We start from the raw sequence: 57,671 nt of genomic DNA on the forward strand, positions 1-57,671 counted from the left end.
ATGCCGGAAGATGGCGCTCTCGCATGCCCTGAGGTGAACCCAGTCGGAGAGCCGGATGCGGGAAATCCGCACGTCCGGTTCGATGAGCGGGTCGGGGAAACCGGGCGAACATGCCGCGGCGCCCCGACTCGACTCTACTGAAACCAGTCTTTTAGCGGATCTGGTATCAGTGTGCCATGCCGCCGCCGCCGCTCGCCCTGCCCCTGCGCATGAGGAGCAGGAGGGGGAGGGTGAGCCCCATCCCGATGCCGAACATCAGGAACAGGTGCTCGTAGCTGAGCATGGCCGCCTGCCGCATCACCTGGCCCTGGATCAGCGCGATGGCCTTGGTCTCCGCCACGGGCGCGGGGGTGCCCTTCGCGATCATCGCCTGCGTGATCATGGCCAGCCGCTCGCGCGTGGCCTCGCCGTAGCGGCTCACGTGCTCGCTCAGCGCGGCGTAGTTCTGCCCGCGGAAGCGGCTCACCAGCGTGGCCGTGACCGCGATGCCGATGCTGCCGCCCAGCTGCCGCGTCAGGTTGTACAGCCCGGTGCCGTTGGGAATCTTCTCCATCGGCAGCTCGGCCAGCGCCAGGTTGGTCATGGGGACGAAGATCAGCCCCAGCCCCACCCCACGCAGGATCAGCGGCCAGAAGAAGTCGCCCTGCCCGCTCTCGGTGGTGAAGTGGCCGTGCATCCACATCGACGCGCCGAAGATGGCCACGCCGCACACCACCAGGATGCGCCCGTCGATCTTCCCCGTCGTCCTCGCCATCGCTGCCATGGTGAAGGCGCTGGCCAGCGCGCCGGGGAGGATGACGAACCCCGTCTGCTCCGCCGTGAAGCCCAGCAGCGTCTGGAGATAGACGGGGAGCACGAACACCGTGGCGTACAGGCAGCACCCCAGCATGGCCGCGAAGGTGATCCCCGCGGTGAACTGCCGGTTCTTCAGGATGCGCAGGTCCACGATGGGGTGCTCGGTGGTCAGCTCGTGCCACACGAACCAGACGAGCGAGACCGCGCTCACCACGGCGTACAGCAGCACCTCCTTCGAGTCGAACCAGTCCAGCCGCTCGCCCCGCTCCAGCATGGTCTGCAGGCACCCGATCCCGGCGATCAGCAGGCCCAAGCCCAGCCAGTCCACCCGTTCCACCTTCTGGGCGAAGCGGCTGTCGCGGATGAAGCCCAGCGTCATCGCCAGCGCGATCATCCCCAGCGGCACGTTGATGTAGAAGATCCACGGCCAGCTGAGCGCGTCGGTGATGTATCCCCCCAGCGTGGGGCCCAGCGTCGGCCCCACCATCACCCCCATCCCGAAGATGGCCATCGCCGTCCCGAACTCTTCCCTCGGGAAGACTTCGTAGAGGATGGACTGCGAGGTGGAGAGCAGCGCCCCGCCGCCGACGCCCTGCACGATGCGCCAGAAGACCAGCGCCTGGAGCGTGTGCGCGTTGCCGCAGAAGAACGAGGCGACGGTGAAGAGGGCGATGGAGGCGGCGAAGTAGCGCCGCCGCCCGAAGCGCGCCGAGAGCCACCCGGTGATGGGAAGCACGATCACGTTGGCGACGACGTATCCGGTCGACACCCAGGCGATCTGGTCCAGCGTGGCGCCCAGCGTGCCCATCATGTGCGGCACGGCCACGTTCACGATGCTGGTGTCCAGCAGCTCCAGCACCGACGCCAGCGTGACCGTCAGCGCGATCAGGTAGCGGTTGCGGTACGGGTCGTCCGCGGCCGCCGCCCGCGCAGCAACGCGGGCGGCGGGGAACGGCAGCGTCCGGGTAGACGTGCTCACGGCCGGATCAGCTCCGCGCCTTGATGCGGACGAAGGCGCTCATCCCCGGGCGCAGCGGGAACCCCGCGTCGCCGCGCCCGTCGAAGCGGATGCGCACGGGAATGCGCTGCACCACCTTGGTGTAGTTCCCCGTGGCGTTGTCCGGCGGCAGCAGCGAGAAGCGCGCGCCGGTGGCCGGGCTGATGCTTTCCAGCCGCCCGTGGAAGGTGTGGCCCGGATAGGCGTCCACCTCGACCTCCACCGGGTCGCCCGGACGCAGGTCGCGCGTCTGCGTTTCCTTCAGGTTGGCCGTCACCCACACGTCGTTCAGGGGGACCACGGTCATCACCGGCTGGCCGGGCTGCACCAGCTGCCCCACCTCCACCGACTTCTTGGCGACCACGCCGTCCATCGGCGCGGTGACCACCGAGTAGGAGAGCTGCAGCGCCGCCGCGTCGCGCGCCGCGCGCGCCGACTCGATCTTGGAGCGCGTCACGCGCACGCCCGCGCCGGCCGCGGTGGCCTGGCTGCTGGCGGCGCTGGCGTTCTCGCGCGCGGCCTGCACCTGCGCGTCGGCCGCGGCCGCGGCGGCCACCACCGCGTCGTACTGCTGCTTGGAAACGATGTTGCGCTCGGCCAGCGGGCGCAGGCGCTCCACGTCGCGGTGCGCCTTGGTGGCGTTGGCCTGCGCCGCGGTGATGTTGGCGCGCGCGGCGCCGGCCGTGGCCTGGGCCGCGGCGGCCTGCGCCACCGCCTGCCCGCTTCCGCCGGTGGTCTGCTCCTCGGCCGCGGCCAGGTCGGCCTCGGCGGCCTCGAGCTTGGCGCGCAGGTCGCGGTCGTCCAGCACCATCAGCGTGTCGCCCCGGTGCACCTGCTGGTTCTCCTCCACCCGCACGCTGGCCACGTAGCCGCCCACGCGGGGAAGCACGGGGGTCACGTGCCCCTCCACCTGCGCGTTGTCGGTGGTCTCCCAGTTCCGCCCCTGCCACCAGCGGTAGCCGAAGTAGCCGACCAGCGCCAGCAGCAGCACGGCCAGGATGGGGAGCACCGGGCGCTTCTTTTTCGGCGCGTCGGGGGCCGCCGCCCCGTCGGGGGAAAGGGTCACTCGCTGCGGCCCGGCGGGAGCGTCGGTGGCCGTGTTCATCTTGGCTGTCGCGTTGGCCATGGTGTCTTCGTCCTCGCGGTTCATCCGTCAGCGGATGTTCAGGGTGGTTCCGGTGGCCCGGGCCAGGTTCACGCGCGCCTGGGCCGAGGCGGCCTGCGCGTCGATCACGGCGTCCTTGGCGCGCACCAGGTTCTGCTGCGCGTTGATCACTTCGATGTTGGTGGCCAGCCCGTTGGCGAAGCGCTCCTGCGCCTGCGAGAGCTCCTCGTTGGCCAGCCGCAGCCGCTCGGCCGCGATGCGCTGCTGGTCCTGCCCGTTGGCCACGTCCAGCAGCGCCGAGCGCACCTCGGCCTCCACCTGCTGCCGCACGTCGGCGGCGCGCACGCCGGCCTCGCGCGCGGTCAGCGCCTGGTGCTGCTGGCGCGCCTCGCGGCGGAAGCCGTCGAAGAGCGGCGCCGACACCTGCACGGCAATGTTGTAGGTGGGAAAGGCGTCGCGCGGGTTCAGGCCGGTGATCCCGTAGTCGGCCGCCAGGTCCAGCCGCGGCAGGCGCTCGGCCTGGATCGCCCGCGTGGCCAGCTGCGCGGCGCGCTGCTGCGCCTCGGCGCTCCTCAGCTCCGGCCGGTTGGCCATCGCCGCCCGCATCGCCTCCGCCTCGTCCGCCGGAACGGAGATGGCGGCGGTCTGCGGCCCCAGGGCGTCGGCGATGACGAAGTTCGTGCGCGGGTCGATCCCCATCGCCCGGGCCAGGTTCACCTGCGCCTGGTCGAGCTGGTTCTGCGCCACGGACAGCAGCCCCTGCGCCGCCGCCAGCTGCGTCCGCGCGCGGGTGACGTCCAGCGCCGTGGCCACCCCGCGGTCCAGCTGCGCCTGCGCCAGGGTGACCAGCTCGCCCGCGAGACGGACGTCCTCGCGGCGGGCCGACACGGTGGCGGCCGCGCGCTCGGCCGTCACGTACGCCAGCGCGGCGCGCGCGCCCGACGTCTCGGACGCCGTCGACACCTCCGCCTGCGTTCCCGCCGCGGCGGCGCGGACGGCGCGCACGCGCGCCACGCCCGCGGGGTCGAACAGCGCCGTCGAGGCGCGCAGGCGCGCGTCGAACACGTCCACGGGGCCGATCTTGGGGTTCAGCGACTCGCCGGGAGGAAGCGGCAGCGCGAACCCGAAGGTCTCCAGGTTCTGCGTGCGCCGGTCCTCGCTCACCGCGGCCGACAGGGTGGGGAGCAGGGCGCCGCGGGCCTCGCGGATCCGCTCCTCCGCCTCGCCGGCACGCAGGCCGGCGATGCGCACGCCGGGCGCGGTGTCGGCCGCGACCGCCACGGCGCGCGAAAGGGTCAGGGTCACGGGCGGCGCGGTGTCCTGCGCGGCCGCCGTGCCCGCCATGAGCGCCAGCGCGGCCAGGGCCGCGGGCGCGATCTCAAGCTTCATCGGTGTCGTTCTCCGTCTCCGGCTCCTTCGCCAGTCCGCGAAGGAAAAGGTCCATGTGGAGCTTCAGGTAGCGGTCCATGTCCCACCCGTCGGGGTCGTGCTGCATCATGGAGCGCTTGTAGATGGACGCGTTCGCCAGCGGCGCGATGGCCAGCCGGGCCGCGTCGGTCACGTGCACCGGGCGGAACTCGCCGCTGTCGATCCCGCGCTGGATGGCCGCCTGGAAGATGCGGCGCCCGCGGACCACCACGTGCTCCACGTAGTACTGGGCCAGGTGCGGGAAGTTGGCGGCCTCGCCCGTCATCAGCTTGCTCAGGCAGGCCACGCGCTGGCTTCCCATCAGCTCCCACCACCCCTGCAGCAGCGTGCGGATCAGGTCGGCGGCCGACCCGGTGCTCCGGGCCAGCATTCGCTCGCCGGTCTCGATGTTGGGCCCCATCATCTCCTCCACCACCGCGCGGAAGAGGTCTTCCTTGCTGGGGAAGTAGAGGTACACGGTGCCCTTGGTCACGCCGGCGCGCTTCGCAATCTCGTCCATGCGGGTGGCCGCGAAGCCCTTCTCCACGAACAGGTCCAGCGCCGCCTCCACGATCTCGCCGGGGCGCGCCTCGCTGCGCCGCCGCCAGCGCGGGGCGTCCTGCTCGGGGTCCTGCTCCGCCTCGTTCAGCCGTCCCTCGGTGTCTGCGCTCATTCCGGGTACCGCTCTTGTGGGTAGATAACTGACTGGTCAGTAAGATACGGATTTCGTTGCCGCAGTCAAGGGCAAACCGGAAGTCGCGTCCGGGATTGAAGATGGGGATTCCGGGCGATGAAAAGATCGTCGGAAGATCGGGGTCGAAGGGTGGAGATGGAGAGATCAAGGATGGCGAAGATGGAGAGATCGAAGATCGTGGAGATGGAGGATTGGGAAGGATCGGGACCGCGCGGATGCGCAGGGCCCCTCGTCCAAACGGTCATCCCTTCGCCAAGCGAGATTCCCGACACGCGCGTGTGGGACCAATCCGCGCACGCCGGGGAAGCCCGCGCAAGTCGGTGACGCTTCACCGCTTGACACCACCGAAAAGTCCGTTTACGATCACACTGCCATAGTGAGCATCGTTCAGGCGCGATCCGCGCCCTGGCCATCCGCGCGGCCCTCCGGCCGGCGTTTCCTTCCGTCCCCACGCGGACGACCGCTTCTCCCGCCGCCCCCTGCCGGGCGGCCCGCACGTTTCCTTGGCGGCAGCCGGGCAATTCCGCCGGCGCCCGCCGGACAAGGTGGGGCCCTCCCCGCCTCTCTCTCCCTCTCCCCAGGAGGTTCTCCATGGACCCGCAAGCCCCCCGCACCGAGAATCCCGCCGGCGGTCCCATGTACCAGGCGCCCGTTCCGGCTCCGACCTATGCCGGTCCCGGCGGCGCGCCCGGCCAGCCGGACATCGTGAAGCGCGGGATCGCGGCGTTCATCGACTTCGCCATCATCGGCGCGGCGAACGCCTTCATGACCCTCGTGCTCAGCATCGCGCTGGGGTGGATCGGGGCGATGGTGGCGGCCGCCGTGGCCACCGCGCTGGTGCTGGGGCGCGACATCGTCATCGAGAACCGCTCGCTGGGCAAGAAGCTGCTGGGCCTTGCCGTGGTGCGGGCGGACGGAAGCCCCATCACCCTCCAGGAGTCCATCCGCCGCAACGCCACGCTGGCCATCGGCACGGCGGTGGGAATCCTGGGCGCCGTGCCCCTCCTGGGGCTGCTGGCCATCCCGCTGTACCTGGTGGCCGCGGCCGTGGGCTTCTACGAGATCTACCTCGTGGCCAGCAGCAAGCCGCGCCTGGGCGACAACCTGGCCGGCGGCACCCGCGTGGTCTTCCAGGGGCAGCCCGCGATCGCGTTCTGACGCCACGGCTCCTCCCGGGGACGCCACCGCCGCAGTCCGAGCGCCCGTCCCGCCTGCCGGGGCGGGCGCTCGCTTCCCTCCCACCACCCGGCTCACTCCCCAATTGTCGCGTTCCGCGCGGCACGCGATGCAGAAAATCCTTGCTTCCCGCGTACGTAGCGAGCACTTTGGGTTCGTTGCATGCGTGGGTCCCCTTCGCTCCTACCCTCCGGAGAAAATCAGATGAGCATCAGCACTGGCGGAACACACCGGCCTGCCCCCAGCGACCCGCACAGGACGGTGAGCTGCCGCGGCGCCAGGCACAATCCGCCGCAGAACGGCACCGGCGGGTCCACCACGCCCCCGGATGACTACGAGGTTTCGTTCTATCCCGGCTTCGCCAGCCACGTGCACGTGAACGAGCACGAGGTGTACGCCGAGACGCCGGGGAGCCCGTTCGTCCTTCCCAGCGGGTGCGAAGAGCCGTGGAGCAGCAGCGCGGTCACCATCCGCAACACCGCGAAGAACTTCAACGTCACCCTGCACATCGACGACCCGCAGCACATGATCCACCGCATCCACGTGGAACTGCTGGACCCCGCCAGCAAGAAGCAGCTGAAGTCCGCCGAGCGCGGCGCGGTGACGGCGTACCAGACCGCCCCCAAGCCCGACACGATCGTCGTCACCAACACCCCCACCCTGTGCCCGCCGGAATGCTGATGGCCGCCCTTGCACCGCACGTGGTGCGATCGCTGTCGATGCAGCTGGTGTTCGCCACGCTCACGCTGGGCTTCGGCATCCTGGCGCTGCGGGTGGCGCCGCGCCCCGGGCGCAACGTGCGCCTGGGCGCGTGGCACCTCGCGGGCGTCACCTTCACCACCATCGGCGCGATCGCCACGGTGGTGGACGTGCTGGCCATTCCCGCGGCGGTGCAGGGCTCCGGCCGGTTCTTCGACTTCTTCCTGCACGCCAGCACCATCGGCAACGACGCGCGCGGGTTCGCGGTGTTCGGCTTCGCGCTGGCGCTGACGGACATGATGGTGCGCCGCAGACCCGCGCCGCCGCGCCGGGTGGTGATCTGGGGGATGGTGGGGCTCCTGGCCGTCGGCGCGGGCGTCGGCGTGCTGGAGGGCGCGTTCGTCGGCTCCCGCCAGCACTCCGTGATCGCGCTGGTGAGCGGGGCCACGGTGGTGGCGCTCTTCGCCGCGCTGTACGCGGGGATGGTGAGCAACTCCATCGACTGGCACCTGTGGGTGGCGCTGGGGATCTACGCGGTGCGCGAGGCGCTGGCCTCGGTGATCTCGGCGGCGCGCGCGGCGGGGTACATCGCCAACGAGTGGAAGCCCTCGGCGGTATGGATCTTTCCGCTGGGGATGGCGTCGGTGCTGGTCATGCTGTGGTGCACGCTGGTGAGGCTGGGCGTGGCCCGCGGCACCGACGCGCCGGGGCTGCTGGAGCGCCTGCGAGGCTGAACCCCTTCCTGATACGCAATCTGTTACCCTGCAACGGCATACCCTTGCCGCGGCGCCCTGCCGCGCCCATTTTTCGCGCGCCGCAGGTTTCCTTCCCTTCCTGTCCCACGTTTTGGAGGATCGTATGTCGGACGGCCACATCACCGCCGAGCTCAACAACTACACCGTCACCTTCCATCCCGCGTTCGCCAGCCGCTGCGCCGTGACCGGCGACGACGGCGAGTGCGAGGTGTACAAGCAGGCCAAGCCGCACAAGCTGAACGGCCAGGGCCACCCCAAGAAGCACACGATCCGGCTGCAGGGCGGCAAGTACGGGCGCGACATCACCCTCGAGGTGCACGACCCCAAGCACGCCATCAAGCAGGTGCACCTGGAGCTGTACGGCGACCGCGACCCCAGCCACATCGGCGACAGCCGCGTGGAGTACCCCGCCGTCGAGTCCTTCACCGCGCTGAACACCGCCGAGCTCTGCCCGCCGATGTGCGACGACGGCACGGGCGACGGCACCAAGCCCTGACCCCGGGACCATGCTCGTCTATTCGCTCCAGCTGGTCGGAAGTCTCTTGCTGCTGATGACGGGGGCCGCGGCGCTTGCCGTGGGCCTCCGTGCCCGTTCCGGCGACGCGTACCACGCGGCGGCGTGGCGCGCGACGGGCGCGACCTTCCTGGCCGAGGGCGTCAGCGTCACCACGCAGAACGCGTTCGGCGGCGCCGCGATGCACGCCGGCGGCACGTCGTCGCTGATGAAGGCGTACCTGGCCTGGCTGCCGGTGTTCAACCACAGCCGCACCTTCATGGTCACCGGCGCGCTGCTGGCGCTGGCGTGGCTCGCGCTGCACCGCGGCGCGCCCGGGCCGCGCTTCTGGACCGGGCTGGTGGCGCTCCTCTGCCTGGGCACGGCGGTCGGTGCCGCGCTGGGGGTGCGCGAGGGCTCGTTCACGCGCACCGGGCACGTGACGGCGCTGGCGGGATGGGACCTGATGGAGCTGCTGGTGATCCTTCCCGTGCTCTTCCTGCTGCTGGTGAAGAACCGCGTGGACCGGCTGCTGTGGGCGCTCCTGGGCGCCTACGCGGCCAGCCTTGCGCTGGGGATCTTCTGGTTCCTGGTGCTCGGGCAGATCGCCCCGGGATGGACGCCGTCGAACTGGTCGCGGGTGGCCGTGCGCGACGCGCTGTACGTGGGGATGGCCGCCGCGGCGCTCTTCCGGTGGCTGGCCGTACGCAGGGGCAGGGAGGTGCACGGGATGCTGGGGCCGCCGCCGCTGCGCGTCTCCATGATCCGGTAGCATCCGTCGGCGCAGGGAAGAAGCAAGCGGCGGCGCGGGAGACCGATCTCCCGCGCCGCCGCTTTCTCATCTCCATCCTCCGTCATCTCCCGCCTACGGCCACTCGCGGCGCCAGAGGAGGAGGCCGGCGAGGGCGAGCCAGAAAACGCCGTACCCGGCCGCGAAGGAGACGGGCGCCCAGGGAGAGCCGCCGGTGACGACCAGGTCGTACGCGTCGCGCAGCGCCAGGTGCGGCGGGAGGACGAACGACACGGCCTGGCGGAGGAGGAAGGGCCCGGGAGGCGCGAGCTGGGCCTCCTCGAACATCCCCAGAATGCCCAGCCAGAGGTCGGTGAGGAAGTAGATCGACAGCACCATCGCTCCGTCGCCGACGGGGAGGACGACGGAGAAGAAGGCCAGCACCGCGCCGTAGATGAGCGCGAAGAGCGCCGGCTGCGCCAGCGAGCCCACGCCCGCCCGGATCTCGCCCCACGCGGCCAGCTGCGCCAGGATGAAGAACGCGCAGACGATCAGCATGGTCACCGCGTAGGCGACGGTCCAGCGCAGCGCGTAGAACGACACCGGCCGCGTGGGATGCGAGAAGTAGATGCGGAAGTACCCGCGCCGCCGGTCGCCGGAGATGAAGTCGGTGAGCAGCACCAGCATGGACGCGGCGGCCAGGTTCGCCAGGGTGAAGGCGATCTCGCCGGGCGGCACGTAGTCGGCCGAGCCGGCGGCGGCGTGCACGTGGAAGCTGGGCTCGATGAGGTAGAAGCCCAGGCAGACCACGGCCACCGCCACGATCCGCCAGCGCAGCTGCCAGAGGTAGAGGGTGATCACGGGCGCCCCTTTCCGCGCTTGCGCACCTCGCGGAAGCGCTGCTCCAGCGTCTCGCGCTCGGGTGCCAGCGCGCGCAGCGCCACGCCGCGGGCCAGGAGCGCGGCCACGCGGCGGTCCAGGTCTTCCACGTCCGCCGGCTGCACGCGGAAGGAGAGGGGCGAGCCCTCCTCGGCCACCGCGTCGGGGAAGCAGGCGAGCACGGCCTGCGCGGCGTGCGGCGTGGAGTCCACGACGATGCGGTAGGCGGGGAACCGGGCCTCGGCGGCGCGCAGATCGATGACCTCGCGCACCTGCCCGGCCACCAGCACGGCCACGCGGTCGGCGGTGCGCTCCAGCTCGTTCAGGTCGTGCGAGGAGATCAGCGCCACGCGCCCCGGCGACGCCGCGCGCCACTCGGCCACGATGGCTCGCAGCTCGGCCACCCACTCGGGGTCCAGCCCGCTGGTGGGCTCGTCCAGCACCATCACCTCGCGCTCGCCGAGGAGCGCCTGGCCGATCGCCACGCGCTGCAGCATTCCCTTGGAAAGCTCCCGGATCTTCCGCCCCTCCGTCCCGTCCATCCCCACCCGCTTCAGCGCCGCCCCGATCTTCGGCGCGGGATCGTCCAGCTCGCCGAGCGAGGCGAAGTAGCGCATGGCGAAGCCCACCGTCCACGACTCGGGGATGGTGGGGAGTTCGGGGACATAGGCCACGCCGCGGCTCTGGGCCCACGCGCGCGGCTCCATCCCCCCGATGCGCACGGTGCCGCGGGTGGGGCGGAGATAGCCCAGCAGGAGCTTGATGAGCGTGCTCTTTCCCGCGCCGTTGGGGCCCACCACGCCCATGACGGTGCCGGGCGGCACGTGCAGCGACACCCCGTCCAGCGCATGGACGCGGTTCTTCCGCGCGGTACCAAGCCAGCCGCGATATTCTTTCGCCACGTTGTCCAGGTGGATCATGGGCGGGACGGTACGCCGGGGCGTGGCGGGGCGCAAGGATGCGGGATGGGGATTAAGGAAGTGCTAAGTCCTAAGTCCTAAGTCCTAGGTGCTGAGTGCTGAGTGCTGAGGGCCAAGTTCGCGCGCCGCATCCGCATCGCGCCCTCTCCGGCCGGCCGAGGCCGTCCACCTCTCCCGTACCGGGAGAGGTAGCTTCCCCACCATTGGTGCGGAACCGCGATGCCGCCACTCCCCGCACCGAAATGATGTCCGCGAAGGCGGACTGCGTGCCGTTGTAGCCGCGACTTCAGTCGCATTTTCCCCCACACAGATGCCGATTTTCCACGCACTCAGCACTCAGCACTCAGCACTCACACTTGGCACTTGGCGCTTGGCACCAGACACTTTCCCCCTCACCGCCCCGCCGCCGCCCCCGTGACGTACGCCGTTCCGTGGCGGTCCAGGCGGTCCAGCACGATCTGCACGGCATTGCGGTAGCCGATGATGCGGTCGATGCTGTGGCCGTCGTAGCGTGGATCGTACGGGCTGACGTTGGGGCCGCCGCTGACCTCGAGCACGGCGGGATGGTCGTAGCGCACCACGCGGCCCGACTTCGGATCGCGCCAGGCGCCGTGCCACGCGAGCGGGCGGTTGCGCGGCCACACGCCCAGCGGGAGCGCGAAGGTGGTGATGCGGTAGCCGGGCACGGCGGAGTCCACCGCCATGGCCAGACGCGCGATCTGCTCCTGGATGAACGCGTCGGAATAGCGGTCCAGCCGCGCGTGCCACTGCGTGTGATTGCAGATCTCGAAGCCGCTGCGCACCAGGAAGCGGAGCTTGGGGTACCGCCACGCCGTCTTCTGCCCCTGGATGTTGCCGTTGCCGAAGAACGAGCCCCCCGCGTCGCCCGCGCTCAGCACGCAGAAGGTGGCCGCGTTGCGCCACCCCGGGTGCGTGGCGGTGAAGCGTGTCCAGATGCCCACGGCGCTGGTGGGGTCGATCTCCAGCCTTCCCCCCGCGCGCTCGATGTAGCGGAACTGCGACGGGCTGGCGTCGTCGAACACGGCCACGAACGGCTTGTACCCGGCGGGGAGCACCGCGTCCATCCGCCGGCCGTTCATCTCCGCCACGGTAACGGGGCGGTAGCCGCGGCGGTACAGCAGCTCCAGGTCGCGCTGCAGCTCCCCCGGCGTATGGTGGAACTCGGTGGGCCCCGCGGCGATCACGTGGTACTCGAACACGGGGACGTACCCCATCCGGTTGGGCGCGAACGGCCCCCGCTGCGCGTCCGGCGTCCGCGCATCCGCCGAATTGCAGGCGGCGAGCAGGAGGGCGAGCAGCGGCGTGATGTTCATCTTCATCTTCATCTTCGTCTTAAATCCTTCGAACTGCTGAACTTCACGCGGAGGCGCGGAGGCACGGAGAACTCACCGTGCGTTCTCCGTGCCTCCGCGTCTCCGTGCCTCCGTGTGCAGCCGATCGGTTCAGGATTCCGGGACGTTCAGGCGGAGCTCGTCGAGCCAGACCACGGCCTCGCTGTCGCTGGGCGCGCGCCAGTCGCCGCGAGGGGAGAGCGAGCCGCCGGAGCCGACCTTGGGGCCGTTGGGCATGGCCGAGCGCTTGAACTGGCTGGTCTTGAAGAAGCGCCAGGCGAACACCTCCAGCCAGCGCCGGATCGTCGCCAGGTCGTACTGGTGGCGCTTCTCCGTCGGCACCAGCGCGGGCCAGGCACCGCGCTCTTTATCCCCCCACGCGTGCAGCGCCAGGAACGCCACCTTGCTGGGCCGGAAGCCGAAGCGCGTGACGTAGTAGGTGTTGAAGTCCTGCAGCTCGTACGGCCCGATCACCTCTTCCGTCTTCTGCGCCGGCGCCGAGGTGTCTGCCGCGCCCTCGGCGTGCGGCACCAGCTCGGGGCTGATCTCGGTGTCGACGATGGCCTGCAGCACGCGCCCGGTCTCGTCGTCGAACTGCCGGCTCCCGATCACCCAGCGGATCAGGTACTGGATGAGCGTCTTGGGCACAGAGGCGTTCACGTTGTAGTGCGACATCTGGTCGCCCACGCCGTACGTGGCCCACCCCAGCGCCAGCTCGCTCAGGTCCCCCGTCCCCAGCACCAGCCCGTTCTGGTAGTTGGCCAGGCGGAAGAGGTGCGAGGTGCGCTCCCCCGCCTGCACGTTCTCGAAGGTCACGTCGTACACCGGCTCGCCGGACGCGAACGGATGCCCCAGGTCCTTCAGCATCTGCGTCGAGCTGGGGCGGATGTCGATCTCCCCCGCGGTCACGCCCAGCGCGCGCATCAAGGCCCACGCGTTCCCCTTCGTTCCCGAGCTGGTGGCGAAGCCGGGCATGGTGTAGGCCAGGATGTTGGTGCGCGGCAATCCCAGCCGGTCCATCGTCCGCGCGGCCACGATGAGCGCCTGGGTGCTGTCCAGCCCGCCGGAGACGCCGATCACGATCTTCTGGATCCCCGTGGCGGTCAGGCGCTTCATCAGGCCGTGCACCTGGATGTTGTACGCCTCGAAGCAGCGCTGGTCCAGCACCGCCGGGTCGTCGGGGACGTAGGGGAAGCGCGGCACCTTGCGCTCCAGCGCCATCCCGGCGGCGGCGGGGACGGCGAACTCGAACGGCACCGCGCGGATCTCGCGGATGCGGTCGCGGTAGGCGCCCACGGTGTCGTTGAACGAGTTCATCCGCATGCGGTCCTGCGCCAGCCGCTCGAGGTCGACGTCGCCCGCGATCACCTGCTCCTCGTCGGCGAAGCGGCGGCTCTCGGAGATCAGCTCGCCGTTCTCGAAGATCATCGAGTGCCCGTCCCACGCCAGGTCGGTGGTCGACTCGCCCGGCCCGGCGGCGGAGTACAGGTAGGCGCAGACGCAGGTGCCGCTCTGCGCGGCGCACAGCTCGCGGCGGTACTCGGCCTTGCCCACGGTGATGTTGCTGGCGCTCAGGTTGGCGATCACCGTGGCCCCGGCCAGCGCCAGCCAGGTGCTGGGGGGGATGGGCACCCACACGTCCTCGCAGATCTCCACCGCCAGCCGGAATCCGTCCACGTTCACCGCGTCGAACACCAGGTCGTTGCCGAAGGGCACGACCTGCCCCAGGAAGCGCACCTCGCGCGACGCGGCCATGCGCCCGGAGGTGAACTGCCGCTTCTCGTAGAACTCGCGGTAGTTGGGGAGATAGCTCTTGGGAACGATGCCCAGCACGCGGCCGCGGTAGACGACCACGGCGCAGTTGAAGAGCTTGCCCTCGAAGAGCAGCGGCGCGCCGACCAGCAGCACGGGGGTGAGCGACACGCTCTCGCGGACGATGCGGGCCAGCGCCTGCACCGTGGCGTCGAGGAGCGCGCTCTGGTGGAACAGGTCGTCGTTGCTGTACGCGCTGATGCCCAGCTCGGGGAAGAGCGCCACCGCCGCGTTCAGCTCCGAGGCGCGGCGCGCCAGCCCCAGCGTGCGCTCGGCGTTGAACGCCGGGTCCGCCACGCGCACGTGCGGAATGCAAACGGCCGCGCGCACGAAGCCGTGCGAGTACGGGTTGTGGAAGGGTCGATCCATCGCGCGCGTTCGTCCGGTTGAGGTCCCTCTGCAACTTGGACCTGCGCACCGGCAGGCGCAATCGGCGGACCGGGTAAGAACGGCGGTGCGGGCGAGAATTTCAGTCCAAAACAAACTATAGTTTGTCTCGGATGACTTATAGAACAAACTATAGGTTGACAGGACACCCGAGGAAGACAACCGCGGACGGGGGCGACGTCGGGCCGCTGATCGCATTCTTGCGGCTGACACCCGCCGCACCGATACGTCTCGCCACTTCCTCTCCCGCGCCCACCGGTTCGCATCTTGCCGGAGAGGCGGGGTTCGTAGCCCCACCCCACACGCGATGCGTGCCCCGAGCAAGACGGCGGATGTCTGGACTGGAAAACCTGCTCGCCGGCAAGACACTGGTGAAGCGGTACCGGATCGAGGAAGTGATCGGGCTGGGCGGGTTCGCGGCGGTGTACCGCGCCGAGGACCTGCGCCTGGGCCGCCCCGTGGCCGTAAAGATCATCACCCTGGCGGCGGACGACGCGGCCGCGCGCGAGCGGCTGCGCGAGCGCTTCGAGCGCGAGGCGCGCGCCGCGGCCAGCCTGCCGCACCACCCCAACGTGATCACCGTCCACGACTTCGGCACCGACCCGGAGCTGGGGCTGGACTTTCTGGTGATGGAGCTGCTGAAGGGCGAGAACCTGGCGCAGCTGTTCAAGCGCGAGGGGCGCCCGCCGCACGACGTGGCGCTGGCCATCCTGCGCGACGCGTCGGAGGGGATCGCGGTGGGGCACGCGGCGGGAATCATCCACCGCGACGTGAAGCCGGGGAACATCTTCCTGGCCGAGCCGCACGACGACGATCCGTTCCGCGTGTGCGTGCTGGATTTCGGCATCGCCCGCATCGCCACCGACGACCCGGAGCTCACGCGCACCATCGGCGCCGAGAACCCGCTCACCGCCGCGTACGCCGCGCCCGAGCAGATGCGCGGCGACCACCACCTGACGCCCGCGGCCGACGTGTTCAGCCTGGGCGTGGTGGGCTACCAGCTGTTCACGGGCGAGAAGCCGTTCGGCGGCGCGGAGGGGCGGCGGGGGCGCGGGCGCGAGCCGGTGCGCCCCATCCACGAGCTGAACCCGCAGGTGCCGCCCGCGGTGGAGCGGGTGATCGAGCGGGCGATGTCGGAGGATCCGGAGCAGCGCTACCCCGACGCGGGCGCCTTCGCCGAGGCGCTGGACGCGGCGGCGAGGGAGGACGACGGCACCATCCTGGCCCCCGTGGGCCTTGGCGCGGCCGCGGCGATGGACGACGACCGTACCATCATCGCCCCTACCCCGCCGCCCGCGACGGTGCGCCCGCCCGCGCCGGAGCCCGTCGTCCAGCGCGCGCCGGAGCCGGGGCCGCGCATGGCGCCGGCCGCCGCGCCGCGCCGCAGCCGCGCGCCGATGCTCCTCCTCCTGCTCCTCCTCCTCGCCGGGGGCGCGGCGGCGGCGGTGTGGGGGATGGGACGCCGGAACGGGTCGCCCGACCGGAATCGACCGGACACGGGTGCCGCTCCGGCACCCGCACCCGCGGAAGACGAAGGCGGCGACAACGGCCCGGTGACGTCGCCCGCGCCCGCGCCGCCCCCGTCGTCCAGCGATGGCGGTGTGTCCCCATCCTCGCCCGACGGCTCCGGCCAGCAGACGGACGGCGGCGGCGCGGACAACACCGGCGGCGACGGTGGCGCTCAGCCGCTCCCGCCGATCGTCCGCACGCCGGGGATCGCGCCGCAGCCGGCGCCCGCGCCGGCACCGGTGCCGCCCGCGGCCCCGTCGCCCGCGCCCAGCGCGCCGCCCTCGGCACCGCCCTCGCAGCCCACGCCCCGGCCTTCGCCGCCGCCCGCGCCGGTGCCGGCACCGCCGCCGCCGCCACCTCCGCCGCCACCTCCCCCGCCGCCGCCGCCGGTGCAGGTGCCCATCCCGGTGCCGCAGGTGCCCGCGCCGAACCCGAACGCGCCGCGCGACACCATCGTCATCCCCACCAACCCGACGCCGCGGTAGGCACCGGCGGCTGGCGGGGCGCCGGGCGGCGCGCGAGATTCGGCGGAATCACCCGAACTCGCGCGCTGCTCCGGCGGCGCATCATCCCCCTGCGCTCCGCATCTCCATGCTCCGCACGCTCGTCCATCGCATCCTGCCCGCCGCGGTCGGGGCCGCGCTCGCGCTCGCACCGTCCGCCGTCCGCGCGCAGCAGCTTTCGCCCGAGGAGCGCCGCATCGCCGCGTACGTGGACGCGCACGCGGACGACGCCATCGCGCTGCTGGAGCGCACGGTGAACGTCAACAGCGGCACGCACAACCTGGCCGGCGTGCGGCAGGTGGGCGACATCTTCCGCGCGCAGCTGGACTCGCTGGGGTTCGAGACGCGGTGGGTGGAGCTGCCCGACTCGCTGCACCGCGCGGGGCACCTGTTCGCCGAGCTGCGCGGGCGGCGCGGGAAGCGCGTGCTGGTGATCGGCCACCTGGACACCGTGTTCGAGCCGGGAAGCCCGTTCCAGCGCTTCGTGCGCAGCGGCCCGACTGCCAGCGGGCCGGGATCGAACGACATGAAGGGGGGCGACGTGATCGCCATCTACGCCCTGCGCGCGCTGCGGGCCGCCGGCGTGCTGCGCGACCGCCGGATCATCGTGGCGTTCACGGGAGATGAAGAAGCGCCGGGGCGGCCGCTCTCGGTGGCGCGCGCGGAGCTGATCGAGGCGGGGCGGCGCAGCGACGCGGCGCTGGAGTTCGAGGGCGCCAGCCGCGAGGAGGACGGCACGGAGACGGTGGTCACCTCGCGCCGCAGCTCCAGCGGGTGGACGCTGTCGGTGCGGGCGCGGCCGGCGCACTCGTCGGGGATCTTCGCCGAGGGCGTGGGGAGCGGGGCGATCTACGAGGCGGCGCGCGTGCTGGACGCGTTCCAGTCCACCCTGCGCGAGCCGGGGCTCACCTTCAGCCCGGGGATGATTCTGGGCGGCACCGAGGTGCAGCTGGACACCGGCCAGAGCCGCGGCACCGCGTTCGGCAAGTCGAACGTGATCGCCGCCACCGCCATCGCGACGGGCGACATCCGCACGCTGACGGACGAGCAGCTGCAGCGCACCCGCGAGCGGATGCGGCAGGTGCTGGCCACGCCGCTGGCCGGCGCGCAGTCGTCCATCACCTTCAGCGACGGCTACCCGTCCATGCCGCCCACGCCGGGGAACCTGGAGATCCTGGGCGTGCTGAACGGCGTCAACCGCTCGCTGGGCCTCGCCGCCGCCGCGCCGAACGACCCGGGGAGGCGGGGCGCGGGGGACATCTCGTTCGTGGCGCCGTACGTGAGCGGCATCGGCGGGCTGGGCGCGCACGGCACCGGCTCGCACACCGAGCGCGAGACGGTGAACCTGGAAACGCTGCCGCAGCAGATCAAGCGCGCCGCGCTCCTCATCTACCGCCTCACGCGGTGAAGGGAGCGTCAACTGTCTCGCGCACCCGTGGAAATCCACCACTCGGTGGCTGATTTTCAGCCACCGAGTGGTTGATTTTCACGCTGAGTGTGCGGTTGATGAGGTTGGCGTGGCGTTCAGTTCCCAGAGCGCGCTCACGGGCAACGCCGTGAGATGGGTGCCGAAAGAGATGGCTTCGTTGCCGGTGTACAGCACCACGCCATGCATGAACCGCTTCCCCAGCAGCTCCGCGAGATAGCTGAGGTGCCGGAAATCGCGCTCGCTTACGGAGCCGCTCGCCTTCACCTCGATGGCGGCTACGCGGCCGCGAGCGTCCTCCAGCACCAGGTCCACCTCCTGGTCCGTTTGAGTGCGGAAGTGGTAGAGGCGTGGCTGCACTTCACTCCACGCGCACTGCTTCCGGATCTCCATCGACACGAAGTTTTCGAGCAGCGAGCCAAAGATCGTGCCCATGTCCACGCCAGCCGCATCGTCCAGTCCCAGAAGGTACGCCGCGAGGCCCGTGTCGCTCAGCATCAGCTTCGGGGACTTGGTGAGCCGCTTGCCGAGGTTCCCCGACCACGCGGGGAGCGTGTGGACGAGGAACGTCATCTCCAGCAGCGTCATGTAACGCTTGAGGGTGGACTGGGCGATGCCGCTGCTGCGCGACAGCTCGGCGTAATTCAGCAGCGATCCGGCGCGCGTGGCGAGCAGCGCGAGCAGCCGTGGAAGGTCGGTCAGCCCCTCGATGTTGGCGATGTCGCGGATGTCGCGCTGCAGGATCGTGGTGACGTACGAGCCGAACCAGGCCCGGCGGCGGCGCACGCTGCCGCGCGCGAGCACTTCGGGAAACCCGCCGGCGAGCACGCGATTCACGAGATCGGTCCGGTCTATGACCGTTCCGGCGTATGGTGGCAGGGAGCGGGAAAACAGCCCGTCGATGAACCCTTCGCGGACGCTGGCCAGCTCTCCCTGCGAGAGCGGCCACAGCGTCAGCACCTCCATGCGCCCGGCCAGGGACTCGGAGACGGCGGGAAGCATCAGGACGTCGGCGGAGCCGGTCAGCAGGAACCGCCCGGGGCGGCGGGCGCGGTCGATGGTGGCCTTCAGCGCCACGAACAGCTCCGGGGCACGCTGCACCTCGTCCAGGATCACGGGGCCGTCCATTCCCCCGATGAACTCGGCGGGCGCGGTCCGTGCCGCCGCGAGTGCGGTGGCATCGTCGAGCGTCAGGTACCGAGCTTCGAAGCCGGTGCCGGCGAGGGACTGAACCAGCGTGCTCTTTCCTGTCTGCCGTGCGCCGTTGACCAGCACGACCGGAGTGTCGGAGACGGCTTCCTGAAGACAGGTCAGCAAATTGCGCGGGTACATCAGGCCGCTGAGACGAGGGACGTAACCAGTCTGTTTCACTACAACTTATGGGCAAGTGGCTGAAAATCAACCACTGCGTGGCTGAAAATCAGCCAGTGAGTGGTTGATTTTCACGCCGAGTGTGCGGTTTGGCGGATTCCGATCCACGGCCTGCGCCGGGTGCGCGCGACGGCTGCTGGCCGGACAAGATATTGCGATCCAATGGCTTGGGATGATGCAGGCGAGACGGCGATGAACCTCTGGAGGGGATGTGTCACAGGCTGAGGAAGTGAGTGCGGGCCCGATCATTCTCGACACCAGCGCGGGCGGGCGGGTAGAGGTGCTGCGGCACGGGGCGCAGGTGGTGCGGTGGACGGACGCGGCGGGGGGCGAGGTGCTGTACCTGAGCCCGCGGTCGCGCTTCGGGGCGGGGGCGCGCATCCGCGGCGGCATCCCCGTGGTCTTCCCGCAGTTCGCCGAGCAGGGGCCGCTCCCCAAGCACGGGATCGTGCGGACGGCGGAGTGGGAGCTGGAGGAGAGCGGGACGAACCGCGCCGTCCTGCGGCTGGCGGACTCGGCGGACCGGCGCGCAGTGTGGGACCACGCCTTCGAGGCCGAACTGCGGGTGGAGCTGAGCGACGAGCTCACCGTCACCCTCTCCGTCATCAACACCGGCGAGGACGCGTTCGACTTCACCGCCGCGCTGCACAGCTACCTGCACGTGGGCGACATCCACCGCACGGCGGTGCACGGGCTGGGCGGCGTGCGCTTCCGCGACAAGGTGCTGGGCGGACAGCTGCGGGTGCAGGAGACCGACGAGCTGCGGTTCGATTCCGAGACGGACCGCATCTACCTGGACGCGCCCGACGAGGTGTGGGTGCGCGACGAGGCGGAGGAGCGAACGGTGGTCGTCACCAAGCGCGGATTTCCCGACGCGGTGGTGTGGAACCCGTGGGCGGAGCTGGCGGCGAGGACGGAGGACCTGGGCGAGGACCAGTATCCGCGCTTCGTGTGCGTGGAGGCGGCGCAGGCGGGAACGCCCGCGCGGCTGGAGCCGGGGGCACGCTGGGAGGGGGCGCAGACGATCTCCATCACCCGCTGACCATCTCCCGATACCGCCGCGGTACGCCCGTTGCGCGGAGGGGCCCGCCCGCGCGACGGGCGTTTCCTCGTCCGCCGCGGATCGCCGGGGACCACCGAGAATGGAGGCGGGATGAAGGAGATGACGAGCCGCGAGGAGACGGACGCGGCCCTGGGCGAGGAGACCGCGCTGCTCTTCAAGTACAGCATGACCTGCCCGATCAGCGCCAACGCGCGGCAGGAGATGGATTCGCTCCTCTCCGGCGGCGAGCCGGTGCCGGTGTACCGGGTGGACGTGAACGCCCGGCGCGAGGTGTCGGACTACGTGGCCGAGCGCACGGGCGTGCAGCACGAGTCGCCGCAGGTGATCCTGCTGCGCGGCGGCAGGCCGGTGTGGGACGCCGACCGCTTCGGCGTGACCGCGGGCGCCATCCGCGAGCAGCTGGGGCTGGCGGCGCCCGGCGGGTGAGGCGCGTCCGGCGCGCGCGGAGGGGCATCGCCCACGGCACTCACGCGGAGACGCGGAGACGCAGAGAACTCATCTCGCGTTCAGTTCCTCCGCGACTCCTCGTCTCCGCGTGAGATCCCGGGATGCGGCTCGCGAGCGGGCGGCGGGCTTCCCCGTATCCCCCGAACCGGCTAGTTTTGCGAAGCGCTTGCGGGACAGCGCCTTACGTTTTCACGCGAACGAAGCCGAAGATGGGCGATTTCTTCGACGAGCTGCGCCGGCGCGACTTCAGCCGGCTGGACGACCTGGGGCACGTGTATCTGGACTACACCGGCGCCGGACTGTACGCCGAGAGCCAGGTGCGCGCGCACTCCGACTACCTTTGCCACACCGTGCTGGGGAACCCGCACTCGCGGAACCCCACCTCGCAGGCGGCCACGCTGAAGGTGGAGGAGGCGCGCGAGAAGGTGCTGGCGTTCTTCAACGCCGACCCCGAGGCGTACGAGGTCGTCTTTACGCTGAACGCCAGCGGCGCGCTGAAGCTCGTGGCCGAGGCGTATCCGTGGGAGCCCGGCGTGCAGTTCCTGCTGACGGCCGACAACCACAACTCGGTGAACGGGATCCGCGAGTACGCGGCCGCGCGCGGCGCCGAGGTGCGCTACGTGCCGATGGGGCGGGAGCTGCGCGTGGCCGACCTGGAGGCGCACCTCACCTGCCAGGACTGCAACAAGCCCAACCTCTTCGCCTTTCCCGCGCAGAGCAACTTCTCGGGCGTGAAGCACCCGCTGGAGTGGATCGAGACGGCGCGCGCGCACGGCTACCACACGCTGCTCGACGCGGCGGCGTTCGTGCCCACCAACCGGCTGGACCTGGGCCGCTGCACGCCGGACTTCGTCTGCCTCTCGTTCTACAAGATGTTCGGCTTCCCGACCGGCGTGGGCGCGCTGCTGGCGCGGCGCAACGTGCTGGGCGAGCTGAACCGCCCGTGGTTCTCGGGGGGCACCGTGCGCTTCGTCTCGGCGCAGAACCCCGTGTTCCTCCCGCACATCACCGGGCGCGGATACGAGGACGGGACGCCCAACTACCTGGGGATCGCGGCCGCGGCGGCGGGGCTGGACTACATCGGCGAGATCGGGGTGGAGCGCATCAACGCGCACGTGATGGCGCTCACGGCCGTGCTGCTGGAGCGGCTGAGGGCGCTCGCGCACACCAACGGCGCGCCGGTGGTGCGCATCTACGGCCCCGAAGGAATGGAGCGTCGCGGCGGCACCATTGCCTTCAACCTGCTGGACGCCGAGGGCGAGCTGGTGGACTTCCGCATCGTGGAGCAGCGCGCGAACGAGGCCAGCATCTCCATCCGCACCGGCTTCTTCTGCAACCCCGGCGCGGCCGAGTTCGCGTTCGACTACCACGACGAGGAGGCGTTCCGCTGCATCAGCACGATGACGGCGGAGAGCTTCACGCTGCAGCAGTTCTCGGACTGCATGGGCGACCATGCGGTGGGCGCGGTGCGGGCGTCGCTCGGCATCGCCAGCAACGAGGCCGACATCGCGCGCCTCTGCGAGGCTCTGGCCACCTTCCGCGACGCCGACGCCTCCGTGCGCCTGACCCCGGTAGCCGAGCTCGCCACGATCGACTGAAGCGGCGGCGGGATGTGGATCGACGAAGCCCGTCCGGCAGCGCGCCGGGCGGGCTTCGTTGCTTCGCCCTCCCTTTGCGGTTGAAGCCTCGCGCGGTTTGCGAGGCTTTCCGTGGTTGTTGCCGCGGCTTCAGCCGCCTTCTGGCGCCGGCGCCGCGCGCTTTCAAGGTGCGCCCGAGCCCAGCGGCACGGTTTTCGGATGATGCACCCGCGGATCGCGAACGGGAGACGGTTCCGGATGCTGATGCGGATCACCGAGCGGGGGCTGTACTGCGACGCGGGCGACTTCCACGTGGACCCGTGGATGCCGGTGGAGCGCGCCGTGATCACGCACGCGCACGGCGACCACGCGCGCTGGGGCTCGCGCCGGTACCTGGGCTCGCGCGAGGGCGAGCGGGTGATGCGCACGCGCCTGGGCCACGACGCGTCCATCCGTGCCGTGGACTGGGGCGAGCCGGTGGAGGTGAACGGGGTTCGCATCTCCCTCCACCCGGCCGGGCACATCCTGGGCTCGGCGCAGGTGCGCGTCGAGCACCGCGGCGAGGTGTGGGTGGTGTCGGGGGATTACAAGACCGAGCCGGACCCCACCTGCACGCCGTTCGAGCCGGTCGCGTGCCACACCTTCGTCACCGAATCCACCTTCGGGCTCCCCATCTACCGCTGGTCGCCGGACCGCGAGGTGTTCGCGGGGATCGACGCGTGGTGGCGCGCCAACCAGGAGGCGGGGAAGGCGTCGCTCATCTACGGCTACGCGCTGGGAAAGGCGCAGCGGCTGCTGGCCGGGGTGGACCCGCAGATCGGGCCGATCTACGAGCACGGCGCGGTGGCGCGGCTCACGCGCGACTATCGCGACACCGGTGTGGCGCTTCCGCCCACGGAGTACGCCGGCGCCCAGCCGCGCGGCCACGACTGGAGCCGCGCGCTGATCGTCGCCCCGCCCAGCGCGCACGGGACGCCGTGGATGCGCACGTTCGGCGCGGTGAGCACCGCCTTCGCCAGCGGGTGGATGCGGGTGCGCGGCCAGCGCCGCCGCCGCTCCGTCGATCGCGGATTCGTGCTTTCCGACCACGTGGACTGGCCCTCGCTCCTGGCCGCCATCGAGGCGACGGGCGCTGGGCGCGTGTGGGTGACGCACGGGTACCGCGAGCCGGTGGTGCGGTGGCTCCGGCAGCGCGGCATCGAGGCGCAGGCGGTCGCCAGCCGCTGGGAGGGAGACGAGGATGCAGGGGATGTGGAGATCGCGCCGGAGGCGGGGGAGGCGGGTGTGGTGGATAGTGTTGCGGGAGATGGGGATGCGGTGGCGGATTCGATGGATGGGCTCGGGCGAGAGGGGGAGGGCGAATGAATTCGCGGCAACAACGGCCCGAAGTCCGCCTTCGCGGACTGCTGTCCGGCATCCTGCCGTCGAGCCGGTATCGTGCGTGTGATTGGCTGCGCCAACCTTTTCTGCTCTCCGGGCGTAGTTTCGTACTTCCGTACTCTCGTACTTTCGTACTCCAGTGAAGGCATTCGCCGAGCTTTACTCCGCGCTGGACGAGACGACGAAGACGGGCGAGAAGGTGGACGCGCTCGCCCGCTACTTCGCGTCGGTGGCGCCGGCGGACGCGGCTTGGGCGGTGCACTTCCTCAGCGGGCGGCGGCCCAAGCGCCTCGTCGGCGCGCGGAAGCTGGCGGAGTGGGCGATGGACTTCACCGGCACGCCGGAGTGGCTGTTCGGCGAGTGCTACGAGGCCGTGGGCGACCTGGCCGAAACCATCTCCCTTCTCCTGCCGCCCTCCGGCGCGTCCAGCGACCTGCCGCTGCGCGTGTGGGTGGAGGAGCGCCTCCTCGCGCTCCGCGGCGAGAGCGAGCCCACGCAGCGCGAGGCCGTGGTCCGCGCGTGGGGCGAGCTGGACGGCGCGCAGGCGTACGTGTGGAACAAGCTCATCACCGGCTCGTTCCGCGTGGGCGTGTCGCAGAAGCTGGTGGTGCGCGCGATCGCCCGCGTCAGCGGCGTGGACGAGGCGGCGGTGGCGCACCGGCTGATGGGCGCGTGGGACCCGTCGCCCGAGTTCTACGGCCGCCTGGTGGGCGAGGACACGCGCGACACCGACGTCTCCCGTCCCTATCCCTTCTTCCTGGCGCACGCGCTGGAGGGCGAGCCGGACGCGCTGGGCGAGCCCGGCGAGTGGCAGGTGGAGTGGAAGTGGGACGGCATCCGCGCGCAGGTCGTCCGCCGCGCGGGAACCACCTTCATCTGGTCGCGCGGCGAGGAGCTGGTGACCGAGCGCTTTCCCGAGCTGGCGGCCGCGGCGGCGCTGCTGCCCGACGGCACCGTGCTGGACGGCGAGGTGCTGCCGTGGCAGGACGGCGGCCCGCTCCCCTTCGCCCAGCTGCAGCGCCGCATCGGACGCAAGCTGCTGGGGCCGAAGATCCTGGGCGAGGTGCCCGTCGTCCTTCTCGCGTACGACCTGCTGGAGATCGGCGGCCAGGACGTGCGCGAGCGGCCCATCTCCGAGCGCCGGGCGATGCTGGAGGATTTGCTCGCGAGCGTACCCACGAACGGGCGCTTCCTCCTCTCCCCCGTCGTTTCCACGGCGAGCTGGGACGACGTGCGTCAGGCGTACCGCGAGGCGCGGCAGGCCAGCCGCGAGGGGCTGATGCTGAAGCGCGCCGACAGCCCGTATCGCGTGGGCCGCAAGCGCGGCGACTGGTGGAAGTGGAAGGTGGAGCCGTTCACCGTGGACGCGGTGCTGATCTATGCGCAGCGCGGCCATGGCCGCCGCGCCTCGCTCTACACCGACTACACCTTCGCCGTGTGGAGCGGCGGCGAGCTGGTCCCCTTCGCCAAGGCATACAGCGGGCTGACCGACGAGGAGATCCGCCGCGTAGACAGCTTCGTCCGCCGCAACACCGTGCAGAAGTTCGGGCCGGTGCGCGCCGTGAAGCCGGAGCTCGTCTTCGAATTGGGATTCGAAGGGATCCAGCGCTCGCCGCGCCACAAGAGCGGCATCGCCGTCCGCTTCCCGCGCATGCTGAGATGGCGGACGGACAAGAAGCCGGAGGACGCGGACACGCTGGAGATGATCACGGCATTATTAGAACAACGATGAATATCGAATCGAATATAGCTCAGATTTATGAAGTGTTTCGTGAGTGCCTACTTAAGTACAAAAAACCGGCCCGGGCAAAAGCCCGGGCCGGTGCAACCGCGCAAGCGCGCGGCTAGCCCTGAGAACGTGACACAAATCTATATGAGAATGACGATCTTGCAAGAAACTGGTTTTATCTAGATACTCACTCTAGGGACATACCCCCGTTCTCATAGTATGAAACCCCCCTATTACGATTGTAACAGTAAAGAATATCAGCCTAAGCACAAGCACTACCTATATACAGCTAAAACATAGGCACGCTGCGCGCGAACAAGACTCTTGCGCACTCGGCATTTCCGGGGTTATCGTGGGGGCCGTTGGGGTAGGAGGGCGGTCCGCGAGAGGCCTACGCGGCTAGCCCTGAGAACGCTAGAGGGTCTAAAAGCCTGACGGGTTCGATTCCCGCGCCTTCCGCCCCGACTGGGTAATCTAACGATGGTCGAAGGAAATTCCGAGACGAGTCCGACACCACCGCCGACCAACGCACGTGATTTAATTGTGCGTTGGGGTGGGGAGGCGGTCATCTTCGAAGAGGGCTTTATGGCTGTTCCCACTACTTTCCTAAAGTACTTCGGGACGTTAAGCCCAAGTCTTACGCCAACTGAAGCAATTTTTGTCCTTGAGATCATGGTCTACAAGTGGGATGAACGAGCTCCGTTTCCAGGATACAAAACGATCGCGCAGAGAATGGGTGTTTCGGAGGTATATGCCCGCAAGTTGGCACGTACACTCCAAGCAAAGGGGTATCTCAAGCGACAGTTGCGCGTAGGTCAGACAAATGTTTTCGATCTTCAGCCACTGTTCGAGCGACTAGCAGCGCGAGCTATAACAGAGAAGCAGCATAGAACTGTTCGTAACCGGAGAAGCGCAGGTGGTTGATCGCTCGATACGTCATTTATGGAAGATTTCTTGGCTGCTTGTTGCGGATGAGCTGGATTCTAGTCGTCAGAGTTTCGCAGATCCATAGCAGCCCTGCCTTCTATCTACTCTAATTTGAGCAACAACATGAGCAGCGCGCTTCCGACCGACATCGACGGGTGATCGAGCGGCTTTCCACCATCATCCAGGACTGCATCGCCCGGCAGGACCGGCTGGGCTACTTCGCGGCGCTGTACAACCGCGTGACCGTGGCGGTGAAAGACGGCATCGCCAAGGGCGAGTTCGACGACGGGTCGCGGATGGAGCGGCTGGACGTGACCTTCGCCAACCGGTACATCACCGCGTACGAGACCTACCGCTCCGGCGAGGTGCCCACGCTGTCGTGGCTGAAGGCGTTCAAGGCCGCGCAGACGACCGACCACATCGTGCTGCAGCACCTGCTGGCGGGGATGAATGCGCACATCAACCTGGATCTGGGCGTCGCCGCCGCGCGCACCTGCGCCGGGAGCGAGCTGCCGGGGCTGCGCGGCGACTTCGACCGGATCAACGACGTGCTGGCGGCGCTCACGCCGGTGGTGGAGCAGCAGCTGGACGAGTGCTCGCCCGGCTTCGACACGCTGTCGCGGATCGCGCCGAAGCTGGAGCTGAAGATGGTGGGCTTCTCGATGGACAAGGCGCGTGCCGCCGCGTGGGCCTTCGCCGAGGAGCTGGCGCCGCTCCGGCACCTGCCACAGGTGGCCCGGATGGCCGCGCACGACGCCGCCGTGTCGCTCATCGGCGACGCCGTACTGAACGACGGCCTGGTGGTGCGCCTGATCCGCGCGACCGAGAAGGACGACGTAGCGCGCAACATCGACGTCCTCTGCCAGGGCGAGTTCCGCAACGTGGTCCCCGCGCTGATCGGCACGCCGGCCTGACCCCCGAGCGCCGCACCGCGCCCCCATCTCCGGCCCCGCGTCGACTCGATGCGGGGCCGGGCATTTCGAAGGTCCGGGTAGACGCAGAACGGGCCGGCATCGCTGCCGGCCCGTTTCGTATCTCCATCCCCGCCGATCCGGTCAGCTCGCGTTCGCCGTCAGGGCGATGGCTACGGCCTGGAGCTGGCGAACGGCCAGCGCGAACGCCGCCAGCGGGCAGTCGCCCGCCGAGAGCTCGGCGGTCAGGTCGCGGTACGCGCGGAACTCGCGCGGGTGCGCCTTCTCCAGCGCGGCCAGCGCGCGCGCCGGGTCCTCGCCGCCGCGGAGGACGGCGGCCACCACCACGCGCTGCGCGCCGGTCAGGTCGTCGCCCAGCGCGCCGGCGTAGCGCCGCTCCCACGGGTTGTCGCCCGCGGCCACGCGCAGCCCCTCGCGCAGCCGCGCCGTCCCCAGCTTCTCCGACACGGCGTAGAAGGCCCTGGCGGTGCGGATCTCCTCCGTTCCCGCGCCGCGCGCCGCGTGCACGATCTCCAGCAGCTGCGGAAGGAAGCGCAGGGTGATGATGCGCTCGCCCAGCGCCTTCTCCACCCCCAGCTGCTCCAGCTCGCGCAGGCGGTCGTGGAACATGGTCCGGTCGTCGCCCGCCACGAACTTGCCGAAGCTGCCGCGCAGCGCGGAAAGGCCGGTGCGCGCCTCCTCGATCAGCGCGCCGGTGTCGCCGCCGTCCGGGAGGTTGGCCAGGAGCCAGTGCGTGGTCTGCTCCAGCACCCGCGCCAGCCCGTTCAGCCAGCGGTAGATGGTCTCCGACGGGAAGCGCCCCTCCGCCCCGGCCAGGTCCGCGCGGATCTCCGGCGCCCCGGCCACGCGGCTGGCGACGAGCCATGCACGCACCACCTCGGCGATCCCCCGCCCCGTGTCGCGGCTCACGCGGTGGAGGAACGACGAGCCCATCAGGTTCACCAGGTCGTTCACCAGCTCGGTGGTGATGATCTCGCGCCGCAGCCGGTGCTCGCGCAGCCGCGCGGGGCCGGCCGCCTCCACCGCCGCGGGCGGGAAGTAGTCCACCAGGTACTCGTCGGTCGCCGGGTCGTCGGGCACGGTGCTCTCCAGCAGCGCACCCTTGGCCTGCAGCTTGGCGTGGGCCAGGAGGACGGCCAGCGTGGGGCGCGTGAGCCCGGTCTTGTTCTGCCGCCGCGCCCGCAGCCCCTCGGCGTCGGGCATTCCCTCGGCCGCGGGGTCCAGCCGCCCGTCGCGCGCCCGCGCCTCCATGAACGAGGCGAAGTCGTCCAGCGCCTCCCTGCTCCGCAATTCGTCGAGCGAGACGGCGAGCGACTGGCCGAAGTTGTTGCGCAGCACCAGCCGGTTCACGTCGCCGGTCATCGACCGCAGCAGCTCGTTGCGGCCCTCCATCGCCAGGTCGCCGTCGCGCACCACGCGGCCCACCAGGATCTTCAGGTTCACCTCGTGGTCCGACATGTCCACGCCGGCCGAGTTGTCCAGCGCGTCAGTGTTGATCTTCCCGCCGCGGAGCGCGAAGTCGATGCGCCCCTGCTGGGTGAAGCCCAGGTTGCCGCCCTCGCCCACCACCTTGGCGCGCAGCTCGCCGCTCTCGATGCGCACGGGGTCGTTGCTGGTGTCGCCCACGTCGGCGTTGGTCTCGTCGGGCGAGCGCACGTAGGTGCCGATGCCGCCGTTCCAGAGCAGGTCCACCGGCGCCTTCAGCACCGCGCGCACCAGCCCCTCGCCGTCCAGCCGCCCCACGCCGTCGGCCAGCCCCAGCGCGGCGCGCGCCTCGGGCGTCAGCTCCACCTCCTTGCTGGCGCGGGGAACGATCATGGCGCCGGGAGAAAGGACGGAGCGGTCGTAGTCGTCCCAGCTGGAGCGGGGGAGGTCGAACATCCGCTTCCGCTCGGCGAACGAGCGCGCCGGGTCGGGGTCGGGGTCGATGAAGATGTGCCGGTGGTCGAACGCCGCCACCAGGCGGATGACGGGCGACAGCAGCATCCCGTTGCCGAACACGTCGCCGCTCATGTCGCCGATGCCGGCCACGGTGAAGGGCTGCGTCTGGATATCCGTGCCCATCTCGCGGAAGTGCCGCTTCACGCACTCCCACGCCCCGCGCGCGGTGATCCCCTCGACCTTGTGGTCGTATCCCTGGCTGCCGCCGCTCGCGAACGCGTCATCCAGCCAGAAGCCGTACTCCGCCGCCACCGCGTTGGCCGTGTCGGACAGGTGCGCCGTCCCCTTGTCGGCCGCGACCACCAGGTACGGGTCGTCGCCGTCGTGGCGGACCACGTCGGGCGGCGGCACCACCCTGCCGTCGACCAGGTTGTCGGTGAGGTCCAGCAGGCCGCGCATCAGCGTCATGTACTGCTGGCGCGCCTCCTCCATCTGCGCGTCGCGGTCGGCCGGCTGCCGCTTGGTGATGAAGCCGCCCTTGGAGCCGCTGGGAACGATGGTGGCGTTCTTCACCACCTGGGTCAGGACGAGCCCCAGGATCTCGGTGCGGAAGTCGTCGGGGCGGTCGCTCCAGCGGATGCCGCCGCGCGAGACCGGCGCGGCGCGCAGGTGCACCCCCTCCATCCGCGCGGAGTGGACGTAGACTTCGTAGAGGAGACGCGTCTTCTTCAGGTCCTCCACGTCCGCCGAGCGCACCTTCACGGAGATGTAGGGGACGCCGCCGGAGCGGAAGACGGGGTCCGCGCCGCCGTGACGGAAGTAGTTGGTGCGGACCGTGGCCTCCACCAGGTTCATCAGCCGCCGGAGCGCCCGGTCGTCGGCCAGCGACGTCACCTTCTCCAGCTCCACCAGCACCGTCTGCCGCAGCCCCTGCATCTCCGCCTTCGTCGTCTTCTTTTCCGGCGACAGGCGCGCATGGAAGAGGTCGATCAGGAGACGCGCGAAGTGGGGATGGGTGGTGAAGGCGCGCACCGGGGCCAGGCGGCTGGGCACCGCGCCGATCTGCGAGGCGTAGTTGGCGTAGGTGCGCACCACGTCCACCTCGCGCCACCGCAGCCCGGCCAGGAGGGTGAGGGCGGCGTAGGCGTCGCGCTCCGCGTCGCCCGCGCGCGAGGCCAGCAGGCTTTCCGCCAGCGCGCCGAACAGCTCCGGGGGGATGGGCTCGCCCGCGCGCGTCTGCACGTGGAACGAGTACACCATCAGGTGCGGCAGCTCGTCGCTGGGCTGGAACTCGAAGGTGTCGACCTCCAGCACCTTCACCCCGTGGTCCTCCAGGATGGGCATGAAGTCGGAGAGCACCAGCCGCTCGCCCGCGAGGTACAGGCGCAGCACGGTGGCCCCGGCGGCCACCAGCTCGCCGTCCACCGCGGGGCGGAGGAGGAGGGAGACGGTCTGGCCGGCGCGCAGCATCTCGTCCATGCGCAGGACGTCGGGGACCGTGGCCAGCGGATTGTTGGCCGCGCGGTAGTCGGCGCCCACCACCTGGCCGTACGCCTGCGCCAGGCGGCGCGCCTCGCCCGCGTCCACCGCGTGCGCCAGCCGCTCCTCGAGCAGGTCTTCCCACGAGCGCAGGAGCTCGCCGATCCCGGCCTCAAGGTCGCGCTCGGTGGCCGCCACGTCGCCCTGCCCCGGCGCGGCGCCGTCGCGCCCGGTGAGGTAGTAGTGGATGCGCGCCTGGTCGGCCGCGCCGGCCGGGTTGGAGCTACGCAGCGTGGCCCCCAGCCGCCGCTCCAGCATGGCCCCGATCTCCTTGCGGATGCGGTTGCTGAAGCGCCCGCGCGGGAGGATGACCATCACCGCCGCCTCGTTGCGCAGCGGGTCGGGGCGCAGCACCACCCGCACCTCGTCGCTGAACAGGTGCCCAAGGACCGCGTCCACCTCGTCGCGCAGCTGCCCGGTGGAGGCCTGGAACAGCTCCTCCTTGGGCATCTCGTGCAGGATGGAGATGATCTCCTTGTAGTCGTGGCTCCCCGGGCGCGCGCCGTCCTGCTCCAGCAGCGAGCGCACCTTGTGGCGCACGATGGGGATCTCGGCGGGGTTCTGGCCGTACGCCTGGCTGGTGAACAGCCCCAGGAAGCGCCACTCGCCCACCACGTTCCCCTGCTCGTCCAGCCGCTTCACGCCGATGTAGTCCATCCGCGCCAGGCGGTGCACCGTGGACTCGCGGTTGGCCTTGCTGACGATGAGCAGCGGCCCGCGCAGCACGCGCTCGCGCAGCGCCGGCTGCATGGTGCCGATGCGCTGCGGGTCGGCGTACTGCGAGCGGTCCTCGTCGGCCAGGATCCCCAGCCCGCTCCCCTTTTCCACCCGCACCACGGCCTGCTCGCCCTCGCCCGCGATCTCGTAGGCGCGCGCGCCCAGGAAGACGAAGTTCCCCTCGCGCAGCCACCCCAGGAACTCCAGGTACTCGCCGTACTCGCGCGCGCGGTCGGGAAAGCGGCGGACGTAGCCGGCCACCGCGGCCTGCACCCGCTCCACCTGCCGCACCATGGCGGCGAAGTCGCGTGTGGCCTCCACCACGTCGCTGAGCCGCCGGCGCACCTCTTCGCGGATCTCGGCGGCGCGCTCGCGGCGCGGAACGTGGGGGATCTCCACGTGCCCCAGCGCCTCCAGCCCCTCGCCGCCGCCCGCGCCGGTGCCCACCGCGGTGATGGCGCCGTCCTCCGCCCGCTGCACGCGCAGCACGGGGTAGACGTAGTGGAGGATGGGGATGTTCTCGGCGTTCAGGTACTCGCGGATGGTGTCCACGATGAACGGACGGTCGCCCACCTCGGTGCGGATGACGGTGACGGGCGCCTTCCACCCCTCGTCGCGGGGGTCGGTGACCTCGGCGTTCACCTGGTCGGGGCGGGCGCGCTTCAGGAACTCCCACGCGCCCAGCGTCATGGCGGCCAGCTCCTCCACCGAGCGCTCCTCCAGCAGCGTGCGGGGGATGCGGCCGAAAAAGATCCGCGCGAAGTCGCAGGCAAGCTGCTGGTCCGCGCGGCCCTGGGTGCCGATGTAGTTGCAGAGCTCGTCGACCGTGACCGACTGGGCGGACGAGGGAAGGGTGACGGTACTCATTCAGCCATGCTCGAACGGGTTGGTACGGGTTACGGAAACGCGCGCCAATGTAGCGGATGGGGAGCGGTTTGGCACGGGGAGGAAAGGAAGTGCGGAAGTGCGGAAGTGCGGAAGTGCGAGAGTGCGAGAGTGCGAGAGTGCGAGAGTGCGAGAGTGCGTGAGTGCGGGGTGCGGGAGGAGCTTCGGTGCGCATCGGCCGGCATCGCGCCCTCTCCGGCCGGCCGAGGCCGTCCACCTCTCCCGTACCGGGAGAGGTAGCTCGATGAGATTTGCGCGACTACGGCGGCACCTTGCCCGCCCCGCTGGCCCCCCTCCCCCCGGCCCTCAGCGCAGGTCCGGGCCTCCGCCACACCGAAGCCACCAGCGCGAGCCGGATCATGCAGGCCGCGCCGATGCTGCCCCCGCCCCCCTCGCCCGGTACGGGAGAGGGCGAGCGCTCTAAGGCGCGGGGAGAGGGCTCCGCGGCGAGCACCGGCGCCCGGCCAGCACCGATGCCGCGCGGCTCACCGATTCCAGCGCACTCCCGCACTCCCGCACTCCCGCACTTCCGCACTTATCTCCCTTCCCCTTCCGCGCCATCCTGTGTATCTTCGTGAATCCCCCACACCTACGACACTTGCAGCCGCTCCGGGGCAATCCGACCGCGGGCCTTCTCATGCATCGCCGCCGTATCGACCTTCTGTCCTTCGTCGCTCCCCTCGTGGGCGCCCTCGCCATCGCGCTGCTGTCGGTGGGGATGGTGAGCGCGTGGGCGCGTGCCGACGCACCCGAGTCCGCCGACGCCGCGCTGACGGTGCTTCCCGCGATGCGCGCGGCGCCGGCGGTGGTGGTGGACACGCAGTTCATCGGGGGATACGCCAAGGGGACGTTCGCGGACGCGCTGCAGGCCGTGGCGGGCGACCTGTCGCAGCCCGAGCGCGAGATGATCGGGCGGCACCTGGACAAGATCTTCCTTCCCCTCCTGAACCAGCAGGGGATGCCCAACGGCGGGCGCCTGCGGCTGGCGTACGAGCGCACCCGCAAGCCCGACGGCACCACCCGCGCCATCCAGGTGCTGGCGGCCGAGGCGGCGGTGGGCGGCACGCTCTACACCGTGTTCCTCTACGACCACGGCGACCGCCCCGGCTACTACGACGACTGGGGCCGCTCGCTCGACCCGGTGCCGTGGACGGGGCCGCTGTCCAGCATGCGGGTGACGTCGCCGTTCGCGTCCAACCGCTTCCACCCCATCCTGCACCGCGTGCTCCCGCACCTGGGCGTGGACCTGGCGGCGGCGTACGGCACGCCGGTGCGCGCCGCGGCGGACGGGAGCATCACCTGGAGCGGGCCCAAGGGCGGATACGGCAACCTGATCGAGGTCACGCACCCCAACGGCTACGCCACGCGCTACGGCCACCTTTCGTCGGTCGCCGTCCGCCCCGGCGCCATCGTCCGCCAGGGCGACGTGATCGGCTACGTGGGCGCCACGGGGCTGGCCACCGCGCCGCACCTGCACTACGAGGTGCGCCGCAAGGGCCTGCCGGTCGACCCCATGCTGGTGCAGCCCACCGCCCGCACCACCGGCGACGTGGGCTACGACTTCGGCTGGCGCCAGGAGCGCACCTCGCTGGCCGAGCTGCTCGCCCGCGCCCCGCAGGTGGTGTCGTCGGGGACGAGCTACTGACGGTGAGGCGGATGGAGCTGACGAGCGGGGCCGGCGCGATCAGCGCCGGCCCCGCTTCCGTTGTCGCAGCTGTCGCCACCGTCCTCGCCTTCAGGAATCTTCCGCACTTCCGCACTTCACCCGCCGTACAGCCCGCGGTAGATGGCGCGGTTGCGGGTGAGGATCTTCACGTAGTCGCGCGTTTCGTCGAAGGGGATGCGCTCGGTGAAGAGCTCCGGGTCGCGGTGCTCGGGGAAGGAGCGCCAGCGGTTGGCGCGCCCCGGCCCCGCGTTGTAGGCCACGAAGACGAGCGGCAGGTCGCCGCCGTAGTTGCGGATCTGCGCGGCCAGGAAGCGCGTTCCCAGGTGCACGTTGATCTCGGGGTTGAAGAGGAGGTCGGAGCTCCATCCCCCCACCCCCGCGCCCGCGGCCAGCCCCGAGGCGGTCCCCGGCATCACCTGCATCAGCCCCATCGCCCCGGCGCGGGAAAGGGCGCGCGGCTTGAACGACGACTCCTGGCGGATGAGCGCCGCCGCCAGGAACGGGTCCACCCCGCGCTCCCGCGCCTCGGCCGCGATCATGTCGCGGAAGGGGAAGGGGTAGAGGATGCGCGCCAGCCGCAGGTCGTACGGCGCGCCCGCCTTGCGCACCTCCAGCCCGATGCGGATCCCCTGCGGCGCGAAGCCGCGCGCCTCCAGCGCCTCGGCGAGCGGGTAGAGGAGCGCGCGGTCGGTCCCCGCCTCCTTCACGCGCCGGGCGACGTCCTCCTCGGCCTCGCGCCAGAGGTCGGCCTTGCGCAGCAGGTCCAGCGTCTCCATCCACCCGCGCACCCGCTCCACCGCCGCCGGGGCGTCGGCGGGGGCGGGGGCCAGGGGGATGGGCCAGTAGCGCTCGCCCATGCGCTCGGCCGCGCGGACGGAGTAGTACGACAGCGGCTCCTTGGCGCGCACCTCGCGCCAGCGCTCGCGCGCGCCGGCGGCGTCTCCGCGCGCGGCGGCGGCGCGGCCGGCCCAGTACGTGGCCTGCAGCCACAGGTCGCCCGCGGGAAAGCGGGCGCGGTACTGGTCGTACGCGCCCGCCGCGCCCCCCCAGTCGCCCGCCAGCAGCGCCGCGCCGCCCAGGCGCATCAGCGCCTGCCCCGCGCGCGGCGAGGTGGGATACTCGGAGGCGAGGCGGCGCAGGATCGCGTTCGCGCCCGCCGCGTTCGCATCGCCCGCCAGGTCCGCCGCCTGCCAGAGCGCGTCGGCGGACGAGGGCTGGCCGGGGAAGCGCCGCGCCGTCTCCATGAACGCCTGCATGGCGGCGGCGCGCCCCTGCGTCCGGTACCGCGACCGCCCGACGAGGTACGACGCCTCCGCGGCCACCGGCGGCGGCGCGTCGCCGATAGTGGAGAGCGCGCCGACGGCCTCGGCGAAGCGGCCGGCGGCGAAGAGCGCGCGCCCCATCCGCATCTGCACGTCCTGCCGCTGCGCGGGCGCGCCGCCGCCGGCCGACAGCCACGCGCGGTAGCCGTCCGCCGCGCGGCCGGGGTTCCCGTTGCGGTCGTACGCCAGGGCGATGGCGAGATCGTCGTCGGCCCCCAGCCGCGGGAGCGCGGCAAGGGTGCGCGCCGCGTCCACCGCCGCGACACCGGCCGCCGCGTCGGAGAGGGCGGCGCGCAGCTCCTGACGGGCGGCCGCGGTGTCGCCCTGCGCCAGCGCGGCCTGCGCGGCGAGCGTTGCCAGCGCGGCGCGCTCCGCCGGCTCGGTGGCGCGGGCGCGGAAGGCGAGCGCCAGCGCGCGGGCGCCGGCGGGGTCGCGCGCGGCCCGGTACGCGCCGACGCGGGCGCGCCGCGAGCGGAGCGGCGCCTCCGCTACGCCGTCGCCGACGAGCGCGCGGATGCGCGCCGTGTCCCCGCGCTCCACCAGCGCCTCGGCGGCCAGGACGCTCGCCCAGCCGGAGAGCGCGGGGGTGCGGGTGCGCGCGGCCTCCAGCGCCCGCACCCCTTCGTCCACGCGCCCGGCGCGGAGGAGGACGAGCCCGTAGCGCAGCTCCGCGACGCCCTCCCACTCCGGGACCTCGCGCCCGGCCGACGCCCGCAGCGCGCGTCCGTACGCGTCCGCCGCGCCCGCCAGGTCGCGCGCCTCCTCGCGCGCGCGGCCGAGGAGAAACCACCCCTCGCCGTGCTCCAGCGTGTCCAGCCATGGCTTGGCGTTCAGCAGCCCGCGCACGTTGCTCCACCCGCCCCACGCGCCCTCGGTGCGGGCGGCCAGGAGGACGAGCCCCGGCGCCGAGTCCGCGCGGACGAGCTCGCGGAGACGGCGCGCGGCGGCCCAGTTGCGCCCGGCGCGCAGCAGCTCCGCCACGTCCTGCGGAACGGGGACGTTGGCGACCTTGGCCGGCACGCGCGTCGGGGCGGGCGCGAGCGCCGGCGCGGGGCCGGGCTTCGCCGGCTCGGGCGAGGCGAGGCGCACGGCGCCCCAGACCAGCAGCGGCGCGGCGAGGACGGGAAGCATGAGCAGGATGCGGCGTTGATCCATCAGAAGCGGGTCGGCGGTGCGCAGGAGCGGTCACCGGACGGCTCCGCGAGGAGTGTGCCCCCGGGGAAGTGCGGGAGTGCGAGAGTGCGAGAGTGCGAAAGTGGGGGACGGGGGATTCGGAGGCTTGAGTGTTTAAGTGCTGAGTGCTGAGTGCTGAGTGCTGAGTGCTGAGTGCTGAGTTGGGCGATGGCGGAAGCGACGTTCCTCGCGTCGGGGATGTGGAAAACGCTCGTTCGGGACGGGGCCGGTACGCGTTTGTCCCCCGCCGCAGCCAGCCAGCGGGGATGCGGGAAGCTTGCGTCGAGACTTCGGCGTGACGAGGCCGCCGGGGGCCCGGCGCCGTTGGGCACGGTCGTATCGTGCCCTACGGCGCGCGCAGCCCGGTTCCGCGCCCCGGCGCGGAACACGCCCGAACCCGGCGGTTACGTCGGTTGGGGACGGCGAAGAATCAGTGGGAAACTTCGAGTTCGCCGAGGCGGCGGCGCACTTCCTCGAGGACGCGGCGGGGGTCGCAGGGCTTGGTCAGGTACCCGTCGCACCCCGCGTCGATCGCGCGTTTGCCCACCGAGCCGTAACGGTGTGCGGTGATGATGACCACCGGGATGGCTCCGGTTTCGGGGTCGAGCTTCAGCGTCTCGGTGGCGCGGATGCCGTCCATGCCGGGCATGGAGATGTCCATCAGGATCAGGTCGGGATGCTCCTCGCGCGCGGCGCGGATCCCCTCCGCCCCGTTGTCCGTGGCCAGCACGCGGTAGCCGTGGTGATGCAGGTACATCGCGTTGATCGCCCGCATCTCGATCTGGTCCTCGACGATCAGCACGGTCTTCGCGCCACGCGTCTTCTGATCGAACGCCTGGTACATCTGTTACCCTCTGCTACGTTCCGGATGATGGAAGTGGGTGTCCTGCAACGTAATACGCGTGTACACGCCGCGCCACGGTTTGGGTCCCACTTTCATCCGGTCGCACTCAACTGCTACGTCTTGCCCCGGATCGGAGCCGGGATGCATCTTCCCCCCAGGAGGTGAGAGATGAAGAAGATCATCCTTGTGTGCGCCCTGTCGCTCGCGCCCGCCGCGCCCGTCGCGCTGGCTGCGCAGGCGGTGCCCCTGCCGCGCGACACCGTGCCCACGCACGTTCCCGTGCCGCTGCCGCCCAGCTTCCCCGCCGGTCCCGACGCCACGTCGATGACCGGGCATCGGGGCGGCGACGTGCTGGCCGCCGCGGGCGAGGGCGCGCTGGCCGGGGCGGTGCTCGGGGTGGTGGCCACGCAGGCCACGCCGGAGTGCGCGCCCTCGGACTCGCCGGGTGAGGCGGCCGCGGTGGGCGCCGGGATCGGCGCGGTATGGGGCGGGCTGCGCGCGCTGGTGATGGGGCGGCGCGCGCGCATGCCGCCGGTGCTGGTGAACACGCCCGTGCGCGGGGACCGGCGCGTGAACGCTCCGCGGCCGCCGGTGGTGGACGACCGCTGCCTGGGAACGCTGCCGGGACGTTCCGACCTGCGGCAGTGATCGACAGCGCGCTACCCGAGGTCTCCGCCGCCCCGCCCGCCGCGGACGCGACGTCGCTGGACGATGTGCTGCGAGGCGAGCTGGCGGAGATGGAGCGGGCGGGGCTGCGCCGGTCGCTGCGCCGCGTCGAGCATCGGCGCGGCGCCGAGGCCGTGGTGGACGGCCGCGCCGCGGTGGACTTCTCCTCGAACGACTACCTGGGCCTCGCCTCCGACCCGCGCATCGCCGAGGCGGCGGCGCGGGCGCTGCGCGACGCGGGCACCGGGGCTGCTGCGGCGCGGCTGATCTCCGGCAATCACCCGCTGCACGACGAGCTGGAGCGCGAGCTGGCGCGGTTCAAACGCGCGCCGGCCGCGCTCCTCTTCGCGTCCGGCTACGCGGCCAACACGGGCGCCATCCCCGCCCTCGTCGGCCGCGGCGACGCCGTCTACTCCGACGCGCTGAACCACGCCTCGCTGATCGACGGGTGCCGCCTCTCCCGCGCGGCGCTCCGCGTCTTCCCGCACGGCGACGTCGGCGCGCTGGAGGCGATGCTGCGCGCGGACGCCGGGCTCTTCCGGCGCCGGCTGATCGTGGCCGATTCCGTCTTCTCCATGGACGGCGCGCTCTTCCCGCTGGACGCGCTGGCGGAGGTCGCGCGGCGCCACGGCGCGTGGACGTACGTGGACGACGCGCACGGCACCGGCGTTCTGGGGGATGGCGGACGCGGCGCGGTCGAGCGCTGGGGCGTGGAGGGGCGGATCGACGTGGTGATGGGGACGCTGGGCAAGGCGCTGGGGACGGCGGGCGCGTTCGTGGCCGGATCGGCGACGCTGTGCGAATGGCTGATGAACCGCGCGCGCCCGTTCGTCTTCACCACCGCCTCGCCGCCCGCGCTGGCGGCCGCATCGCTCGCGGCGCTGGGGATCGCGCGCGAGGAGCCGTGGCGGCGCGAGCGCCTGCGCACCAACGCCCGCCGCCTGCGCGCGGGGCTGGACGCGCTCGGCCGCCCTGCGCCCGGCGAGGCGGACGGCCACATCGTCCCCGTCCTCACCGGTGGCGCGGAGGCAACGGTGCGCGCGGGCCGCCTCCTGCTCGAGCGCGGCTTCCTGGTCGGCGCCGTCCGCCCGCCCACGGTGCCGCCCGGCACCTCGCGCCTGCGCCTCACCCTCTCCGCCGCCCACACGCCCGAGCAGGTGGACGGGCTGCTGGCGGCGCTCGCGGAAGTGCTGCCATCTCCATCAACCCCATCGCCCCGCTGATCCAACCATATCGATCGATCGGATCCGGATCGGTGGGGCATTGCGGCGAGACCCACGACGGGAGCGCGGCCGCAACACTCCTAACTGCGTCATCAGGGGGTGATGGACGAGGCCGACGGCCGTGCCCGTCCGCGACTCTCTTCCCGCTGGACGAGTCCGCAGCGATACCTCTCGTTTTCGTCGCGGCCTGATATGTCGGAAATTTCCGACATATCGATTCGCATCCTCGCACCCCACCTCCGTCACTCGGAACCTCGCGGAGATTTCGTCCGCCGCCATATCGACAATCTGTCGGCGCCGCGGTCGCGCACGATGGATTGCCTGGCGCCGGATCTACCTGATGACGCAGTTGAGAGCGTGTCCACCACGCCGGAGCCGCGGACGCGCGTCTCGGCTTTCCGGCGGCTCGCGTCCGATAGCGGACCGGACGTCGTCGGTAGGCCTTTGGAGATGATCCGCCGTCCACGTTGCGACCTCCGGGTGCCGCGACGAGCCACCGGGGTGGACGCGGGAGGATCGGGAGGCGAAGTTGTCGCCCCGAATCCCCCTGATCCCCGGCAGGTGATGTCTCCCGACTGGCTGGCGCTGGACACCGCGCACGTCTGGCATCCGTACACGCAGCACGGCATCGCGCCCACGGCCACGCCCGTCGTCGGCGGCGAGGGCGCATACCTCCACCTGGCGGACGGCACGCGGCTGCTGGACGCCATCTCGTCGTGGTGGGTCACGCTCCACGGCCATGCGCACCCGGCCATCGCCGCGGCCATCGCCGAGCAGGCGCGGGTGCTGGAGCAGGTGATCTTCGCCGGGTTCGCGCACGAGCCGGGCGCGCGCCTGGCCGCGGAGCTGGCGGCGGTGCTCCCGGCCGGGCTCACGCGCGTCTTCTACTCCGACGACGGCTCCACCGCGGTGGAGGTCGCGGTGAAGATGGCGCTGCAGCACTGGCGCCTCCGCGGCCAGCGCCGCCCGCTCGTGGCCGCGCTGGAGCACGCCTACCACGGCGACACCTTCGGCGCGATGAGCGCCAGCGGCCGCAGCGTCTTCACCGAGGCGTTCGAGGACCACCTGTTCGAGACCGCGCGCCTTCCCGACCCCACGGAGGGGGATACGGTCGCCGCGCTGGACCGGCTGCTGGACGAGCGGGGGAACGAGCTCGCCGCCGTCATCGTCGAGCCGCTGCTGCTGGCCGCCGGGGGGATGCGCGTCTGGAGCGAGGACACGCTGCGGGCCATCCGCCAGCGCACCGCGGACGCGGGGGTGCTGCTGATCGCCGACGAGGTGGCGACGGGGTTCGGGCGCACGGGGCCGCTCTGGGCGTGCGATCGCGCCGGCATCTCCCCCGACCTGATGTGCCTGTCGAAGGGCGTCACCGGCGGGTTCATGCCGCTGGGCGTGACCGCCGCGCGCGAGGAGATCTTCCAGGCGTTCGTGAGCGGCGACCGGCGCCACACCTTCTTCCACGGCCACTCGTTCACCGGCAACCCGCTTGCCTGCGCCGCTGCCCGCGCCTCGCTCCATCTCCTGCTCGACGACGGTTGCACCGCGCGGCGGGGGGAGATCGAGCGGGCGCACCGCGGCGCGCTCGATGCGCTGGCCTCGCACCCGCGGGTCCGCGCGCCGCGGGTGCTGGGGACGGTGGCCGCGTTCGAGACCGAAGCGGGGGGGGCGGGGTATCTGGAGCCGGTGGGGCGCGAGCTGGCGGCGTACGCGCGGGGCGAGGGCGTGCTGCTGCGGCCGCTGGGGAACACGGTGTACCTGATGCCTCCCTATTGCGCCACGGCGTCCGAAGTGCACAACGTATATCGGGTGATCGGCAGATTTCTGGAGACGCGATGATCCGCCTGGGGATAACCGGCACCGACACCGGCGTGGGGAAGACGCTCGTGGCCACCGTGCTGCTGCGGCTGATGCGCGCCCGCGGCCTGCGCGTGGCGGCGATGAAGCCGGTGGAGACGGGCGTGAGCCCCGAGGATCCGCGCGGCGACGCCCACCGCCTGCGCGACGCCGCCGGCGGCGAGGACCCGCTGGAGACGGTCCGCCCGCTGCTGCTGAAGGAGCCGCTGGCGCCGTGGGTGGCCAGCGCGCGCGGCGGCACCCGGGTGGACCTGGACGTGCTGGACTCCGCCTTCCGCCAGCTCTGCGACGGGCGCGACGCCATCGTGGTGGAGGGCGCGGGCGGGCTCCTCGTCCCTCTCACCCGCGACGTGGCGTACGACGGGCTGTTCGTGCAGTGGGACCTGGACCTGGTGGTGGTGGCGGGGAACCGGCTGGGGGTGATCAACCACACCCTGCTCACCGTCCGCGCCGCGCACGACGCCGGGCTGCGCGTCCGCGGCGTGGTGCTGAACACCCTCGATCCCGAGCCGCCGGGGATCGCCGAAAGTACGAACCTGGAGACGCTGGCGGATCTCCTCGCCCCCGTTCCCGTCCTCCCCTTCCCCTGGCTCCGCAAGCCGGCCGACGAGAAGTACGTGCTGGAGATCGCGGAGGAGAGCGGGTTCGAGACGCTCATCTCCATGCGCGTGCCGCCGGGCTCGTGAGCGTGTAGGGGATTTTCGGACACCGGCAGAAACGGCGGGATAAAACTCTTGTTTGGCGGGCGGGGGTGGGACATCTTGTCATTCCTTACCCTTTCACCCGCCACGCCCCAAGGTGCCCGCCAAACTCGTGCTCCTCGTGGATTCGCACGAGGACAGCCGCGCCATCTACACCACGATCCTCGAGCATTCGGGCTTCGCGGTGGCGGCCGCGTCGCATGCCGACGAGGGGCTGAGGCTGGCGCGTGCACGGCGGCCCGACCTGATCGTGCTGGAGTTCTCTCCCCCGCGCGCCCGCAGCCTGGACGCCTTCCGCGCGTTCCGCCGCGATTCCGCCACTGCCTCCGTCCCCCTCGTCGCGCTCAGCACCATCCTGGGCGAGGCCGACCGCGAGCTGCTGGTGGCCGAGGGCGTCGCCCGCTACCTCGTCAAACCGTGCCCCCCGCTGATGCTGCTGGATGTGGCGAAGGCGCTGCTGGAGCGGTCGTGACGATCGACGTGACGGATTGTCGTGGCGGATTTGTCGTGATGGATCGTCGCGATGGATCGTCGCCGGTGTGGGGGAAAATGCCACTGAAGTGGCGGCTACAACGGCACGCAGTCCGCCTTCGCGGACTTCAATTCGGTGCGGCGGCCACGCTTGTGCGCGGCCGCCGTTTTCATCCTCCCCGGCAATAACAGCTGAATGTCTCACGCGGAGACGCAGGGAACTCCGTGCGAGCGGTGAGTTCTCCGCGCCTCCGCGTCTCCGCGTGAGATCCAGCAGTGCCGCGCGCCCGCGCCCGTGTCAGCGCGCGCCGTGCATCTCGCCGGAGCTGACGACGCGGATGGAGCCTACGTCGGGCTGCTTGCCGGTGACGATCCCCTTCATCACCTCGAAGAGGACGACGGGGCGCGGCGTGTCGCTTTTCATGTAGACCACCGACTCGGCGTCCACCAGCAGCAGGGTGATGCGCGGGTCGTCGGGGCTGCCGTCGCGCTCGCCGCCCTCGTCGGCGAACCACGCCTTCCAGTCCGGCTTGTACAGGCGGCGGATCTGCTCGCGGTCCCGCGAGATGCGCGCGGTGCCGCTCACCGACACCCACTCGCGCGTGCGGTCGCGGTAGTAGGCCAGGTTCACGTGCGGGTCGTGCTCCAGCTCGTCCAGCTTGTGGTCGCCGGCGTCGGTCACGAACCAGAAGTCCGCCGCGCCGTTGCGGTCCTGCGTCTGCATGGGCCGCGAAACCAGCTGCCCGTCGGGCCGGCGCGTGGTGAACATCGCCACCGAGATGCCGTCGATCAGGGCGTACAGGTCGTCGAGCTTCTTTTCCGTGGGCACGCTCTCGGCCCCGTGCGGGGCATCGTTCGTCGCCATCGTCCCTCCCTCTGCCTCGGGTTCGTCCAACCTTCACGAGCGAGCGCGCGGACGGGTGCAGCATGCGTGCCGGGGGTTGCCGCATCGGTGCCGCGGCGGCATCCTCAGCGCGCCCGAATCGCCCTCCATCTCCCGCAATCCCGCGATCCCGACGTGGCTTCCGCCCGGCACCGCCTGGAGATCCTGGGCGCCGCGCTGCTCTTTTCCACCGGCGGCGCCGCGATCAAGGCCACGACGCTGACGAGTTGGCAGGTGGCCAGCTTTCGCTCGGGGGTGGCGGCGCTCACGGTGTACCTGGTGGCGCGTCAGGCGCGGCGCGGGTGGAGCTGGCACGTGGTCCCCGTCGGCATCGCGTACGCGGCCACGCTGACGCTGTTCGTGGCCGCCAACAAGCTGACGACCGCGGCGAACACCATCTTCCTGCAGTCCACCGCGCCGCTGTACGTGCTGCTGCTGAGCCCGCTGCTGCTGCGCGAGCGCATCCGCCCGCGCGACGTGGGGTTCATGGCGGTGGTGGCGCTGGGGATGCTGCTCTTCTTCGTCGAGCGGCCGCCCGCCGCCGCCACCGCGCCCGACCCGCGCACCGGCGACCTGCTGGCGCTGCTCAGCGGTGTGTTCTGGGCGGCGACGATCATGGGGCTGCGGTGGATGGGCAACCGCGGCGGTGCCAGCGACGGCAACACGCTGCCGACGATCGTGGCGGGGAACGCGATCGCCTTCCTGGCGTGCCTGCCGATGGCGCTTCCCGCGCACGCCGCGCCGGTGGACTGGGCGGTGATCGCGTACCTGGGCACCTTCCAGATCGGGGTGGCGTACCTGCTGCTGGGCTCGGGGATCCGCCACGTTCCCGCGCTGGAGGCGAGCACGCTGCTGCTGCTGGAGCCCGCGCTGAACCCGTTCTGGGCGTGGCTGGTCCACGGCGAGCGCCCGGGCATCTGGTCCATCGCCGGCGGCATCCTCATTCTGGGCGCCACCATCGCCCGCACGGCGATGTCTTCGCCGCCTTCGGCGGAGTACGAAAGTACGGAAGTACGACAGGGCGTGATGAAAAGTGCGAGAGTGCGAGAGTGCGAGAATAGGTGAAACGCGCCGCCGCTGGCTCCACGCAGATGTGGAGTCCGCGAAGGCGGACTGCGTGCCGTTGTAGCCGCGAGTTCACTCGCATTTTCGGCATCTGCACCTCCGCATCTCCGGATCTCCACCGCACCGATCCGCATCGTCTCGCACCGCACCCCTACACGCATCTCCGCACGCACCCCGCACACGACGAAGGGGCCCGGCACGCGCGCCGGGCCCCTCGCATCTCCATCCCCAACCTGCAGTTCCGTACTTCCGTACTCTCGTACTTTCGTACTGATCACGCACTCACGCACTTCCGCACTCACGCACTCACGCACTCACGCACTTCCGCACTTCCGCACTTCCGCACTTCCGCACTTCCGTCACCGCTGCAGCTCCCAGTGGATCGGCAGGGCGATGACGACCGAGACCTTCTGGCCGTTCAGCCGGGCGGGGGAGAAGTGGAATTTCTCCACCACGCGCCTGGCCGCTTCCTCGAACGCGGGGTTCGTGGCGTCCTGAACGCGGACGCTTCCCGGCTCCACGTTGCCGTTCTCGTCGATGACCACGATCACCGTGGCCTGGCCGGTGATGCCCGCGTCGCGCAGCAGCGGCGGATACGCGCGCTGCAGCAGCCGCTGGGCCTCGCGCTCGTTGGCCAGCCGCGGCAGCACCGACACCTCTTCCGGCGTGTACGGGTGACCGTCACCGGGCGCGGGCTGCGGATCGGTGTTGCCCGTCAGCGGCCCCGTGTGCGTGGAATCGGGCGTGCCCTCGACGTCGCCCTCGGGCCCGTCGCCGCCGGTGGGGACGGTGGGCGCCTGGTTGGGGTTCGGCGGCAGGATCCGGGTCGGCACCGTCTCCGGCGGCCGCTCGGTGACCACGCGGCCCTTCACGGGCTGGGGGCGGTCGGGCGCGGGCGGCGGCGGGGTCACGGGCTTCGGCGCGGGCTTCGGTCGCGCCGCGTCGGGGAGCCGCAGGTCGACGATGCGCTCGCGGGTCTCGGGCGGCGTGCTCTCTGCGGCGGTGACGAACGCGGCCAGCAGCAGCAGGTGCGCGCCGACCGAGACGGCCACCGTGCGCGGGGTCCAGATGCTGCGCTTGCGGCGGTTGGTGACGACGTTGAACATGGGGCTCCTCCAGAGCGATGGTGCGGGCCGCTCGCCCGGCCCGGTGGGTGGCCCCGTGCGGGGCCGTTCGCGCTGGGCGCCGTGGATGGACGCCCGGAGAAGCGGGAGCGCCTGCAGTCACCCCCCACCGGCACCGCCGGTGTTCAGCCCGCGCGCTTTCCGCCGCGTGGCCCTCCATGTATCGAACGATCCGCGACCTCCGGTTCTGACGAAGAAGTTCGTAAAAATACGAAGAGGTCCGGCGCGATGCCGGACCCCTTCATCTTCAGAACCAGTAAGTGTTTGTCTGCTGCCCGGAACGAGCAGATCAGTGCTGCAATTCCCAGTGAATCGGGAGCGCGATGACGACCGACACGGTCTGCCCGTTCAGCTCGGCGGGGGTGAAGTGGAACCGCTCCACCGCCCGCCGGGCGGCTTCCTCGAACGCGGGGTGCGAGGCCTCCTGCACCCGGACGCTCCCCGGCTCCACGTTGCCGTTCCGGTCGATGATCACCACCACCGTCGCCTGCCCCGAGACACCCGCGTCGCGCAACTGCGGCGGGTAGGCGCGCTGCAGCATCCGCTGCGCGTCGCGCTCGTTGGCCAGGTGCGGCAGCACCGTGGCGTCCTTCGCCTCGATCACGTCGTCGCCGCCGCCGAAATATGGGAACACCTCGGTGGGCCCCGTCGTCGTGGTGGTCGTCGTGGCCGGCCCGGCAGGATCGGGCTTGCCGATCACGTCGCCCTCGATGCCCAGGCCGCGGACGTCGGCGTCGTGGAGCGGCGTGTCGTCCGGATCGGGCTTGGTGACCCCGTCCGGGACGGCCGGCGGCGGCTTGGGGGAGACGAAATCGCCCTTCTTCGGCTGCGGCTCGTCCGGCCTGGGCTGCGGCGTCACCGGCTTCGGCTCCGGCCTGGGCTCGTCGCCGATCGGGAACTCGATCACTCCGGGAGGTGCCGGCTTCGCGGGCGTGCTCTCCGCCGCGGTCACGAAGACGCCGAGGAGCAGCAGATGCGCGCCGGCCGAGAGGGCCACCGTGCGCGGGGTCCACACGCTGCGCTTGCGGCGATCGGTGACGACGTTGAACATGGCTCCTCCAGGGCGATGGTGCGGCCGTTCGCGTTGGGCGCCCACGACGGACGCCCGGGGGAGAAGCGGGAGCGCCTGCGGTCGCTCCCTCACCAAGCCGTACCGCATCAAACCGGCCGGTGTTCCCGGCCGCGCGTCCTCTCCCGCGGCGCGCGGCCCTTCATATTTCTAACGGACGGTCGTTCGGAGTTCTGACACGGCGCGATACGGGTGCGAAAGTGCGAGAGTGCAAAGGTGCGAGAGTGCCACGGCTCCGGCAGTGGCGATGCGCTTCGGATGCATCGGCGCCGCCCTCTCCCCGCGCCTCAGAGCGCTCGCCCTCTCCCGTCCCGGGCGAGGGGGGCTGTCCAGCCGCGGCGCGGCCTGCAACCTCAGGTCGCGCTAATGTTTCCGGAGTGCCGGGAAGGCGTGGGAGCTACCTCTCCCGGTACGGGAGAGGTGGACGGCCTGAGCCGGCCGGAGAGGGCGCGAGGCGGAGGGCGCGCACCGATGCGATCTCCCGATCCCGCACCTCCTCGCTCGCGTCCAGGGGATGGTCGCCGATAGCTTGGGTGAATCATCCTCCTCGTTCCTCCCACGTCGTCCAATCTCCTTCCATCCTTACGGAGGCACCGCGTGAGAATCTTCAAGATGATGAAAGGCGTGCGGCCGCTCGTACTCGGCGTTTCCCTGATGGCGATGGGGAAGACGGCGACGGCGCAGGCGTTCGATCCGGTGACGATGGACCCGGCGCGGGACTCGGCGGCGCCCGCGTCGGTGGAGGAGCTGGCGTTCACCAGCGGCGGCGCGCGGATGAACGGGCTGATGTACGTCGCCGCGGGGCGCGGGCCGCACCCCACCGTGGTCCTGCTGCACGGCTACCCGGGGAACGAGCGCAACCTGGACCTGGCGCAGGCGCTGCGGCGCGCTGGGGTGAACGTGCTCTTCTTCGACTACCGCGGCAGCTGGGGAAGCGGCGGCACCTTCTCGTTCGCGGGCGCGCAGGAGGACGTGGCCGCCGCCGTGCGCTTCGTGCGCGATACCGGCAGTGCGCGCAAGTACCGCGCGGACCCGCGCCGTGTCGCGCTCGTCGGCCACAGCATGGGCGCGTGGCTGGCCATGCTCGCCGCTGCGGCGGACAGCACCATCTCCTGCGCGGGCGCGCTGGAGCTGGGCGACATGGCGCAGATCGGCGTGGGGATGAACGCCAGCCCCGCGGTCGAGACGGAGTTCACGCAGTACACGCGCTGGCTGACCGAGCCCGGCGCGCCGCTGCACGCCGACGCGGCGGAATTGATCGCCAGCCTGAAGGCGAACGGGCCGCGCTGGACCGTGGCCGCCAACGCGCCGCGCCTGGCCGGGCGCGCGCTGCTGCTGCTGGACAACGACCACAACCCCACCCACGCCGCCACCGCCGCCGCCCTCCGCCAGGCCGGCGCGCGCCTCACCGCCGACGTCTGGCACACCGACCACTCCTTCTCCGACCGCCGCATCGAGCTGCAGCACGCGGTCGTCAGGTGGGTGCGGACGAGCTGCGGGTTCGGGGGATAGAACCGCAAACATCATCACACGGAGACACGAGGCACAGAGAACTACGGCAAACGGTGAGTACGGCGCGTCTCCGGTCCTCTGTGTCTCTGTGTGAAAAGGGGTGATCGGGAAGTGTGATACCCATCTCCTCGGAGATGGAATTCTTTGCCTCACCTGTACCTGCGGTGCCGCATCCGCGCGGGCGGACGGGATGGATCGTCATCTCCCCCGACGTAGAAAGCGGCTTGGGATGGGGAGATACGGATGTGGACGCGGAGTGCTCGCGGTGGCGCGTGGGTTGCGGCGAACGGTCGATAGCGCTCACGCCAGCCCGCGAGGACCCCATGAACGCCCAGCTCCCCCTGCATCGCCGCGCGCGCATCTGGTACGGCCGCCGCGCCGCCCCGGCCGCCCCGCTCCGCCACCCATCGCCCGAGAAGCGGCGCGCCATTCCCGCGCTGCGGATCGCCGCGCTACCGCCCGAGGTCCGGCAGGCACCAGTCGACCGGCGCCTGACCGGCCTTCTCTAGCGCCGCGTTGATCCTGGTGAACGGGCGGCTGCCGAAGAAGCCCCGCTTCGCCGAGAGCGGGGATGGGTGCGCCGACTTCAGCACCGTGTGCCGGCCGGCGTCGATCAGCGCCTCCTTCTTTCCCGCGTAGCCGCCCCACAGCACGAACACCACCGGCTCCGGGCGCTCGTTCACGGCGCGGATCACGGCGTCGGTGAACGTCTCCCACCCCTTGCCCTTGTGCGAGTTGGGCTCGCCGGCGCGCACGGTCAGCACCGCGTTCAGCAGCAGCACCCCTTGCCTTGCCCACGGGATCAGGTCACCGTTGTCGGGAACGGGGCACCCCGCGTCGTCCTTCAGCTCGCGCAGCAGGTTGCGCAGCGACGGCGGCGGCGTGACCCCCGGCCGCACCGAGAACGCCAGCCCGTGCGCCTGCCCCGGGCCGTGATACGGGTCCTGCCCCAGGATCATCACCTTCACCCGCTCGTACGGCGTAAGCTCCAGCGCCGCGAACACTTCCTCTTCCGGCGGATACACCTCCCGCGTCCGCCGCTCGCGCTCCACGAACTCGCACAGCTTGCCGAAGTACGGCTTCTCCGTCTCCGCGTCCAGGTACGGACGCCAGGATCCGGGCAGGGGGAGCTTCATGGGGATTCGATCTCCGTTCCACGGGTCCGCCCGCGCGGCGATGCAAGCCCGGTTCCTTCGTAGACGTAGTAAACGCGCCCGGCCGCGCCGATGTCTCCACGGATGGCGATGGAGATGCGACGTACGGCGGCATTCCTCCTGCAAACATGCGGATGCAGGTGGCCGCCGCCGGGAACATCCGGTGCGCGCCGGCCGGTATAGCAAGGGTAGATCGAGAGGCGAACGTCCCCCTGGAGGCACGCGATGATCAAGCCGAACGTACGGGCGAGCTTTGGGCGGCGCGAGGCCGAACTGCTTCTGGCGGTGACCGGCCCCGGCGGCGAGGAGCGGCTGCGCGAGGAGGGGTTCGACGCGCTGCTGGACGACGTGGGGGTGCTGCGCGAGCTGCTGCGCCGCGACGGTCTGAGCCGCGCGCCGGCGCCGCTGGTGTTCTACCTGCTGGTGCGCCACGCGCTGCTGCAGCGCGAGATCCACGACCGGCAGCTGGCCGACTACACCGCGGGCGTGCTGCTGGAGTTCGGGCTGCAGGGGCGCGCCGGCCGCGTGGACGGCGGCGAGGGCGAGCCGTTCACCTACCTGGTCGACATCCTGGGCGCCATCGAGCGGGCGCGCGGCGAGCGCGAGTTCCTGCTGCGTGTGCACCTGGGCAACTACGCGCTCTGGCTGGCGGGGATGTTCCCCGACCACATCACCCACCGCGTGCAGCGCCGCGCCGCGCCGCCCATCTCGTACTACGACGCGATGGGCGCCACCGGCTTCCGCACCGCCGCGGGGAACGAGATCGCGCTGCGCCACGGGCTGGGCGAGCTGTTCCTGCGCGTGTCCGACCGCTTCGCCGACGTGCGCGCCGCGCTGAACTCGCTCTCCGACGCGGTCCTCTTCCCGCGCTCCAAGGACCCGGTCGACCGCGTCCTGCGCCAGGTCACCGACGACTTCCGCCGCAACTTCGGGGAGTAGCCGAACGGGAGGGTTTCGATGGAGATCACATCAGGGGAGCCGTACAGTGTTGCGCGCGATGGCGATGACATCGTCGTGCGGATGCGCGCGGACTTCTTCACGCGCGAAGAGCTGTCGGACTTTCTCGACTGGGTTGTCCTCGAGAACATCCGGCGCAAGGCTTCGCTGAGTGATGAGCAGATCGCGGAGCTCGCGGACGAGGTTGACGGCGCGGTGTGGGAGCGCCTCCGGCCGATGGTAGAAGAGAAACTGGCGATTCACGCCAGAGCGAATACTCCGGCATGAGCGAGGCCGGCTGACGTGCAGGTCAGCCGGCCTCGATGCGCGAAACCACCATCCCAACTCTGGACTACTCCTCCTCGCTTGTCACCGACACCGCCACCGGCTCGGCCGCCGGAACCAGGTCGCTTTCGGGGAGGATGATCTGGCCGGTGTCGTGGAAGCGGTAGAAGCGGTCGAACACCACCTGCAGCACCACCGCCACCGGCACCGCCACCAGCGCCCCGATGATCCCCTTGGCCTCGGCGCCGATGAACAGCGCCAGGATGATGGTGAGCGGGTGCAGCCCCACGGCGTTCCCGACGACCTTCGGGTACAGCACGTGGCTCTCGATGTTCGCCACCACGATCTCCAGCACCAGCACCGCCAGCGCGCGCCACGGGCTGATGGTGAGCGCCACCAGCATGGCGATGGCCGTCACCGTCACGCCGCCCACGTAGGGAATCAGCTCCAGCACCGCGCCGGCCACGCCCAGCGACAGCGCGAAGGGCACGCCCAGCAGCCAGAGCCCCACCCCGAACGCCGTGCCGAAGAACGCGCCCACCAGCAGCTGCGCGCGCACCCAGTGCCCCAGCCGCCCGCTGATCTCGCGCGACAGCTCCGCCACCGTGGGCCGCACCCGCGGCGAGAAGAAGCGCCCCAGGAAGCGCGGGGCGAAGTTGGCGTCGGCGCTCAGGAAGAAGCCCACCACCAGCACCAGCAGCGCGCTCACCAGCACCCCCGTCACCGCCTTCCCCACCCCCACCAGCAGCCGCGGCACGCTGGCCACGATCGACCCCACCTCGCCGCCCAGCCGGTGCCCCATCTCGGCGGTGGAGACGTGCCCCACGCCGGGAATGCTGATCGTGCCGCTCCCGGCCAGGTCGCCCACCTGCTGCGCGATCTTCGGCAGGCTGTCGGCCAGCTGGCTGCTCTCCTCCACCAGTACGGGAACCAGCAGGGCGACCGCGGCCACCAGCACCGCCATGATCCCCAGGTACACGAGGAAGATGGCCAGCGAGCGGGGGAGCTTCCACCGCTCCATCCGGTCCACCAGCGGGTCGATTCCCACGGCCAGCAGGATGGCCAGGAAGAGGATGAACAGGATCTTGCTGAAGCCGACGACCAGCCACACCAGCGCCAGTGCCGCCAGCAGCATGGCGATGGCGCGGCCGGTGATGTTGATCTGGATGACGCGTGGGCGCATGGAGATGGCCTTGGGGCGGGGATGGGACGGGAGACGAGCGGCGGGCACGGATACGGTAGCCTGCGGCCGGGCGCCTGAACAGATTCGCGTCGCCGTGTCCGGATCGCCCGCCGCCGCGCGTTCTCGGCTATCACCGTGGGAACCGGTGGCGGCGGGCGCGGTAGAAGGCCGCTTCCGCCGTCGTCCCGCGCCCGGCCCGTAATCCGTCCGAATCTCCCGCTCGCCCGATGTCCATCTCGCCTGGAAGCCGCTGGATCGCCGCGTCGGCGGCCGTGCTCGCCCTCGCCTGCGCCGCGCGGCCCGCGTCGGCGCAGCGCGACCTGTACGGCATGGGCGGCTCGTCGGCCGGCGACGCGCGCCGCCAGTTCATCGCCGAGGCGCGCGAGAAGGTGGGCGCGCTGCTGGCCGAGTACGAGTCCGCGTGGGGAAGCCGCGACCTGCGCGCGCTGTCCGGCCTCTACGCCGGCAACGCCACGGTCTACCCGGCCGAGGGCGGAATGCTGACCGGCCGCGACGCCGTGCGCGAGCACTTCGCGCGGCTGCTGCCGAACGCCGAGCCGCTGCGCACGCAGATCGTGGAGTTCAAGGCGGCGGGCGACCTGGCCTTCGCCACGGTGCAGGTGAGCTACGCGGTGAAGGAGGGCGCGGCGGACCGCCCGTACCTGGGCACCGACGTGGTCGTCCTGCGCCGCGACTGGGCGGGCGACTGGACCATCGTCACCCAGTTCTCGCGGCAGGAGCCGGGGGCGATGGCCAACACGCCGCGCGCGACGGCGGCGACGTCGGATTCAGCAGGGTCGCAGTAGGAAGTACGAAAGTACGGGAGTACGGAAGTACGTTTGGAATTGCGCCCGGGCCGGCTTCGGCTCGGGCGCCATGCTTTCGCTGGATCTCACGCGGAGACGCGGAGGCGCGGAGGTGTGCGATGAGTTCTCTGCGTCTCCGCGTCTCCGCGTGAGGGCTGTTATCTTGGGTTGGGGGAGATGAAGAGACCGGGATGGAGAGGATGATGGATCACGGAACGACCCTCGGCCTGTTCGACGAAGAGGTAGCGGACGATGCACATCTCTCCGGGCGTGTCGAGGAGATCTGGATCGCCGCAGGGGCGCGCGGGACGCCGCGGGCGCGGGTGGAGAGCGTGCGCGCCGTCGCGGGGATGGGGCTGGAGGGCGACCGCAACTTCGGGCGCAGGGCGGCGCCGTCCGCGAAGTACCGCCCCGAGCGGCAGGTGACGCTGATCGAGGCCGAGGCGATCGACGCCGTGCGCGCCACCGGCCGCGACTTCGGCGCCGCGGACGCGCGCCGCAACGTGGTCACCCGCGGCGTGCGGCTGAACGCGCTGGTCGGCCGCACCTTCCGCGTGGGCGGCGTGGTCCTGCGCGGCATCGAGCGCTGCGACCCGTGCACGCACCTGGGCCGCCTCACCTGGCGCGGCGTCGTCCGCGACCTGCACGAGCGCGGCGGCCTGCGCGCCGAGATCCTCCAGGGCGGCACCATCAACACCGGCGACGAGCTGGCGCCGGTCTGATCTCCATCCCCCCAAAAGATCGGGCTCACACGGAGGAAGCGGAGGGAACGGAGGAGATTCTCCGCTCCCTCCGTTCCCTCCGTGCGAGCCCTTTCCTTTTCTTCTTCCGTACTCTCGTACTTTCGTACTTCCGTACTTGCACGTACCGTGTGGCATCGTCGCAAGCGCATGATCGCCGGGACGGGCGCGGGGCGATCCGCTCGAGGCGATACGCTTCCCCACGGAGACCATCAGCCGTCTCCGCATCTTCCCCCTGCGCGGGACAGGGCCGCGGCGCGCTTCGTGCTTGTAGGCGGGCCGGCAAATCCCACGCAGCTGCCACGAAATCTCCTTCCAGAAGAACCCGGGATGGCCAGGGACAACCACGAGGGGGCCGAGCCGGTGATTCCGCCCGGCGAGTCCGAAACGCTGCTCGCCCCCGCGGCCGGCGGCCCGTACGCCGCGCCGCAGCCGGGGGGCGCCATCCGCATGCCGCCGCGCGGAAAGGGCCCCAGGCGCACGGTGCTGGAGCGCATCTTCGAGGCGCGCAGCCGCCCGTACCTGCGGCTGGCCGTGTACTACGTCCTGCTGATCGCGATCATGGCGTCGCTCGTGTACTTCGTGCCCGCCATCCGCGACGCGCTGGTGGCGCCCACGCTGCTGCCGCCGCGCGAGGGCGGGCTGATGACCGCCGGCCCCATCACCGCCGAGCTGGGGCGCAAGCTGTCGCTGGACGAGGCGCTGCACCGCATCCTCACCACACTGCTGGTGATCGCCGGGGCGCTGCTGCTGGTGGTGCCGGTGGCCTGGGTGTACATGCTGACCAAGCGCTTCCGCTACGACCCGGCGCTGGTGGCCTCGGTCATCATCCTGCCCATCGTGGTGGCCGGCACCTCGATGGTGGTGAAGAACTCGCTGGCGCTGGCCTTCTCGCTGGCCGGGATCGTGGCCGCGGTGCGCTTCCGCAACACGCTGAAGGACCCGCGCGACGCCGTCTACATCTTCCTGGTCATCGCCATCGGCCTGTCGGCGGGGGTGCAGGCGCTGGACGTGGCGCTGGCCATCTCCATCGCCTTCAACTTCGTGGTGCTGACCGTCTGGAAGTTCAACGTGGGCTCCATCTACAGCGGCAGCTTCGGGCGCACGGGGGTGCTGTCGGTGGGCGACCCCGCGCTGCTGGTGGCCGAGGAGCCGTCGCAGCAGCGGGCGGTGCGGCGGCGCATGCTGGCCGCCGACGGCGACATGCGCACCGACGGCGTGCTGCTGGTGCACAGCTCCGAGCCCGACACCGCGCGCAACACCGTGCAGGAGGCGCTGGCCGACCTGGCGCGCGACTGGCGCCTGGTGGATGTGGTGCCGCGCGGCACCGTGCACACGCTGGAATACCTCGTGCGCATGAAGAAGGGGATCACCCCGCCGGACCTGGTGGGCGCGCTGGACGAGCGCTGGAGCGTGCAGGTGGAGGCCGCCGAGTTCTTTCCCATGCGTACCCGCCAGCGCAAGCGCACCAAGAACAGCGGCAAGCGCGGCAAGGACTGATGGGGAGATGGAGGAGGCCGCGCGCCGCCGCGTGAATCCGTGGCGGCACGCGACTCTCGTGTGAACGGATGGCGCGAGGACGCGGGGACGCGGGATGCGCCGCCATCGGCGGGGTCCGGCGATGGCGGCGGGTGCGTCCGCGAGTCCGGGCCGATACGGTCGGAAGAACGACAACGGGGATGGAGATGAGGGAGGCGAGACGTGCGCTGGCCGCCGCGTTCCTGTGCGCGGCGGTGCTGATGATGGCCGGGTGCTTCCGCTACGTGAAGGGGCTCGGGCGGCTGATCCCCAACGTGGCCGAGACCGACACGGTGGAGCTGCGCCTGGTGCTGGTGGGCGACGCGGGGCTTCCCGCGCCCGGCGGCGAGCCGGTGATGAAGGCGCTGCGCACCGAGCTGTCGTACGACCCCAAGCACTCGTTCGTGGTGTTCCTGGGCGACAACGTGTATCCGCGCGGGATGGTGCTGGACAGCACCGCCGCCGAGCGGCGCGAGAACGAGCGCATCATCAACGACCAGCTGGCGCCGCTGATCTCGCAGGGCGTGCACGGGATCATGATCCCCGGCAACCACGACTGGGCCACCGGCACCGCCGGCGGGCTGGAGGCGGTGCGCACGCAGGCGCGCTACGTGAACGCGCACGGCCGCGGGCTGGTGCAGTTCCTTCCCGCCGACGGCTGCCCCGGCCCCGTTTCGCTGGACTTCGGCAACTACCTGCGCCTCATCATCCTCGACACCCAGTGGTGGCTGCAGGAGGGCTTTCCGCGCCCGTTCGGCGCCACCAGCGAGTGCCGGGCCAGGACCGAGGAGGAGATCGTGGACTCGCTGCGCGCCGACCTGGGCTCGGCGGGGCAGCGGCGCACCGTGGTCGTCAGCCATCATCCCCTGGTCTCCGGCGGGCAGCACGGCGGCTACTTCGACTGGCCCACCTACCTCTTCCCCTTCCACCCGTGGGCGCGGCAGGCGGGCGCCTTCGCGCGGCAGGACGTGAGCGGGCGCGAGTACCGCACCATGATCACCGCGCTCTCGCGCGCCTACCAGCCCAACGCGCCGCTGGTGCACGCGGCCGGGCACGAGCACAACCTGCAGCTGCTGCGCGGCGTGGGGGCCAAGTACCAGGTGGTGAGCGGCGCGGGGATCTACAACCACACCACGCAGACGCGCGCCATTTCCGGGACCCTGTACGCGCGGCGGGTGAGCGGGTGGGTGACGATGGCCTTCCTGCGCGACGGCCGGGTGCGCATGGCGTACCGCATCGTGAACCCCGACGGCACCTTCCGCGAGGACTACTCGATGTGGCTGGACGTGCCGCCGCTGGTGCCCGAGTCGCAGGGCGCGCCCACCACGCCGCACGCGGCCGAGAACTCCGGGCCCACCACGCCCACGCCGGCGGGGCAGGTGCCGCGCCCCGCGCCGGTGGCGCCGGCCGCGCCGCCGCCGGCCCCGGTGGCCCCGTCGTCGCCCACGCCCGTCACCACGCCTCCACCCCGGCCGGCGCCCCCACCGCCGCCCCCCGCGGGAGCCCGTCCGTGATTCATCGCTCCACCGCGTACGCCGTTCTCGCCGCCGCGTGGCTCGCCGGGCCCGCGGCGCTCGCTTCGCAGCGCTCTTCCGACACCGTCGTGGCCGCGGGGCCGCGCTACCGGGCCGGCGGGGTGCACCGCTGGCTGCTGGGCTCCACCTGGCGCGACCTGTGGACCGCGCCCGCCACCATCCCCGTGCTGGACCTGGGGACGTACGCGGGCGGGCTGACGCCCACCGAGACGGGGGGCGGGCTGCAGACGCACTCGCTGCGCTTCCGCGCGGACAACGGGCGCGAGTACGCCTTCCGCTCGGCCGACAAGGACCAGACGCAGTCGCTCCACCCCGATCTCCGCGGGCGGACGCTGACCGCGTGGGTGGTGCAGGACCAGGTCTCGTCCCTCGTCCCCGCCGCCGGCGTGGCCGCGCACCGGGTGGAGGCGGCGGCCGGGGTGCCGCACACCACCGAGGAATTGTTCGTGATGCCCGACGACCCGCGCCTGGGCGAGTTCCGCCGGCAGTTCGCGGGGATGGTGGGCACCATGGAGGAGCGGCCGGCCGCCGGGCGCACGGGGGTGCACGCGCTGGCCGGCGCGGACCGGATCGTGGAGACGGAGGAGTTCCTGGACTCGCTGCAGAGCGGGCACGGCGAGCGCCTGGACGACCGCGGCTACCTGGCCGTCCGCCTGGTCGACATCCTGCTGGGCGACTGGGACCGGCACGGCGGGCAGTACCTGTGGGCGCGCTTTCCGCAGGCCGGCGGGGGGCATCTCTGGCGCGTGCTGCCGCGCGACCGCGACTACGCCTTCGTGGACTACGACGGGCTGGGGCCGCGCATCGCCCACGGCTTCATCCCCAACGTCATCCACTACCGCGGCACCATCGACCTGCGCCCCTTGCTGCTGAACGCGTCGCAGCTGGACCACCGGCTGCTGGGCGCCATCCCCCGCACCGCGTGGGACTCGGTGACGGCGGCGGTGCGCGCGGAGCTGACCGACGCCGAGATCGACGCGGCGGTGGGCGCCCTGCCCGCGGCCTGGCGCCAGCGTGAGGGCGCGCGGCTGTCGCGCACGCTGAAGGAGCGGCGCGACGACCTGCCGCGCGTATCCGCCAGCTTCTACCACATCATCGCCCGCGAGCCCGAGGCGCACGCGACGGATCTGGCCGACGCGGCGGTCGTCGAGCGGCAGCCGGACGGGAACGTGTGGGTCACCCTCACCCCGGCGGGCGGCGGTGAGCCCATCTACCGGCGCTGGTTCAACTGGTGGGACACGCGCGAGGTCCGCGTCTACCTGCACGGCGGCGGCGACGTCGCCCGGGTGACGGGGACGGGGCCCGAGCAGGTGATCGTGCGGGTGATCGGCGGCGGGGGCGACGACGACCTGCGCGATGAGGGGCGCGCGGGGCACCGCACCGCCTTCTACGACTCGGAGGGCGACAACCGCTACACGCGGCGCGACCACACCAAGGTCGACGAGAGTCCGTGGGAGCCGAAGCTGTGGGTGCCGGGCGGCGGCTCGCTTCCGCCGCGCGAGTGGGGGACCTCGGGGGGGCTGCTGACGCCGGCGTTCGGGTGGCGCCCGGCGTCGGTGGGGCCGTACGTGGGGATCGGGCCGTCGTGGACGCGCTACGGCTTCCGCCGCCAGCCGTACGCCACCAAGCAGCAGGTGCGCTTCATGTGGGCGGTGCAGCACGCCCGCTTCGGCGCCGAGTACCTGGGCGACTTCCGCTACGTGGGCCGGCCTGAGGACATGACGCTGGTGCTGGCGCGCGTCTCGGAGATGGAGGCCAGCCGCTTCCACGGCTTCGGCAACGACACCGGCGGCGAGGGCGAGACCAGCTCGCACTTCCGCGTCTTCGAGCACCAGCTGATGGGGAACGCGGCGT

At 71.3% G+C, this 57,671-nt stretch carries 47 protein-coding genes and 1 tRNA gene (1 of these 48 running past the window's edge); 31 read left to right on the top strand and 17 right to left on the bottom strand.

The features are described 5' to 3' along the window. Positions 1-166: 166 nt before the first annotated feature. The 4 genes from VLK66_RS09095 to VLK66_RS09110 are packed head-to-tail and all read right to left on the bottom strand — an operon-like array spanning position 167 to position 4,977. A complete protein-coding gene (locus tag VLK66_RS09095; RefSeq protein WP_325309082.1) occupies positions 167-1,774 on the bottom strand; it encodes a DHA2 family efflux MFS transporter permease subunit in 1,608 nt (535 codons plus the stop codon). 7 nt (positions 1,775-1,781) lie between these two features. Further along, positions 1,782-2,918, bottom strand: a complete 1,137-nt coding sequence (locus VLK66_RS09100; protein WP_325309083.1) for an HlyD family secretion protein — start codon at positions 2,916-2,918, stop codon at positions 1,782-1,784. A 27-nt stretch (positions 2,919-2,945) separates the two neighbouring features. Then, positions 2,946-4,286: a TolC family protein gene (locus VLK66_RS09105; protein WP_325309084.1), complete on the bottom strand. Its 1,341-nt coding sequence runs from the start codon at positions 4,284-4,286 to the stop codon at positions 2,946-2,948. Further along, entirely contained in the window at positions 4,276-4,977 is a 702-nt protein-coding gene (locus VLK66_RS09110) for a TetR/AcrR family transcriptional regulator (protein ID WP_325309085.1), read from the bottom strand. Before VLK66_RS09110 ends, VLK66_RS09105 begins: the two co-directional genes overlap by 11 nt. Positions 4,978-5,589: 612 nt before the next feature. Between VLK66_RS09110 and VLK66_RS09115 the strand changes: the two genes are divergently transcribed. The 5 genes from VLK66_RS09115 to VLK66_RS09135 all read left to right on the top strand — a co-directional run bounded on the left by VLK66_RS09115 (position 5,590) and on the right by VLK66_RS09135 (position 8,893). Continuing rightward, complete coding sequence (locus VLK66_RS09115) at positions 5,590-6,156, top strand: RDD family protein (RefSeq protein ID WP_325309086.1); 567 nt, start codon at positions 5,590-5,592, stop codon at positions 6,154-6,156. Positions 6,157-6,378: 222 nt separating this feature from the next. Continuing rightward, entirely contained in the window at positions 6,379-6,855 is a 477-nt protein-coding gene (locus VLK66_RS09120) for a hypothetical protein (RefSeq protein ID WP_325309087.1), read from the top strand. Beyond that, on the top strand, positions 6,855-7,607 hold the full coding sequence (locus VLK66_RS09125) for a hypothetical protein (RefSeq protein WP_325309088.1): 753 nt from the start codon (positions 6,855-6,857) through the stop codon (positions 7,605-7,607). The genes VLK66_RS09120 and VLK66_RS09125 overlap by 1 nt, the downstream gene beginning before the upstream one ends. 124 nt (positions 7,608-7,731) lie before the next feature. After that, on the top strand, positions 7,732-8,124 hold the full coding sequence (locus tag VLK66_RS09130) for a hypothetical protein (RefSeq protein WP_325309089.1): 393 nt from the start codon (positions 7,732-7,734) through the stop codon (positions 8,122-8,124). Between the two features lie 46 nt (positions 8,125-8,170). After that, positions 8,171-8,893 (top strand): hypothetical protein, encoded by a 723-nt coding sequence (locus tag VLK66_RS09135; RefSeq protein WP_325309090.1) that lies wholly within the window; start codon positions 8,171-8,173, stop codon positions 8,891-8,893. Positions 8,894-8,986: 93 nt separating this feature from the next. Here VLK66_RS09135 and VLK66_RS09140 read toward each other — a convergent pair whose 3' ends face one another. From VLK66_RS09140 to VLK66_RS09155, 4 genes are all read right to left on the bottom strand, one after another. After that, positions 8,987-9,712, bottom strand: a complete 726-nt coding sequence (locus VLK66_RS09140; protein WP_325309091.1) for a hypothetical protein — start codon at positions 9,710-9,712, stop codon at positions 8,987-8,989. Beyond that, positions 9,709-10,650: an ABC transporter ATP-binding protein gene (locus tag VLK66_RS09145; protein WP_325309092.1), complete on the bottom strand. Its 942-nt coding sequence runs from the start codon at positions 10,648-10,650 to the stop codon at positions 9,709-9,711. Before VLK66_RS09145 ends, VLK66_RS09140 begins: the two co-directional genes overlap by 4 nt. A 392-nt stretch (positions 10,651-11,042) precedes the next feature. After that, positions 11,043-11,990 (bottom strand): polysaccharide deacetylase family protein, encoded by a 948-nt coding sequence (locus tag VLK66_RS09150; protein WP_325309093.1) that lies wholly within the window; start codon positions 11,988-11,990, stop codon positions 11,043-11,045. 123 nt (positions 11,991-12,113) lie between these two features. Then, on the bottom strand, positions 12,114-14,183 hold the full coding sequence (locus tag VLK66_RS09155) for an NAD(+) synthase (protein ID WP_325309094.1): 2,070 nt from the start codon (positions 14,181-14,183) through the stop codon (positions 12,114-12,116). A 350-nt stretch (positions 14,184-14,533) separates the two neighbouring features. Here VLK66_RS09155 and VLK66_RS09160 point away from each other — a divergent pair, with 350 nt between their 5' ends. Then, positions 14,534-16,195, top strand: a complete 1,662-nt coding sequence (locus VLK66_RS09160) for a serine/threonine-protein kinase (RefSeq protein ID WP_325309095.1) — start codon at positions 14,534-14,536, stop codon at positions 16,193-16,195. 106 nt (positions 16,196-16,301) lie between these two features. Next, positions 16,302-17,621: a M20/M25/M40 family metallo-hydrolase gene (locus VLK66_RS09165; protein WP_325309096.1), complete on the top strand. Its 1,320-nt coding sequence runs from the start codon at positions 16,302-16,304 to the stop codon at positions 17,619-17,621. A gap of 78 nt (positions 17,622-17,699) precedes the next feature. Here the strand turns inward: VLK66_RS09165 and VLK66_RS09170 are convergent, their stop codons facing one another. Next, positions 17,700-18,971, bottom strand: coding sequence for an ATP-binding protein (locus tag VLK66_RS09170; RefSeq protein ID WP_325309097.1), 1,272 nt, complete (start codon positions 18,969-18,971; stop codon positions 17,700-17,702). A gap of 268 nt (positions 18,972-19,239) precedes the next feature. Between VLK66_RS09170 and VLK66_RS09175 the strand changes: the two genes are divergently transcribed. The 8 genes from VLK66_RS09175 to VLK66_RS09205 all read left to right on the top strand — a co-directional run bounded on the left by VLK66_RS09175 (position 19,240) and on the right by VLK66_RS09205 (position 27,047). After that, positions 19,240-20,052: a D-hexose-6-phosphate mutarotase gene (locus tag VLK66_RS09175; RefSeq protein WP_325309098.1), complete on the top strand. Its 813-nt coding sequence runs from the start codon at positions 19,240-19,242 to the stop codon at positions 20,050-20,052. A gap of 111 nt (positions 20,053-20,163) precedes the next feature. Continuing rightward, on the top strand, positions 20,164-20,499 hold the full coding sequence (ytxJ, locus tag VLK66_RS09180; protein ID WP_325309099.1) for a bacillithiol system redox-active protein YtxJ: 336 nt from the start codon (positions 20,164-20,166) through the stop codon (positions 20,497-20,499). Positions 20,500-20,729: 230 nt separating this feature from the next. Beyond that, complete coding sequence (locus tag VLK66_RS09185) at positions 20,730-22,118, top strand: aminotransferase class V-fold PLP-dependent enzyme (protein ID WP_325309100.1); 1,389 nt, start codon at positions 20,730-20,732, stop codon at positions 22,116-22,118. Between the two features lie 237 nt (positions 22,119-22,355). Beyond that, positions 22,356-23,462 carry a ligase-associated DNA damage response exonuclease gene (locus VLK66_RS09190; RefSeq protein WP_325309101.1) on the top strand — a complete coding sequence of 369 codons (1,107 nt, stop codon included), beginning with the start codon at positions 22,356-22,358 and terminating at the stop codon, positions 23,460-23,462. 154 nt (positions 23,463-23,616) lie between these two features. Then, positions 23,617-25,209: an ATP-dependent DNA ligase gene (locus tag VLK66_RS09195; protein WP_325309102.1), complete on the top strand. Its 1,593-nt coding sequence runs from the start codon at positions 23,617-23,619 to the stop codon at positions 25,207-25,209. Positions 25,210-25,576: 367 nt separating this feature from the next. Beyond that, positions 25,577-25,665: transfer RNA gene (locus VLK66_RS09200), tRNA-OTHER, on the top strand. Between the two features lie 126 nt (positions 25,666-25,791). Then, positions 25,792-26,130, top strand: a complete 339-nt coding sequence (locus VLK66_RS28735) for a helix-turn-helix domain-containing protein (RefSeq protein ID WP_414676461.1) — start codon at positions 25,792-25,794, stop codon at positions 26,128-26,130. A gap of 158 nt (positions 26,131-26,288) precedes the next feature. Further along, positions 26,289-27,047, top strand: coding sequence for a DUF5995 family protein (locus VLK66_RS09205; RefSeq protein WP_325309103.1), 759 nt, complete (start codon positions 26,289-26,291; stop codon positions 27,045-27,047). Positions 27,048-27,188: 141 nt separating this feature from the next. Here the strand turns inward: VLK66_RS09205 and VLK66_RS09210 are convergent, their stop codons facing one another. Further along, positions 27,189-32,069: an NAD-glutamate dehydrogenase gene (locus VLK66_RS09210; protein ID WP_325309104.1), complete on the bottom strand. Its 4,881-nt coding sequence runs from the start codon at positions 32,067-32,069 to the stop codon at positions 27,189-27,191. Positions 32,070-32,724: 655 nt separating this feature from the next. On the opposite strand from VLK66_RS09210, the gene VLK66_RS09215 reads away from it, so the two are divergent. Further along, entirely contained in the window at positions 32,725-33,732 is a 1,008-nt protein-coding gene (locus tag VLK66_RS09215; RefSeq protein WP_325309105.1) for a M23 family metallopeptidase, read from the top strand. A 116-nt stretch (positions 33,733-33,848) separates the two neighbouring features. Here the strand turns inward: VLK66_RS09215 and VLK66_RS09220 are convergent, their stop codons facing one another. Both VLK66_RS09220 and VLK66_RS09225 read right to left on the bottom strand, forming a co-directional pair. After that, positions 33,849-36,230, bottom strand: coding sequence for a transglycosylase SLT domain-containing protein (locus VLK66_RS09220; RefSeq protein ID WP_325309106.1), 2,382 nt, complete (start codon positions 36,228-36,230; stop codon positions 33,849-33,851). Between the two features lie 448 nt (positions 36,231-36,678). Continuing rightward, entirely contained in the window at positions 36,679-37,092 is a 414-nt protein-coding gene (locus tag VLK66_RS09225; RefSeq protein WP_325309107.1) for a response regulator, read from the bottom strand. A 168-nt stretch (positions 37,093-37,260) separates the two neighbouring features. Here VLK66_RS09225 and VLK66_RS09230 point away from each other — a divergent pair, with 168 nt between their 5' ends. The 5 genes from VLK66_RS09230 (at position 37,261) to VLK66_RS09250 (ending at position 42,008) form a co-directional block, all read left to right on the top strand. After that, positions 37,261-37,740 (top strand): hypothetical protein, encoded by a 480-nt coding sequence (locus tag VLK66_RS09230; RefSeq protein WP_325309108.1) that lies wholly within the window; start codon positions 37,261-37,263, stop codon positions 37,738-37,740. Positions 37,741-37,829: 89 nt separating this feature from the next. Next, positions 37,830-38,981, top strand: coding sequence for an 8-amino-7-oxononanoate synthase (bioF, locus tag VLK66_RS09235; protein ID WP_349260497.1), 1,152 nt, complete (start codon positions 37,830-37,832; stop codon positions 38,979-38,981). Between the two features lie 564 nt (positions 38,982-39,545). Next, positions 39,546-40,817 (top strand): adenosylmethionine--8-amino-7-oxononanoate transaminase, encoded by a 1,272-nt coding sequence (locus VLK66_RS09240; protein WP_325309110.1) that lies wholly within the window; start codon positions 39,546-39,548, stop codon positions 40,815-40,817. Further along, positions 40,814-41,521, top strand: a complete 708-nt coding sequence (gene bioD, locus VLK66_RS09245; protein WP_325309111.1) for a dethiobiotin synthase — start codon at positions 40,814-40,816, stop codon at positions 41,519-41,521. Before VLK66_RS09240 ends, bioD begins: the two co-directional genes overlap by 4 nt. A gap of 112 nt (positions 41,522-41,633) precedes the next feature. Next, the gene (locus VLK66_RS09250) at positions 41,634-42,008 is read left to right on the top strand and encodes a response regulator (RefSeq protein ID WP_325309112.1); all 375 of its coding nucleotides are present in this window, start codon (positions 41,634-41,636) and stop codon (positions 42,006-42,008) included. A 297-nt stretch (positions 42,009-42,305) separates the two neighbouring features. Here the strand turns inward: VLK66_RS09250 and VLK66_RS09255 are convergent, their stop codons facing one another. Then, positions 42,306-42,872: a pyridoxamine 5'-phosphate oxidase family protein gene (locus VLK66_RS09255; RefSeq protein ID WP_325309113.1), complete on the bottom strand. Its 567-nt coding sequence runs from the start codon at positions 42,870-42,872 to the stop codon at positions 42,306-42,308. 153 nt (positions 42,873-43,025) lie between these two features. On the opposite strand from VLK66_RS09255, the gene VLK66_RS09260 reads away from it, so the two are divergent. Then, positions 43,026-43,955, top strand: a complete 930-nt coding sequence (locus VLK66_RS09260) for a DMT family transporter (RefSeq protein WP_325309114.1) — start codon at positions 43,026-43,028, stop codon at positions 43,953-43,955. A gap of 359 nt (positions 43,956-44,314) precedes the next feature. Here VLK66_RS09260 and VLK66_RS09265 read toward each other — a convergent pair whose 3' ends face one another. Together VLK66_RS09265 and VLK66_RS09270 are read right to left on the bottom strand one after the other, a co-directional pair. Continuing rightward, on the bottom strand, positions 44,315-45,061 hold the full coding sequence (locus VLK66_RS09265; RefSeq protein ID WP_325309115.1) for a TonB family protein: 747 nt from the start codon (positions 45,059-45,061) through the stop codon (positions 44,315-44,317). Positions 45,062-45,368: 307 nt separating this feature from the next. Beyond that, positions 45,369-46,130: a TonB family protein gene (locus VLK66_RS09270; RefSeq protein WP_325309116.1), complete on the bottom strand. Its 762-nt coding sequence runs from the start codon at positions 46,128-46,130 to the stop codon at positions 45,369-45,371. A 615-nt stretch (positions 46,131-46,745) separates the two neighbouring features. On the opposite strand from VLK66_RS09270, the gene VLK66_RS09275 reads away from it, so the two are divergent. Together VLK66_RS09275 and VLK66_RS09280 are read left to right on the top strand one after the other, a co-directional pair. Beyond that, a complete protein-coding gene (locus tag VLK66_RS09275) occupies positions 46,746-47,660 on the top strand; it encodes an alpha/beta fold hydrolase (protein WP_325309117.1) in 915 nt (304 codons plus the stop codon). Positions 47,661-47,983: 323 nt separating this feature from the next. Next, positions 47,984-48,169: a hypothetical protein gene (locus VLK66_RS09280; protein ID WP_325309118.1), complete on the top strand. Its 186-nt coding sequence runs from the start codon at positions 47,984-47,986 to the stop codon at positions 48,167-48,169. Here VLK66_RS09280 and VLK66_RS09285 read toward each other — a convergent pair. Continuing rightward, positions 48,113-48,796, bottom strand: coding sequence for a uracil-DNA glycosylase (locus tag VLK66_RS09285; RefSeq protein WP_325309119.1), 684 nt, complete (start codon positions 48,794-48,796; stop codon positions 48,113-48,115). The two genes, VLK66_RS09280 and VLK66_RS09285, sit on opposite strands and share 57 nt — an antisense overlap. A 243-nt stretch (positions 48,797-49,039) precedes the next feature. Between VLK66_RS09285 and VLK66_RS09290 the strand changes: the two genes are divergently transcribed. After that, positions 49,040-49,753, top strand: a complete 714-nt coding sequence (locus VLK66_RS09290) for a hypothetical protein (protein WP_325309120.1) — start codon at positions 49,040-49,042, stop codon at positions 49,751-49,753. An 18-nt stretch (positions 49,754-49,771) separates the two neighbouring features. Continuing rightward, positions 49,772-50,038: a hypothetical protein gene (locus VLK66_RS09295; RefSeq protein WP_325309121.1), complete on the top strand. Its 267-nt coding sequence runs from the start codon at positions 49,772-49,774 to the stop codon at positions 50,036-50,038. A gap of 64 nt (positions 50,039-50,102) precedes the next feature. Here VLK66_RS09295 and VLK66_RS09300 read toward each other — a convergent pair whose 3' ends face one another. Continuing rightward, a complete protein-coding gene (locus tag VLK66_RS09300) occupies positions 50,103-51,218 on the bottom strand; it encodes an AI-2E family transporter (RefSeq protein WP_325309122.1) in 1,116 nt (371 codons plus the stop codon). A 227-nt stretch (positions 51,219-51,445) separates the two neighbouring features. Here VLK66_RS09300 and VLK66_RS09305 point away from each other — a divergent pair, with 227 nt between their 5' ends. The 5 genes from VLK66_RS09305 to VLK66_RS09325 form a co-directional block, all read left to right on the top strand. Beyond that, a complete protein-coding gene (locus tag VLK66_RS09305; protein ID WP_325309123.1) occupies positions 51,446-52,024 on the top strand; it encodes a nuclear transport factor 2 family protein in 579 nt (192 codons plus the stop codon). 203 nt (positions 52,025-52,227) lie between these two features. Then, entirely contained in the window at positions 52,228-52,746 is a 519-nt protein-coding gene (locus VLK66_RS09310) for an MOSC domain-containing protein (RefSeq protein WP_325309124.1), read from the top strand. A gap of 348 nt (positions 52,747-53,094) precedes the next feature. Then, positions 53,095-54,264, top strand: coding sequence for a DUF4956 domain-containing protein (locus VLK66_RS09315; protein ID WP_325309125.1), 1,170 nt, complete (start codon positions 53,095-53,097; stop codon positions 54,262-54,264). A gap of 179 nt (positions 54,265-54,443) precedes the next feature. Next, complete coding sequence (locus VLK66_RS09320) at positions 54,444-55,796, top strand: metallophosphoesterase (RefSeq protein ID WP_325309126.1); 1,353 nt, start codon at positions 54,444-54,446, stop codon at positions 55,794-55,796. After that, a protein-coding gene (locus tag VLK66_RS09325) for a hypothetical protein (protein ID WP_325309127.1) crosses the window boundary here: on the top strand, positions 55,793-57,671 show its 5' portion. The gene runs 683 nt beyond the window's last position; only the first 1,879 of its 2,562 coding nucleotides appear in the window; the start codon lies at positions 55,793-55,795; its stop codon lies off the right edge, out of view. Before VLK66_RS09320 ends, VLK66_RS09325 begins: the two co-directional genes overlap by 4 nt.

This window comes from Longimicrobium sp. (assembly GCF_035474595.1).
In the GTDB taxonomy this organism is placed as follows: Bacteria; Gemmatimonadota; Gemmatimonadetes; order Longimicrobiales; family Longimicrobiaceae; genus Longimicrobium.

Coding starts and splice junctions, on each gene's coding strand:
- VLK66_RS09170 (WP_325309097.1), bottom strand. CDS start 18,971: ATGTACCCGCGCAATTTGCTGACCTGTCTTCAGGAAGCCGTCTCCGAC.
- VLK66_RS09320 (WP_325309126.1), top strand. CDS start 54,444: ATGGAGATGAGGGAGGCGAGACGTGCGCTGGCCGCCGCGTTCCTGTGC.
- VLK66_RS09145 (WP_325309092.1), bottom strand. CDS start 10,650: ATGATCCACCTGGACAACGTGGCGAAAGAATATCGCGGCTGGCTTGGT.
- VLK66_RS09130 (WP_325309089.1), top strand. CDS start 7,732: ATGTCGGACGGCCACATCACCGCCGAGCTCAACAACTACACCGTCACC.
- VLK66_RS09150 (WP_325309093.1), bottom strand. CDS start 11,990: ATGAAGATGAACATCACGCCGCTGCTCGCCCTCCTGCTCGCCGCCTGC.
- bioF (WP_349260497.1), top strand. CDS start 37,830: ATGGAGCGGGCGGGGCTGCGCCGGTCGCTGCGCCGCGTCGAGCATCGG.
- VLK66_RS09230 (WP_325309108.1), top strand. CDS start 37,261: ATGAAGAAGATCATCCTTGTGTGCGCCCTGTCGCTCGCGCCCGCCGCG.
- VLK66_RS09215 (WP_325309105.1), top strand. CDS start 32,725: ATGCATCGCCGCCGTATCGACCTTCTGTCCTTCGTCGCTCCCCTCGTG.
- VLK66_RS09280 (WP_325309118.1), top strand. CDS start 47,984: ATGAACGCCCAGCTCCCCCTGCATCGCCGCGCGCGCATCTGGTACGGC.
- VLK66_RS09225 (WP_325309107.1), bottom strand. CDS start 37,092: ATGTACCAGGCGTTCGATCAGAAGACGCGTGGCGCGAAGACCGTGCTG.
- VLK66_RS09210 (WP_325309104.1), bottom strand. CDS start 32,069: ATGAGTACCGTCACCCTTCCCTCGTCCGCCCAGTCGGTCACGGTCGAC.
- VLK66_RS28735 (WP_414676461.1), top strand. CDS start 25,792: ATGGCTGTTCCCACTACTTTCCTAAAGTACTTCGGGACGTTAAGCCCA.
- VLK66_RS09305 (WP_325309123.1), top strand. CDS start 51,446: ATGTCCATCTCGCCTGGAAGCCGCTGGATCGCCGCGTCGGCGGCCGTG.
- VLK66_RS09220 (WP_325309106.1), bottom strand. CDS start 36,230: ATGGATCAACGCCGCATCCTGCTCATGCTTCCCGTCCTCGCCGCGCCG.
- VLK66_RS09160 (WP_325309095.1), top strand. CDS start 14,534: ATGTCTGGACTGGAAAACCTGCTCGCCGGCAAGACACTGGTGAAGCGG.
- VLK66_RS09105 (WP_325309084.1), bottom strand. CDS start 4,286: ATGAAGCTTGAGATCGCGCCCGCGGCCCTGGCCGCGCTGGCGCTCATG.
- VLK66_RS09265 (WP_325309115.1), bottom strand. CDS start 45,061: ATGTTCAACGTCGTCACCAACCGCCGCAAGCGCAGCATCTGGACCCCG.
- VLK66_RS09185 (WP_325309100.1), top strand. CDS start 20,730: ATGGGCGATTTCTTCGACGAGCTGCGCCGGCGCGACTTCAGCCGGCTG.
- VLK66_RS09315 (WP_325309125.1), top strand. CDS start 53,095: ATGGCCAGGGACAACCACGAGGGGGCCGAGCCGGTGATTCCGCCCGGC.
- VLK66_RS09115 (WP_325309086.1), top strand. CDS start 5,590: ATGGACCCGCAAGCCCCCCGCACCGAGAATCCCGCCGGCGGTCCCATG.
- VLK66_RS09285 (WP_325309119.1), bottom strand. CDS start 48,796: ATGAAGCTCCCCCTGCCCGGATCCTGGCGTCCGTACCTGGACGCGGAG.
- bioD (WP_325309111.1), top strand. CDS start 40,814: ATGATCCGCCTGGGGATAACCGGCACCGACACCGGCGTGGGGAAGACG.
- VLK66_RS09125 (WP_325309088.1), top strand. CDS start 6,855: ATGGCCGCCCTTGCACCGCACGTGGTGCGATCGCTGTCGATGCAGCTG.
- VLK66_RS09290 (WP_325309120.1), top strand. CDS start 49,040: ATGATCAAGCCGAACGTACGGGCGAGCTTTGGGCGGCGCGAGGCCGAA.
- VLK66_RS09100 (WP_325309083.1), bottom strand. CDS start 2,918: ATGGCCAACGCGACAGCCAAGATGAACACGGCCACCGACGCTCCCGCC.
- VLK66_RS09110 (WP_325309085.1), bottom strand. CDS start 4,977: ATGAGCGCAGACACCGAGGGACGGCTGAACGAGGCGGAGCAGGACCCC.
- VLK66_RS09255 (WP_325309113.1), bottom strand. CDS start 42,872: ATGGCGACGAACGATGCCCCGCACGGGGCCGAGAGCGTGCCCACGGAA.
- VLK66_RS09155 (WP_325309094.1), bottom strand. CDS start 14,183: ATGGATCGACCCTTCCACAACCCGTACTCGCACGGCTTCGTGCGCGCG.
- VLK66_RS09300 (WP_325309122.1), bottom strand. CDS start 51,218: ATGCGCCCACGCGTCATCCAGATCAACATCACCGGCCGCGCCATCGCC.
- VLK66_RS09240 (WP_325309110.1), top strand. CDS start 39,546: ATGTCTCCCGACTGGCTGGCGCTGGACACCGCGCACGTCTGGCATCCG.
- VLK66_RS09310 (WP_325309124.1), top strand. CDS start 52,228: ATGGATCACGGAACGACCCTCGGCCTGTTCGACGAAGAGGTAGCGGAC.
- ytxJ (WP_325309099.1), top strand. CDS start 20,164: ATGAAGGAGATGACGAGCCGCGAGGAGACGGACGCGGCCCTGGGCGAG.
- VLK66_RS09190 (WP_325309101.1), top strand. CDS start 22,356: ATGCTGATGCGGATCACCGAGCGGGGGCTGTACTGCGACGCGGGCGAC.
- VLK66_RS09165 (WP_325309096.1), top strand. CDS start 16,302: ATGCTCCGCACGCTCGTCCATCGCATCCTGCCCGCCGCGGTCGGGGCC.
- VLK66_RS09295 (WP_325309121.1), top strand. CDS start 49,772: ATGGAGATCACATCAGGGGAGCCGTACAGTGTTGCGCGCGATGGCGAT.
- VLK66_RS09270 (WP_325309116.1), bottom strand. CDS start 46,130: ATGTTCAACGTCGTCACCGATCGCCGCAAGCGCAGCGTGTGGACCCCG.
- VLK66_RS09120 (WP_325309087.1), top strand. CDS start 6,379: ATGAGCATCAGCACTGGCGGAACACACCGGCCTGCCCCCAGCGACCCG.